Genomic DNA, 57,671 nt, shown 5'->3' on the forward strand with positions numbered 1-57,671 from the left:
CGCGAGCTTCGCCAGACGTTCCTGCAGCTTCTCCTTGTCGTAGTCCGACGTGGTCTCTTCGATCTGCTGCTTGATCTGGGCAACGCGGCCCTGGATCTCGGCCTTCTTGCCGGCGCCGTCGACGATGGTGGTGTTCTCCTTGGAGATCGACACCTTCTTGGCGCGGCCGAGCATGTTGAGGCCGACATTCTCGAGCTTGATGCCGAGGTCTTCCGAAATGACCTGGCCACCGGTGAGGATGGCGATGTCTTCCAGCATGGCCTTGCGGCGATCACCGAAGCCCGGCGCCTTGACGGCGGCGATCTTCAGGCCGCCGCGCAGCTTGTTGACGACCAGCGTGGCCAGAGCCTCGCCTTCGACGTCTTCCGAGATGATGAGAAGCGGCTTGGAGGTCTGCACGACGGCTTCGAGAACCGGCAGCATGGCCTGGAGGTTGGACAGCTTCTTCTCGTGCAGGAGGATGTAGACGTCCTCGAGCTCGGCAACCATCTTGTCGGCGTTGGTGACGAAGTAGGGCGAGAGATAGCCGCGGTCGAACTGCATGCCTTCGACGACTTCCAGCTCGGTCTCGGCGGTCTTGGCTTCNGCGAGAGATAGCCGCGGTCGAACTGCATGCCTTCGACGACTTCCAGCTCGGTCTCGGCGGTCTTGGCTTCCTCAACCGTGATGACGCCTTCATTGCCGACCTTCTGCATCGCTTCGGCGATCATGGCGCCGACCGACTCGTCGCCATTGGCCGAGATCGTGCCGACCTGGGCAACTTCCTCGGAGGTCTTGATCTTCTTGGCAGCCTTGCCGAGAGCCGCAACGACTTCGGTGACGGCCAGATCGATGCCGCGCTTCAGATCCATCGGGTTCATGCCGGCGGCAACGGCCTTGTGGCCTTCCTGGACGATCGACTGCGCCAGAACGGTCGCGGTCGTGGTGCCGTCGCCGGCGATGTCGTTGGTCTTCGAAGCAACTTCGCGGACCATCTGCGCGCCCATGTTTTCGAACTTGTCTTCAAGCTCGATTTCCTTGGCGACGGTGACGCCGTCCTTGGTGATGCGCGGTGCGCCGAACGACTTGTCGATGACGACGTTGCGGCCNCTTGGCGACGGTGACGCCGTCCTTGGTGATGCGCGGTGCGCCGAACGACTTGTCGATGACGACGTTGCGGCCTTTGGGGCCGAGCGTGACCTTCACTGCGTCGGCGAGGATGTTGACGCCGCGCAGCATGCGCTCGCGGGCGTCGCGGGAGAATTTTACGTCTTTAGCAGCCATTTTTTAGCTCCTGGCAGGGGGCTTGCGATCAAGCCCGAAATTAGTTGACGGTGAGGCCGATGATCAGCCGATGATGCCCATAATGTCGGATTCCTTCATGATCAGAAGGTCTTCGCCATTGAGCTTGACTTCGGTGCNATCAGCCGATGATGCCCATAATGTCGGATTCCTTCATGATCAGAAGGTCTTCGCCATTGAGCTTGACTTCGGTGCCCGACCACTTGCCGAACAGGATGCGGTCGCCGGCCTTGACGTCCAGCGGGACCAGCTTGCCGGCTTCGTCGCGAGCGCCGGAGCCGACGGCGATGATCTCGCCTTCCTGCGGCTTTTCCTTCGCCGTATCCGGGATGATGATCCCGCCGGCGGTCTTGGATTCGGATTCGACCCGGCGTACGACCACGCGGTCATNGCCGTATCCGGGATGATGATCCCGCCGGCGGTCTTGGATTCGGATTCGACCCGGCGTACGACCACGCGGTCATGAAGCGGGCGGAACTTCGACTTTGCCATTTTTTCTTCCTCGAATGAGAACGGTGAGAGCTGTTCCTCGATCCGGCGGTGCCGGATGTGCGTTAGCACTCACCTGGGGAGAGTGCTAACGTGGCGCTGAAATAAGCGCGTGGCTTTCGAGAGTCAAGGCGAACGGTGAGCACAATTGTGCCAATTGGAGCCGTGCCGCGATCCGACGGCAGACCCTACCGGCGCCGCGGCGATTTAAGCACCAGAAGCGGACAGCGTTCAGCCAGCCCATAGGTCCCTGTCGGCGCGAGGCGGACACTGTCAAAAAACCGGCTCGCCTCTTCGACCAGCGTCGCCGCCGGGGCGAAACTGTAGACAGTCTGCGAATTCGCATAGACATCGATGGTGCCGATGACCGGCATCTCCCATCCGGTCGTCGCGGCAAGGGCCTCCCGGTCGGCAAACAGCGCATCGAAGGCGTCGAGGATCGCCCGCACCGGAATGGCGCGGTCGGGATCGCCGCCGGCACAAGCCATGGCAATGCGCCATTTGAGTTCGTGGAAGGTCGCGACACCACCGGACAGCGTCAGCGCCCGGACCTCCTGCAGATCGTCCGGCACCTGAGGGCTTGCATAGGCGCGCAATGCAGCCCGCCCATCGGACTTCAGCACACGCGCGATCTCGGCAAGCAGCGCCTGCCGTGCAACCGAGGAGTCCAGCGCCGACAGGCAGCCGTCGCCGATCACCGCCCCGGCGCTTTCGTCGCCCAGCGGCAACTCCAGCCAGTTGCCGATCACCGCCTTGCGCGAGGCGGTATCGCCCGGCCAGATGCCCGATATCATGGCAGTGGACTCGTCGATCGCGAGCATGGTCCTTCCGAGGCCGGCAAGCTCCGGCGTGACCCCGAGCAGCACCACATCGACTGATTGCAGGCTAAGTTCGCGCTCATAGGCGGCGACAGCTTCCGGGGGCGGACACAGCGGCGACCCGAGAAGCCGCCAATGACGGCGAATTGCGTCCCAATGCTCAGTCATGCGGAACGGTTTGGGGAAAGGCTGGACATATTTCCTTCCAGGCTGTTGGTTGCCTTGCGAGTTACCTCATGCAGGAAAGGCCATGGCCCGCATTGCCGTCATAACGCATGAATTTGACCGCTTCCAGAGCCGGCGGGGCCTCCTGCTGCGCCAGGACAGCCCCTACATGCTGTTCGACGTCCTGGCGGAGTTGAAACGGCGCGGTCACTCCGTGCAGATCATGCGTGGACCCTCGGCAAGTCATAACGCCGATATTGCCGTCCTGCATGTCGACGCGACAGTGACGCCATCGGACTATGTCGACTACGCGCGCGGATTTCCGATTTGTCTCAATCTTGGTGCAACCGACATTTCCAAGCGCCGCATCAGCGGTGCTATCCTCGAGGAGGGTGCCAACTGGAGCGGCCAGGTCATCGTCAAGAGCAACCTCAATCATTGGGGGACGCCCGAGGAGCAGCTCAACCGAAAATCCGTTCGGGCCGGCAAGGCAGTGCCTTTCCCGGGCGCGCAGACCTTCGACCGCTATCAGGTGCATGCCTCGCTGGCCGATGTGGCGCCGGAGATTTTCAGGCGTGCCGACCTGATCGTGGAAAAATTCATTCCCGAAATCGAGCCCGACGGGTTTGCGGCGCGGTTCTGGATATTCTGCGGCGATCGGGAGCGCTGCACCCGCTATGTCTCGCCGCAGCGCCTGGTCAAGGGCGACGACACCATCCGCCGGGAGCCGGTTGCGGTTCCCGACGAATTGCGCGCCTTGCGTCGGAAGCTGGGCTTCGACTATGGCAAATTCGACTTTGTCGTGCATGAGGGCAGGGCCGTGCTGCTCGATGCCAACAAGACCCCAGGTCGCGCCAGGAACCTGTCGAAGATCGTTGCCGCCGGCACCGCCAACCTGGCCGACGGCTTCGAAAACCTCATCCACCAGACCGGACGGGGTCGAATCGGGCGCTAGAGAAACAACCCCAGCTGCGTATGGATGATCGACCGGTAGTCCTCGATGGTGTGGCGGCTTTCCTCCTGGTTCTGGGTCAGCGCCATGCGCACGACGCCGCCGGCCAGTTGGAAGATCAGGAAAACCATACGGCCGAACTCATTGCGTCGCTCTGGCGCGAGAAAGGGGCCGACATGGTCGCAGAACATCGTCGCCTGGCGCCGGGTTTCGGCGATGTCGAGATTCTTCAGCGCCTTGTCAGCCTGGATGGCGTTTTGCAGGTCCTGAATGGCGGGGTCGCCGGCGACGCGCTCATAGTAGTCGTCGAGCAGCCGGTCGGCCGCAGCGATAACGTCGCTCAGCCCGCCGACGTCGGCAACGATCGCGGCAAGCCGGGCGCGGCTCACTTCGGAGAATCGCTCGTAGAGCATCGCCAGGATCGCCGACTTGTTGGGGAAGTAATGATAGACGGTGGCGATCGGCCCGCCGGCCTGTGCGCCGACTTCCTTCATGGTGACGGCGTCGATGCCTTTCTCGCCGATCAGCCGCATGGTCGTCGACAGGATGGCGTCGATGCGCTCGCGGCTGCGCTCCTGTTTGGGCCTGCGCCTCGGTTCGGTCGTCATCTGCACTGCTTCGTTCATGCCGCCATCCTCTCGATCGCCCAGACCATTCGATCGCCAAGACCATCCCCAGCCTTGTTGGTGCCAAGTCCCGCTACTGATTGACAAACGAATATGATCGAGTATCAGTTTCTAAATGCTGACAGACTGTCAGTTTTTTTGCCGTCAGGCAAGGACGTTGGGAGGCGACCGTGACTTCTGCTGGTAACGCGGATGCCGGGAACGGCGACTGGCTGGTCGGCAACCCCACTGGGGCGCAACTCGCCTCGGCATTGTGGATCGGCTCGGTCGGCCTGCTCATTCTCGGGCTGCAGCCGGTGCTTCTCGGCGCGCTCTACACCGAAGGGCATGTCAGCGGTGACGAACTCGCGCTGGTCGCCACGGCGGAGATGATCGCCATCGGCATCGGATCGGCGGCCATCGCCATGATGCTGTCCGCCCACAATATGCGCTTGAAAAGTGCCGTCCTTCTGCTCTTGCTGGCGCTGGCGAACGGGGCGACCGCCTATGCGCTGACCTCGACCTCGCTGATTGCCGCCCGCGCGGTGGCAGGCCTCGCCGAGGGTGGGCTGGTGGCGGTCGCCACGGAACTGATCGCCCGTTCACGCCGGGCCGAGCGCATCGGCGGCTTCTTCGTCACCCTTCAGACCCTGGCGCAATGCGCGCTGGCGCTTTTGCTGGCCCTCTACATCATCCCGGCCGCCGGATCGGCAGGCGGCTTCATCGTCCTTGCCGTCGTCTGCATCGCTTCGGTGGCGGTCGCCTTCATCGTCCCCGATAGCTATGCCGACCTGCCCAAGGAGGAACAGTTCAGCAATGTGCTGACCGTTCCTTCGCTTGCCGCTTTGCTGTGCGTCTTCTGCTACTTTATGTTCTTCGGCTCGGTCTGGGCGTTTCTCGAGCCGCTTGGCGCACAATACGGCATCGATGGCCGCAGCGTCGGCCTGATCGTCTCGGCCAGCCTCGCATTGCAGGTGCTGGGCGCAATGACGGCTACCGTCTTCGAGGCGCGCATCGATTACCGCTTCGCCATCGTGGCGATCGGCGTGGTCGCCGTCGCCAGTTCCGTGATGCTCGCCGGCAGCCCCGGCCTGACGGTTTTCTGGGTCGCGGCCTTGATCATGGGCTTCATCCTTCTGTTCATCGTGCCCTATCAGATCCGGCTGGCGATCACCGCCGACGAGACGCGCACGGCCGTGCTTCTGGTGCCGGCGGCCCAGCTTTTCGGTCTGGCGATCGGCCCGGTCGCNCGACGAGACGCGCACGGCCGTGCTTCTGGTGCCGGCGGCCCAGCTTTTCGGTCTGGCGATCGGCCCGGTCGCGGCATCGCTGCTGATCGACGGCAAGGATTTTCGGCCGGTGCCGGAATTTGCCGCCGCCAGTGCTGCGGCCAGCGTCGTGCTGCTCGGCCTGTTCGTCCTGATCGCACGGCGCCGCCGCGCCATCGCCTGAGACACGACCGGGGGAGCATCTCCTCGATACTTGACTAAGTCAAATAAATGACCGATCGTTGATGGGCAGGAGGCTTCCCATGACGATCCATCATCAACCCGGCAAGGAGCGCATCGACGCGGTGCGGGCTTTCGCCCGCTTCTACACCCGCCAGATAGGTCTGCTCGACGAAGGCCTGCTGAAAAGCGCCTTCTCGCTGACCGAGGCGCGGGTGCTCTACGAACTGGCGCATCGCGATGGCCTGACCGCCAGCGATCTCATCCGCGATCTCGGCCTCGACGCCGGTTATGTCAGCCGGCTCCTGAAGAAGTTCGAGCACCTGCAGCTGATTGCGCGCGCGCCGCTGGCGTCGGATGCGCGGCAGTCGTCGATCACGCTGACGCCGGTGGGGCGGCAGGCCTTCGCGCCGCTGAACCGGGCTTCGCACGACCAGGTCGCGGCCTTGCTGGAGCGGCTTCCTGCTGCCGAACAGGACCGGCTGGTCAAGGCCATGCAGACGGTGCAGCAACTCCTGGGCGACAGCCCGGAGTCCAAAGTGCCGTATATGCTGCGCCCCTTGCAGGTCGGCGACATCGGCTGGGTGGTGCGCCGCCAAGGACAGATCTACGCACAGGACTATGGCTGGGACGAAACCTACGAGGCGCTGGTCGCCGAAATCCTCGGCGCCTTCGTAAAATCCTTCGATCCAGAATGGGAACGCAGCTGGATTGCCGAACGGCAAGGGGAGGTGGTCGGCTCGGTCTTCGTCGTGCGCAAGTCCGACGCGGTGGCGAAGCTGCGCCTGCTCTATGTCGAACCATCGGCGCGCGGCCTCGGCATCGGCAAGCGGCTGGTTCAGGAGTGCATCGGCTTTGCTCGTGCCAGGGGCTACAAGACGCTGACCCTGTGGACCAACGACATCCTGACCGCCGCCCGCCACATCTACGAGAGTGCCGGCTTCAGGCTGGTGGACGAAGAGCGCCATCACGCCTTCGGCAAGGATCTGGTCGGCCAGAACTGGAACCTGGAGCTGTAGCGGCGTTCAGGCCACCGGGACCCATATCTCCAGCCCGCCATTGCCGCTGCGCGGATCGAACTCCGGGCCGTAGCGCTCGAATTCGGGGCCGTCGGCTATATCGTGCCCCGAGGCCGGCAGCCATTTGTTCCAGATCGTGTTGACGGTGCGGCGGATGGTGGAGATGTGCTCGGCATGGGTGAACACGGCGTATTTCTGCGCCGGCACCCGCACCCGCGAAAGCTCCTTCGGCAGGTCCGAGAAATCCGAAACTTCGACCCCGGCGATATAGTCGAAATTGCCGGCATCGTCGCCATTGACGCAGACGCCATAGGCGACGTCGCCGGTCTCGCCCGGGATGTTGCCGATATAGGGCCCAAAGCGTTGCCACTGCATCGGAATGGCCGCGCTGGCTTCGCAGCTGTAGCGCTCGCCGAGGCCGGCAATGAGGAAGGGACGGCCGGTCTCGAAGCGCGGCGGCGGCAGTGAGGCGAGGAAGGACTGGTCCATCATGATCGGCTCCACAAGGTCGAGATTGCTGAGGCTGCCCTGCGCGCGCACCAGTTCCGGCGTCGTGCCGAACTGATCGCGGAAGGCGCGGGTGAAGGCTTCGTGCGAGGCGTAGCCGGCATCGAGCGCGACCGCGAGGATGTCGGGCGCGCCGGAAGCCAGCTTGCGCGCCGCTTCGGTCAGCCGGCGCGCGCGCATATAGCCCATCACCGAACGGCCGGTGGCGGCGCCAAAGGCGCGCGTCACATGAAAGCGCGAGACGCCGCTGCTTTGCGCGACATCCTCAAGCGAGATCGCTTCCGGCAAATGGCTCTCGACAAACCACAGCGCTTTCTCGGTCGGGTTCATGAGTCTCCTCGCATTTGGCCACACCATGCTGCCGGCTTTTTGCGAGGCCAGTTTGATCGAAATTGCGCCTGTCGTAAAATCGAAGGCGCTGGTCGACTGTGGCAGGTCACCATCGTGGAAAGCCGCTGCTGGGCGGGCTCGGCCTGGCTCGCTGGGACAATATCCGGGCGCGCTGGGTGCGGGCACCATCCTTGCCTATGCCCTGTGGAACCACCGCCGGCTCGATGCCTTCCCCGCCGGCGAAAATGCCGCCGAAAGCCTAGGTGTGCCGGTGGCGAGGACGCGCAAGACGACCTTTCTCCTCGCGGCGTTCTCGACGGCAATTCACGTCATGGTCGGGAGGTCATCCGCAACCGTCATTGCCTGTGCCGTGACCGCATCTGCATGGCTGCCATCCCTCTTTTTCGGCTCTGGCGCAATGCGGCGCCTTGAATGGTAAGCACGCTTATAATATATACCGCTCATGGTTTCCGACGGCATAGATAGATTGGGCTTTTTGATCCACGACGTGCAGCGCCTTATGCGCAAGCGCTTCGAGGCGCGCGCCCGCGGACTTGGCCTTTCCTCGGCACAATGGCGGCTTCTGGTTCGCGTTGCCAAGGAGGCGGGCGTCGCCCAGGCTCGCCTCGCCGAACTCCTCGAAATCGAGCCGATCAGCGTTTCACGCCTCGTCGACCGGATGGAGGAGGGCGGCTGGATCGAACGGCGCTCCGATGCAACTGACCGGCGCGTGCGCATGATCTTCCCGACAGCCAAGGCGAACGCGGCCTATGCCGAGGTCAAAAGCCTTGCCGGCGAAGTTTATGAGGAATCGCTGGTCGGCGTTTCGCCGGACGACCGCCGCGTCCTGATCCGGGCGCTGGACACCATCGTGCAAAACCTGGCGGACGGCGAGACGTCGTCCTTGAAGAGTACGGAAGGGGCAGCAGCATGAACGCGGCAGCCAAACTAGACGAGAATGTTACCAAGATCGAGACTCCGGCACAGCCGGCTGCCGAAGCGCCTGCACAGCCGGCTGCCGAAGCGCCTGCACAGCCGGCCGCAGCACCTGTCGCGGTGGCTCCCCCGGTTCAACCCGCTCCGGCTCCGGTCAAGAAGCGCCGCATCGGCCGCTTGCTGCTGATGGTCGCCCTGCCGGCCGCGCTGGCCATTGGTGGCGGTTATGTCTGGGTGACCGGCGGCCGCTATCAGGAAACCGAGAACGCCAATTTGCAGCAGGCCAAGGTGTCGATCGCCTCGGACACCGCCGGCCGCATCGTTCAGGTCGGCATCTCGGACAATCAGCAGGTCAAGCAGGGCGATGTGCTGTTTGCCATCGACCCCGAGCCCTACCGGATTGCATTGGCCCAGGCCGACGCGGCGGTCGCAGTCGCACGCGTCGGAATCGAACAGCTGCGCGCCGCCTACAGCCAGGCGCTGGCGCAGGAAAAGTCCGATGCCAGCCAGGTCGACTACGCGCAGTCGCAGTATGACCGCGCCGCCGACCTTGCCCAGAAGGGCATCAACGCCAAATCGTCGCTGGACGAGGCCAAGAACGATCTCGACAAGGCCAGGCAGCAACTGGCCGTTGCCGAGCAAGGCATCATCAGCGCCAAGGCGGCTCTCGCCGGCAATCCCGATATCGAGACCTACAAGCATCCGACGGTGATGGCCGCACTCGCCGCGCGCGACAAGGCCGCCTACGATCTGGCGCAGACCACGGTCAAGGCGCCGGCCGACGGCGTCATCAGCCAGGCCTCCTCGTTCAAGGTCGGCCAGTATGTCGGTTCCGGCACGCCGCTGTTTGCGTTGGTCGAGACCGGCGACACCTGGATCGATGCCAATTTCAAGGAAACCCAGCTTACCCACATGAAGCCTGGCCAGAAGGCCGAGATCGTCGTCGATACCTATCCGGGCAGAACTTTCGAGGCCACCGTCAAGGCGATCGGCGCCGGCACCGGCGCGGAGTTTTCGCTGCTGCCAGCTCAAAACGCGACCGGCAACTGGGTCAAGGTCACGCAGCGCATTCCGGTGCGCCTGGAGCTGACCGATGCCGACGCCAAAATGGCGCTGCGCACCGGCATGAGCGCCTCGGTTACGGTGGATACCGGCGTTGCCCGCGGCTTCCCCGCTATCTTCGGCCACGCCACCGCAGGCGAAGCACAATAGACTGTGAATGGACCGTGATCTCGAAAAGCAGGAACACGGCCCGGCAGAACGCCCGCCGCAGGCGAGGTGAAGTTGAGATGACAGGATCGGTCCGACGGCAGGTTGAACGAGGGGTGGATTGGACCGGGCCGCATCGCGGCCTGCCCAGAACCTGGACCATCTCGGCGCCCATCCTTCGGACCTTGGATTTCCGGGCGGCAAGCGCCTGATGTGTCGAGACCTTCGATCGATGTAACCCCCACATCGATAGATCGCGTCCCACCGCGATGAGGGTCTCTTCACCAGAGAAGGCCTCGCCGCCCGGAAACCTAATGTACACGTTTTTGTTACCTGTCGGAAGTTCCGCATCATGACCACACCAGAACCTTTCAAGGAAGTGCCGCATCGCGGCCTGATCACCGTGGCGCTGATGCTGGCGACGGTCATGCAGGCGCTCGACACCACGATTGCCAATGTCGCGCTGCCGACCATGACCGGCGACCTCGGCGCGTCGCCCGACAACATCAACTGGGTGTTGACCTCCTACATCGTTGCCGCCGCGATCATGACGCCGGTGACCGGCTGGCTGGCCGACCGCTTCGGCCGCAAGGAACTGTTCCTGGCGGCGGTTGTCGGCTTCACCGTGTTCTCGATGCTGTGCGGCATTGCCTGGAGCTTGGAGAGCATAGTGTTCTTCCGGCTGATGCAGGGCGTGTTCGGCGCAGCCATCGTGCCGCTGTCGCAGACCTTCCTGCTCGACATCAACCCCAGGGAACGCCACGGCCAGGCGATGGCCATCTGGGGCGCCGGCATCATGCTGGGGCCGATCCTGGGTCCGACGCTGGGCGGTTGGCTGACCGAGAATTTCAACTGGCGCTGGGTGTTCTTCATCAATTTGCCGGTCGGCATCATCGCCTTCCTCGGCATGGCAGCCTATTTGCCGGTCGTTGCCCGGCGGATCCGCAGCTTCGATTTCTTCGGTTTCGCCATGATTTCGCTCGGCGTCGGCGCGCTGCAGCTGCTGCTCGACCGCGGCGGCGAGGTCGACTGGTTTTCCTCGGTCGAAATCTGGATCGAGCTTGCTCTTTCGATCACCGGCTTCTGGGTTTTCATCATCCATACACTGACGGCGGAACGTCCTTTCATCGACCCCAAGATCTTCCTCGACCGCAATTTCGTCACCGGTCTGGCTTTCATCTTCGTCATGGGCGTGCTGATCCTGGCCTCGATGTCGCTGCTGCCGCCAATGCTGTCGACCATCTTCGGCTATCCGACCGTCACCATCGGCGTCGTCCTGGGGCCGCGCGGTGTCGGCACGATGATTTCGATGCTTGTCGTTGGACGGCTCATGAGCAGAATCGACGCCCGCATCCTCGTCGTCATCGGCTTTCTGCTCACCGCGCAGTCGCTCTACACCATGTCCTCCTTCACGCCGCAGATGGACAATTGGCTGATCCTCAGCTCCGGCGTCATCCAGGGTCTGGGCATGGGCATGGTGTTCGTGCCGCTGTCCACGGTGGCCTTCGCCACGCTCGACGTGCGCTTCCGCACCGACGCCACGGCCCTGTTCAGCCTGGTTCGAAATCTCGGTTCGTCGATCGGTGTGTCGGTGGTGACGGTTCTCATGGTGCGCAACACGCAGGTCAATCACACCGAACTGTCGGCTTTCATCAACCCGTTCAACCCCAATTTGTGGGCGGCCTCGCCGGCGGCAGCAGGCGGCGATCCGACGGCACTTTCGCAGGTGGACCGCATGGTCAACATCCAGGCGATGATGATCTCCTACGTCAACGACTTCAAACTGCTGATGGTGATGACGCTGGTTGCCATTCCGTTTGTCTTCCTGCTGCGCAAGCCGAAGACCGCTCCGGCCGGCGCGGCCGCTCCTGCCGCGCATATGGATTGAGGCGGGCGCCGGTAGCGCTGGCAGCAAGCTGGTTGCCCCTGATGATTGTTGCTCGGATGATCGTCAAAACCCCGCGTGTGCAAAAGAATATCGATAATGAGCCGTTGGAAGTTGATTTGAAATGACATTTGCACCTTTGGTATCTGGTTGCTGACGCCTCCAATTCCGTTACAGTTCATCTTGAATTAGCACATCTGTAACATTGTCAGTCGACTTTCGTCTGGCACGACAGAGGCCCTTTCTTGTTTCAGGTGCCAAACCGGAGGAGGTCTGTTTGGTCACGAAGTCATCCAGAAGATCCGTCGGGGCGCGCGGGCCGGTGGGCGTAGCCGCATTGGCAAGACTGGCTGACGTTTCCTACGATACGCTCGAGGGAGAACTTCGCACGACCATTGCGGGTCTCGAAGGGCAGACCCTGCGCTTCGAGACTGCGATCGAGAATATTTCGCAAGGCATCTGCTTTTTCGATGCCGATGAACGGCTGATCCTGAGCAACCGGCGCTATGCGGAAATCTACCGCATTGCGCCCGAGGAATTGCGGCCTGGCGTGACACTGAGCGAAATAGTCGAACGCCGCGTCGCCGCCGGCACGGCGGCGACGGCCGCCGACACCTATCTCGCAACGGCTCGCTCGATCAATTCGGGCAAGGCTTCGCGGCTCTGGACCGCCAAACTTGTCGATGGTCGCACAATCCAGATCCGTAACCAGCCCATGCCCGATGGCAGTTGGATCGCCACGCATGAGGACATCACTGAACTCCTCGCCAATCGGCAGATCGTCGACGAGCGCATTTCGCTGCAGGCGCTGATCGACTGGGTGCCCGATTATCTCTGGGTCAAGGATACGCAAAGCCGTTTCGTCGTGGTCAACAGCGCCCTTGCGACCGATAGCGGCCGCAACAAGACCAGCGACATGATCGGTTTGACCGATTTTGATCTCCACCCCCCGGAAGTTGCGCGGAAATTTCGCCTGGTCGAGCAGCGCCTGCTCAAGAGCGGACAACCAGTGATCGACGCGGAAGAGTTTGTCGTCGATGCGTCGGGGAGCGGCAAATGGCTTTCGTCGACGAAGGTGCCGTTGCGCAATCGCCAAAATGAAATCTTCGGCCTGGTTGGCATTGCCCACGACATCACCGCCCGCAAGCAGGCGGATGTCCTTCGCAGCGGGCAGGCGCAGATCCTCGAAATGATTGCCACGAGCGCGCCGCTGGAGGACGTGCTCGACCGCCTCATGCGCTTCGTCGAGGCTCAGTTGAAGGGGATATTCGGTTCCGTCCTGCTGCTCGACAAGGACGGCGTTCATTTGCGTCACGGTGCGGCGCCGGGCCTGGCGAAAGCCTATACGAGCGCCATCGATGGGGCGGCCATCGGTCCCAAGGTGGGATCCTGCGGAACCGCCATCTACCGGCGGGAACCGGTCATTGTTACCGATATTCTGCAGGATCCGCTTTGGGACGATTACCGCGAACTGGCGGCAGCCCATGGCTATCGTTCGTGCTGGTCAACCCCGATCCTGTCGCATCGGGGCGTCGTGTTGGGCGCCTTTGCCATGTATTCGATGACCGTGCGCGAACCCACCCATGCCGAGACCCGCCTGATCGAATTCACCACACACATTGCCGGCATCGCGATCGAGCGCAAATTGGCGGAAGACCAGATCCACTTCATGGCCAACCATGATGCGCTGACCGGCCTGCCCAATCGCGCTTTGCTGGAGGATCGGCTTTCCCAGGCGGTCCTCTACGCGCAGCGATACAATCGCTGGATGACGGTGGTGTTCATCGATCTCGACAATTTCAAACTGGTGAACGATACGTTTGGCCACAATGCCGGCGACGAACTCCTCAAGACCGTCGCCAGCCGTTTGGTTGGATGCGTGAAGGCCACCGACACCGTCGTGCGGCTTGGCGGCGACGAATTTGTCATCGTCCTGTTCGACCAAACCACCAATGTCGATGTGGTCTCGGAAACCCTGCAGACGATCAGGGATGCGATCGCGGAACCGGTTCTTGTCGGAGAGCATCGGCTGAGAACGACGGCCAGCATCGGCATCGCAAATTACCCGAAGGACGGGACCAGCCCGGATACGCTGTTGGCCAATGCCGACGCCGCCATGTATCGCGCCAAGGAATTCGGCCGCGACAATTTCCAGTTCTATGCCCCGGAGTTCAACTCAACGGCACATGAAAAATTCCTGCTTCAGGAGGAATTGCGAAACGCGCTCGCCCGGTCGGAATTCGCTCTGCATTATCAGCCACAGGTGGATCTGCGATCGGGGCAGGTTTTCGCCGTCGAAGCGCTGGTGCGCTGGAACCACCCGACGCGAGGCCTGGTTTCGCCGGCGATGTTCATCCCGACCGCCGAGGAGACCGGGCTGATCGTGCCGCTCGGCGACTGGATCCTGCACGAAGCCTGCCGGCAGAACAAAGCCTGGCAGCGCGCCGGTCTGTCGCCCGTAACCGTCTGCGTCAACGTGTCGGCGCGGCAGTTCCGGGAGAAGAACCTGATCGACCGCGTCGTCAACGCATTGAAGGAAAGCGGCCTGGAGGCGAGGTATCTCGAGCTCGAAGTGACGGAAAGCCTGATCATGCAGGATTTCGAGCTGGCGGTCGCAACGATGAACGGACTGCAAAAGCTCGGCGTGCAGATATCGATCGACGATTTCGGAACAGGCTATTCCAGTCTCAGCGCCCTCAAGACGTTTCCGGTGGCGCGGCTGAAGATCGACAAGTCCTTCATCAACGATCTCGCGACCGACGAGAACGATCAGGCGGTCACTGGCGCCGTGATTTCCCTGGGGCAGAAGTTGAACCTTCGGGTGCTGGCCGAAGGTGTCGAAACGGAAGACCAGGTCGCCTTCCTGCGCAAGAACAATTGTGACGAGGTGCAGGGCAATTATTTCAGCGAACCCCTGTCGGCTGGGGATATCGGCGAGCTGATCGCGAAAGGCTGACGGCTGGCTCGCGCCGTAACCGCTGGCTGCTATTTTCCGAGCACCAGGCTCCAGTAGCGGATGGCGCTGTCGCGTCCGTCGCGTACATAGGCGAGGCCGAAGCGGCTGAAATCCGGATCGAGCATGTTGCGGCGGTGGCCAGCCGAATGCATCCATATGTCGAACAGTTTCTGCTGGTCGAAGCGGCCCTCGGCGATGTTCTCGGCGGCGGCGCCCCGCACGCCATTGTCCTTCATCCGCGACGCGAAATCCTTTCCCCAGCCCGTCGTGTGGCTCATGCGTTCGCGTGAGGCCATATAGCCGGCCTGCTGCCGAGCGGCCTGCTCGAGCTGGGCGTCCGGCACCAGCGCCGGCAGTCCGGCCGAAGCTCGGATGCCGGCCAGCGTCGCGGTGGCCGAGGACGACACACCGGCGCCTTCGCCGGTCGGCACCGAGACCGTGCTGCAAGCAGCGAGGCCGGCCATGGCTGCAAGGCCGATCAGCAGCAGGCGCCTGTTTGGTTTTGGACTTGCTGCGCCAGAGCGGGTTTGCGCGAGCGGGTGATTGGTGCTGCAGATCATTGTCATGCGAGCTGACTTAGCGGCGATCATGGCTTTTGCCGGGCAGGGCCGCGAAAATCTCAATCGCTGGCCTCCGTGCGGGTTCGGCCGATCGATTCGAATGGGAAGGTCGGCGGCCGATGTAGTCTCGGCGCGTTGCCTCCGATCAGCGTTGCGCGTCGGTCGCCATTTTAAGCGCCAGCCCGGCAAGCACCGTGCCCATCATCCAGCGCTGGATGACCATCCATAGCGGCCGTCCGGCAAGGAAGGTCGCGATCGAACCGGCCGTTACCGCGATGATGGCATTGACGGTCAGGCTGATCGAGATCTGCGTGGCGCCGAGCACCAGAAGCTGCGACAGCACATGGCCCTTGCCCAGCGAGATGAACTGCGGCAGCAGCGACAGATAAAGCACCGCCACCTTGGGGTTGAGGAGATTGGTCATCACGCCCATCGCGAACAGCTTGCGCGGCCTGTCCTTCGGCAGTTCGCGCACCTGGAATGGTGAGCGCCCGCCGGGTCGCACCGCTTGCCAGGCGAGCCATAGCAGATAGAGCGCGCCGGCAATGCGCAGTGCGTCATAGGCAAACGGCACGGCAAGCAGCAGCGCGGTGATGCCCAGCGCAGCCGATACGACATAGAACAGAAAGCCGGCCGCCACGCCGCCGAGCGAGATCAGCCCGGCCTTGGGGCCTTGCGACAGCGAGCGCGAGATCAGGTAGATCATGTTCGGCCCGGGCGTCAGCAACATGCCCAGGCAGACCAGCGCGAAGGCGAGATGGTTGGCGGTTTCGGGCACGGGCAATCTCCGGGAGGCGGTGACGATACCGAGCACGCGTTTTGACTCACCGCAAGAGCATGATGGCCGGAGACTTTGCGCCAGCGTCGAAAAATGTCGAAAGCGGCGAAGCCGTCAATTTCCCCCGCAAGGGGGAAGATCAGCAGCTTCAACCCTCAGCTCACCACGCGCAGGTTCGAGAGCTCGTTTGCGATTTCCTTGAAATTGTCAGACAGCGTGGCGCCGGTCGCGTTCCAGAACAGTTTTGCAGGCTTGCTCGGGTCGGTCGGATCCTTGCGGAAGCGCGAGTCCGACGAGCACGTCTTCAGTGCCTCCATCGCGCTCTTGTCGCCGGCGTCGGTCGTCGACATGTCGAGCGCCACCGTCATCACCATGATGTTGGCCGCCTTGGCGTTGTTGCACAGCGTCGCCATCTGCTCGTTGAGCGCGGCGGTGTAGTTGCTCGACGAATAGTTGAGCTGGCCGATGGCGCTCGACGTGCCGCCGAACAGGCGGGTGACCGCAGTGCCGTTGTAGCCGACGCCGGTATAGCCATAGCCGGCATAGGTCGACTTGTTGCCGGCGGGGTCGGAACTCACCGTCGAATAGGTGTTCTCGCCGTCGGTGAGCACGATGACCACCTTGTCATTGCCTCGTTCCGTCTCAGGACGTCCTCCTGTGAAAGGCTCCGTGCTGGAGACGGTGCGCCAGCCCCAGGCCATGCCTTCCGGCACATTGGTGTTGCCGTTGGGCGCCATCAGGTCGATTGCTGCCTTGATCTTGGTCAGCCCGGCGGCGTTGGCGACGTCGGTCAGCGGTGTGATCGGCGTGGTGGTGCAGCTGTAATTCGGACCTGCACCCGTCCCCAGCACCGGAGCATTGATCGGCCGTGGCTGGAAATACTTGGCCATGTTGGACTGCCTGGTCTTGCCGGTGGTGCTCGCCGGATCGTCGTTCCACCAGCTGTTGGCTGCGCCATAGGTCTTGGGGGCCACCTCGTCGGGGTCCTGCGTTATGTACCAATGATTGCCCGGCTCATCCGGCGCAAACATCGGCACGAACATGGTCGCGGGATCGCCGACGCCGGTGCCGGTGTTGTTCGGTCCGCCGGAGGCCGGCGCGTCGTTGACATTATAGGGATAGGGCCGCACTTCGACGCAGCCCTGCCAGCTGGCGAACGGTCCGTATGTGTCGTTGTAGTCGTATTCGTTGTGGCTGTCCGAGCATGTATGATTGGCGCGATATTTGTCGCAGACCACGCGTTTGCTGCCGACGATGCGCTCGTGGCTGGTGACCACCTTCATGTCGCGGTAGAGCGAGAAGCGGGTCAGCATCTGCCCCTCCTGCTCACCCCAGCCAGTGCCTTTCTTGTACCAGATGCCGCCGATCTTCTGGGCATATTTGTCGGCTGCGTTAAGCGTGGACCAGGCGAAATTCTCATTGTGGATGGGCGACAGCCCGTAGGCGTCGATCCACGACGCGTTGTCGTTGCTGGCGCCGACATTGACCGAGGCGGCGAACGGCACAAGGCTGAACTGGACCGGCTTGTCGATCTGCTTGATCATCGCGGCCTGCAAGGCAAGCGTGTCGACGAGCTGCTTGGCGGCTTGCTTGAGAAGGTCGATGCGCTTTTGTCCGGCACCCGTGCCCGTGTTCGACATCGACCCCGAATTGTCGAGCACCATGGCCACTTCCAGCGTGTTCTTCAGCCGGACTTGCGAACACACGGAGTAGGTGACGTTTTCCGACGTCCTGCCGATCAGCATCGCCGCTGCCGGCAGGAAATAGGGCTTGTAGACCAGGCTGGCGCACAGCTTGACGATGCCGCCGCCGGTCGTGCTGCTGGGCAGCGTAACGCTGAGCGTCGTGTCGGCGGGATCGACGTCGTTGAGGTTTGCCTTGAAGAAGTCGAGCGCATAGGCCCGCAACTGGTCGTCGGTGGCGCCTTCCACCAGCCGGCGCGCGGTGGCGAAGTTGGCGGCGTCGAGTGCGTTGACCACCCTCTGCTTCTCGCTGACCACGCCGGTGTAGTCGACAGCCATTGCCACGCCGCCCATCAGTGGCACCATCGCCACAACGGTCATCAGAGCGTAATTGCCGCGGCGGTCACGCCAAAAGTCACGCCGGAATGTGCGCCAGAGTTCACGCATGTGATGTAAGCGGCCCCGCCTGCGGATTCTTCAATGCCGCCACAGTTTCACAAAACGTTGAAGGACGGGTTGGGGAAACTGCTCGATTGCGCGGTTAGCGCTTCACCAGGCGCTAACCAAATGCACGGACACGTGAGCAACGCCGCAACAAAACGCCTCGCGAGGCGGAGCGCCTTGTTCGAAAGATCGCGCCGATCAGCTGACGATGCGCAGGTTCGACAGTTCGTCGGCGATTTCCTTGAAACTTTGCGACAAGGTGGCGCCGGTCGCGTTCCAGTACAGCTTCGCCGGCTTGCTCGGGTCGGTCGGATCCTTGCGGAAGCGCGAATCCGAGGAGCATTTCTTGAGCGCGTCTATGGCAGTCTTTTCCGCCGGCTTGGTGGTAACCAGGTCAAGCGAGACCGTCATCAAGAGAATGTTCGAATTCTTCGCATTGGTGCAAAGCGTTTGCATCTGCTGGTCAAGCGCGGTTGTGTAGTTGGCCGCCGTATAAGTTGTCTTGGCGACGGTGGTGTTGACGAACAGGCGGGTCGCAGGCTCGACTGGCTTCGGAAAATTAGGGCCGGTGTAGCCGTAGGCGGCGTAGGTCGATCCATTCTTGGCGTAGTTGCTGGTCATGTCGTTGCTAGGGCCGATGCTATAGGTGTTTGCGCCGTCGGTCAGGACGATGACCACTTTGTCGTTGCCTCTTTCGGTGTTCGGCCGGCCTTGCGTAAAAGGCTCGTTGCTCGACACCGTCCGCCAGCCCCAGGCCAGCCCTTCCGGCACGTTGGTGTTGCCCGTCGGGGCCATGGCATTGATGGCATCCGTCAGGATTTTCTTGCCATCGGTGGTGGTTATGTCCTGCAACGGCGTGATCGCGGCGGTCGTGCATGCCGAATTGGGTCCATCATCGGCCGCAGCGGCTGCTGCGTCCCAGGGCTTTGTCAGAAAATACTTTCGCATATCCGCTTGGCGTTTGGGGACAGTCAGCGTGTCGGAATAATCGATCCACCAATTGTTCGCGTAACCCCACGTCGATGTGCTGGTGCGAGTTGTGTCGGTCCAGAAATTGCCAGCTTCGTCCGGCGCGAACATCGGCACGAACATGGTGGCGGGCGTGCCCGTGGTCGGCGATGTGTCGTCGTCATTATAGGGATACGGCCTCGCCTCCACGCAGCCCTTCCAGGCTTCGTATTTGGCGACGACGGAGGTCTTGCAAGTGCCGTTCGGGTTTTTCGTCGTACAGGTCGTTGCCATCATGTCCTGATAGAGAGTGAAACGCGTCATCTCCTTGTCTTTGTCAGTGCCCCAGCCCGTGCCGCGCTGGTAGTAAACGCTGCCTACTTTTTCGATCCATTTGGTGGCATTTGCCGCCGCTGTCATCGTCGACCAATCGAAGTTCTGATGATGGATCGGGGAAATGCCGGTCGTGTCCAGCCACGTCGGCAATGGAGCCGGGGGGATCGGAGCGCCGACATTGACCGACGCAGAAAACGGGACCAGCGAGAACTGCACCGGCCTGGTGACCTGCCTCATTTGTGCGGCTTGGAGCGCCATCGTGTTGACAAGCTCGGTAGCGGCCTTCTTGAGCAAATCTATTCGTGGCTGGCCGGTGCCGGAGCCGTTGATGCTCATGGAGCCGGAATTGTCGAGCACGAGAGACACTTCCAGCGTGTTTTTGAGGCGGATCTCCGAGCATGCCGACGTTGTGACGTCGGCGGCGGTTCTTCCGATCATCATGGCCGCTGCCGGCAGGAAATAGGGGTGGTACGTCAATTCGGCGCACAGCTTCAGCGTGCCACCACCTGCGTTGTTGTTGGGCAGCGTCACCGTCAGCGCCGTATCGGCCGGACTGACGGCTCTGAGATTGGCTTCGAAGAAATCCTTCGCATAGGCCTTGGATGCCGTGTCGGTCGCCCCGGTGACGATCTGCTGTGCCGTGGCAATTCCGGCGGCATCCAGCGCGTTCAGCATGTTCTGTTTTTGGCGCAGGAGGTCGGTGTAGTCGATGGCAATCGCCAGCGCGCCCATCAAGGGCACCATGGTGATCACTGTCATCAAGGCATAGTTGCCGCGTCTGTCGTTCAGAAATCTGCGGATCATGCCTTCAGCACCCCTGCCAGGACCCAATATCGGTCCGAAGATGCCCACAAATCGTTAAATTTCAGGTTGCTGAAATGCGTTCAACATAGGCCCATCTTTTCAAGGCTCGTTAACCACTCGGCCCTGGTGATCAGCGGTGCGACATTGTTTCGATCAACCGAAGCTCGGAGAAGGGTGGTTCCTGCCTGTGCAACCTTCGATCAGCCCGTTGCGCAACAGCCTGGCAAGTGCCGAAAAGCTGGTGACAGGATGAAACGCTTCGGTTAATGCGGGGCCGGTTGCGGCGGACCGTCGGCTGCAGCTCTAGCAATGATCGTCACAGCAGGTAAACGGCATGGCGGATTCGCCTGATATCATCGGCTCGCTCGCGGATTTGTCGGGCGCCTACTCGGCCATCCTGTGCGATGTCTGGGGCGTGATCCACAATGGCGAATGGCATTTTCCGGCGGCTGCCGAAGCGCTTGCCGCCGCGCGTGCGGCGAAGGTCCCGGTCGTCCTGATCACCAACTCGCCGCGCCGCAATGCCGATGTGGTGGCGCAGATGAATGCGATCGGCGTTCCCGCCGCCGCCTACGACCGCGTCGTGACCTCAGGCGATGTGACCCGCGACCTTATCGCCGAAGGCCCACGAAAAATCTTCCATATCGGCGCCGACCGCGATTTCACCCTCTATGACGGTCTGGACGTCGAGCTCGTCGAGGAGTTCGAGGCCTCCGGCGCGGTCTGCACCGGGCTGTTCGACGACGAGGTGGAAACGCCTGAGGATTACGCCGATCTGCTGCGCCGGCTGCGCGCCAGGAACCTGCCTTTCATCTGCGCCAATCCCGACATCGTGGTCGAACGCGGCGAGCGCATGATCTGGTGCGCCGGCGCCTTGGCGCGCGACTATGCCCAGCTTGGCGGCCGCACGCTGATCGCCGGAAAACCTTATGCGCCGGTCTATGACGTAGCGCTGCGGGAGGTTGCCGTGCTTCTCGGCCGAGACGTCGCGCGCACCGAGGTGCTGGCCATCGGCGACGGCATGATGACCGACGTCAAGGGCGCCGCCGACAACGGCATCGACGTGCTTTACGTCTCGGGCGGCATTCACGCGCGCGACTATGGCGATCCCATGCAGCCGGACCCCGCCAGGCTTGCAGCCTTTCTGCAAAAGCACGGCTACCGGCCGGTCGCCGTCATTCCGAGACTGCGGTAGGGTTGCTGCATGAGCGCAGCTTTCGAACACATTTCAGCAACCGCGCCGCTGCCGCCGCATTTGCGCGGCGGCGTGGTGGCGATCGGCAATTTCGACGGCGTCCATCGCGGCCACCAGGCGGTGCTCGATCGCGCGCTTGCCGAAGCCGGGCGGCGCGGCGTGCCGGCGCTGGTGCTGACCTTCGAGCCGCATCCGCGCAAGGTGTTCAGGCCCGATATGCCGCTGTTCGTATTGACGCCGCCGCCGATGAAGGCGCGGCTGCTGTCGCATCTGGGCTTTGCCGCACTCGTCGAACAGCCGTTCACGCGCGCCTTTGCCGGCCTGTCGGCCGAGGCTTTCGTGACCGATGTGCTGGAGACGAACCTCGGCATCACCCATGCCGTCACCGGCTTCGATTTCCACTTCGGCAAGGACCGGCAGGGCGGTCCTGCGTTTCTGATGGCGGCAGGCGAACGCCATGGTTTCGGCGTCACCCTGGTCGACGCCTTTCGCGACGAGGGCGCCGAGGTGGTGTCGTCGAGCCGTATCCGCGAGCTGCTCTGCGAGGGAGAGGTCACCGAGGCCGCAGGCCTGCTCGGCTACCGCTTCACCGTCGAAAGCGAAGTGATCGGCGGCCAGCAGCTAGGCCGCACGCTCGGCTTCCCGACAGCCAACATGAGGCTTTCGCTGGAAACGACTCTGAAGGAAGGGATTTATGCCGTCCGCTTTCGCCGCGGCGACGGCACGCTCTATGATGGTGTCGCCAGCTTCGGGCGTCGCCCGACTGTCGACGACAATGGCGCGCCGCTGCTCGAAACCTTCGTCTTCGACTTTGCCGGCGATCTCTATGGTGAGATCTGCGACGTATCGTTCTTCGGCTTTTTGCGCCCCGAGGTGAAGTTCGATGGGCTCGATGCGCTGGTGGCACAAATGAAGCGCGACGAGGCGGAGGCGCGCGCGCTGCTGGCCGGCGTCAGGCCGCTTTCGGATCTGGACGGCGCCATCGCTTTTTGAGCCTTCCGGCCGCTTACCTCTTCAAGCCCCTACTTCTTCAACGCCAGTCCGAGAGCGATGAAGCTCCAGCCCTGGAAGATCAGGTCGATGGCCAGGAACAGGCCGAGCACCCACAGGCTGTTGACCGGCCAGCCCATGGCGATGGTCAGCCCCGCCAGCACGCTGATCAGGCCCGCCGCGACGACCCAGCCCCAGCCCTTTTCCGGTCGGTGGCTATAGCCGACCCAGGCCCTGAGCGCGCCTGAAGCGACCAGCGCCACCGCCAGCAGCAAGGTCAGCACCGTCGAGGCCAGAAGCGGATTGTCGAAGGCAAAGAAACCGGCAACGGCATAAAGTAGACCGCTGAGCAGCCAATAGAAGAAGCGACTCCAGGTCTTCACGCCGAAGGCATGCACGATCTCGATGATGCCGGCCATCAGCATCAGCCAGCCCACGACATAGACCGAGGCGACGGTGGCGATGAACAGATTGCCGAAGGCAATGCCGCCGAAGATGAGCAGCAGCACGCCGAGCGCGACGAACCACCCCCATTTGTCCCGTGTCCGGCCGATCGCATCTTTCAGGGTATCACCGTGCAGGGTCATGGCTGCATCTCCTCGAAATCGCCTGGCACCTTGCCGGGAGGTTAGCCCCGGCTGTAGCGGACGTCCAGCCGATGGCGACGGCTAGCAAACAAACAAAGCGTCGGTGGCTTGAGGTTCGCGCGTACGTGTCAATTTATGGCAGCCCACCCAGTCACAAGGACGAGGACAAGCGTGACGATCGCTCCAGAGACGTAGACGATCGTTCTGACACTGCCACCCTTGGCGGCATTGCCGCCGCGTAGGTAAACCCCCAGGTGAAGCAGGCGTATCGCCACATGAACCCAGACAATGGTCGCCAACGTGGCCGACCCAACGCCAACCATCATGGCCAGCACCGCCGGGACGACAAAAGGCGCCAGCGCCTCGACCGTCGGCCGGGATCACCGGACCGGAAAGCGCTCCGGCAAATCCCTTGGACGAACCCGAGTAAACCGCCAGTGCGACTGACAAAAGACAGAGGATCAGTACACCGAGGATGCTTAGCCAATAGGGTTCCATAATTGTGCTCCTTCAGGTCACCTTGCTGGCAAAAAGATCTTGGAATCGCCTGAGATACAGCGGCCAGCCTCGATCACCGTCAATCCCAAAGCGCACGCCTTCCCAGCCTTCGCCATGACGTTCGAGATTGCGATGCTCGATCTCGACGCGGGACCGGCTATTCGTCTCCGCCGTAAACCGGACTTCCCACTCGCTGGTCCTGTCCGGATTGGTCTCGATCTGCCATTGAGGGCTTATATCCCAACTCAGAAGCAGTCGGTTCGGCGGCTCGTAGGCCAGCACCCGTGCCCAGCGGCACTCGCTGCCATCCACACCGCGGTCGTAGACGTGACCGCCAACGCGGGGTTCGAAGATCGTCTCCGCGACCGGCACCGCAAGCAGGTTATGCTCTTTGGGTTTGAAACTGCCGAAGTGCTCGGTGAAAACCTTGAAGGCATGCGCGATCGGAGCCTCGACAAGGATGGAGTGCCTCACGGGCGGTTGATGCGTGCTCATTCCTGCTCCTTCAAGGGCTGTTCGACGACCACTTTGTAGGCCGCCAAGGTCTTGCTCCAGAACCGGTCGAGTTCGGCGCGCAGGCTGGCCAAGCCTTCCGGTTCGACCCGGTAGATGCGTTGCTTGCCTAGCCGTGTGTTGGCCACCAGGCCGGCGTCCTTGAGCACCTTCAGGTGCTGCGAGACCGCCGGCCGGGTGACAGGAAGCGCACGAGCCAATTCCCCGACCGAACAGGGTTGTTCGACCAGCAGTTCGAAGATCGTCCGCCTGGTCGGGTCGCCAAGCGCTGTCCATCTGTTCATGTTAGTCTGCACTAACGCGAATTTAGGCAACCTCGCTATTTCTGTCAACTCGCCACAGGCCCGGCGGCGCCCTGTTCAAACGGGCCACAGCATAAAAAACAGGGTCGCAGTTGCCGCCACTGCTACAGATTTTAAGTCAAATTTTACCGAACCGGCGCCATGGCTTTGGCTGCCGGGTGTTCTCTCCGTTTTGTTTCGCGTATGGGGTGATGATGCGTATTGTCTGGACGATTCCGCTGTTTCTCGCCTCGGCGCTGCTCACTGTGTCCACCGCCAATGCGGGCGAGGGTACCTTCAGCTGGCTGTCCGGAGACTGGTACCTGACGCTTGGCGCCACCGGCATGGTCGCGCCGAAATTCGAGGGCTCCAACAGCTATCTGCTCAGCGCCTCGCCGATCATCTCGCTGGGCAAGGCCGGCCCGGCCGCGCGCTTTACCTCGCGCAACGACAACATCTCGCTGGCGCTGGTCGACGATGGCGGCGTCCGCGCCGGCCTGACCGGAAAGTTCCTGTTTTCACGCGACAGCAAGGATGAACTCAAGGGCCTCGACCCGGTGCGCTGGGGCGGTGAGGTCGGGGGCTTCTTCGAATTCTACCCGACGGACTGGTTGCGCGCCCGCGCCGAATTACGCCACGGCATTCGTGCCCATAATGGCTTTGTCGCCGACATCGCCGCCGATGCCTTCTACGATATCACGCCGACGGTCAGGATTTCGGGAGGCCCGCGCGTGTCCTTTGCCTCATCGAGCTATTTCGACTCCTATTATGGCGTCAACGCCAAGGAGGCTGTGGCCTCGGGCCTGAGCGAATACCATCCTGGCGGCGGCCTGAAATCGACCGGCCTTGGTGGCGCCATCACCTGGAAGGTGACCGATCCGATGACCGCCAGCCTGTTCGGCGAATATGCGCGCCTGATGGGCCCGGCCGCCGATTCCAGCCTGGTCAAGGAGCGCGGCGACCGTAACCAGTTCACGGTCGGCGTCTCGACCACCTATCGCTTCGACTTCGCGATGTAAGTAAATCGAACAAGAGACGCTTTATTCCTGCGGCTTTCTCGGCTAAAAGCCCGGCAATGACGAGCTTTTCACGCCTTCGCGCGCTGACGATACGAATTACAGGCCCGGTGTTCCGGGCGGCCTGAGCGCCGCCGGAGCCGCCGGGAGTTTTGCGCGCCCCCTCGCGCTTTTCCAATCATGATAGTTCACGCCCGAGCTTTTACGCCCGCCGGGCAATGCATATGGCAGACCAATGACCGACACTGTTGAAACGATCGACTATTCCAAGACGCTTTATCTGCCGCAGACGGATTTCCCGATGCGCGCCGGCTTGCCTGAAAAAGAGCCGCTGCTGGTCAAGCGCTGGCAGGATATGGACCTTTACGCCAAGCTGCGCGAGGCGGCCGCCGGCCGCGAAAAATACGTGCTGCATGACGGCCCGCCCTACGCCAACGGCAACATCCATATCGGCCACGCGCTGAACAAGATCCTCAAGGACGTCATCACCCGCTCGTTCCAGATGCGCGGCTATGACTCCAATTACGTGCCAGGCTGGGACTGCCACGGCCTGCCGATCGAATGGAAGATCGAGGAACAGTACCGCGCCAAGGGCAAGAACAAGGACGAGGTGCCGGTCAACGAGTTCCGCAAGGAATGCCGCGACTTCGCCGCGAACTGGATCACGGTGCAGGGCGGCGAGTTCCAGCGGCTCGGCGTCGTTGGCGATTTCAAGAACCCCTATACGACAATGGCTTTCCACTCGGAGTCGCGCATCGCCGGGGAGTTGTTGAAGTTCGCCATGTCGGGCCAGCTCTATCGCGGCTCCAAGCCGGTAATGTGGAGCGTCGTCGAGCGCACCGCACTGGCCGAGGCCGAGATCGAATACCAGGACTATGAGTCCGACACGATCTGGGTGAAGTTTCCAGTTGTGTCAGGATTTTGGAGCGTTGAGCACTTTGTATCAGACGCTGCACCGTCCATGCGCGTTCCGGAAAGCGTTACACGTTTGGACAACGCCCACGTCGTCATCTGGACGACAACCCCGTGGACGATCCCCGGCAACCGTGCCGTCAACTATTCGTCACGGATCGGCTACGGCCTTTATGAAGTTACAGCAGCCGAAAATTCGTTCGGTCCACAGCCCGGTGAAAAGCTGATCTTTGCAGATGCGCTTGCCGAAGACTCCTCGGCCAAGGCCAAGGTCACCTTGAATCGGCTTCGCAGCGTTTCGGTCGAAGAGCTTGGAAGCCTTACACTTTCACATCCCTTCAAAGGTCTCGGCGGCGGCTACGAATTCGCCGTGCCGATGCTGGCCGGCGATCATGTCACCGACGACGCCGGCACCGGCTTCGTCCACACCGCGCCCGGCCATGGCCGCGAGGACTTTGATGCCTGGATGGATGCAGCATCGGATTTGCGCGCACGTGGCATCGACCCTGCCATCCCCTTCACTGTAGACGACGCCGGCTTCTTCACCAGAGACGCGCCAGGCTTCGGCCCGGACCGTGAAGGTGGCGCCGCGCGCGTCATCGACGACAACGGCAAGAAGGGCAATGCCAACCAGGCGGTTATCGACGAACTGATCAAGCGCAACGCGCTGTTTGCGCGCGGCCGGCTGAAGCATTCCTATCCGCATTCATGGCGGTCGAAGAAGCCGATCATCTTCCGCAACACGCCGCAATGGTTCGTCTATATGGACAAGGACCTCGGCGACGGCACGACGTTGCGCAGCCGTGCGCTGAAGGCGATCGACGACACACGCTTCGTGCCGGCGGCCGGCCAGAACCGTATCCGCGCCATGATCGAGGAACGCCCGGATTGGGTCTTGTCACGCCAGCGCGCCTGGGGCGTGCCGATCGCCGTCTTTGCCGATGAGGATGGCAACGTGCTGAAGGACGAAGCCGTCAACCAGCGCATCATGGATGCTTTCGAACAGGAAGGCGCCGACGCCTGGTTCGCTGCCGGCGCCAAGGAGCGTTTCCTCGGCAATCACGAGGCCTCCAAATGGAAGCAGGTGATGGACATCCTCGACGTCTGGTTCGATTCGGGCTCGACGCATGTCTTCACGCTGGAAGACCGTCCGGACCTGAAATGGCCGGCCGACGTCTATCTCGAAGGCTCCGACCAGCATCGCGGCTGGTTCCACTCCTCGCTGCTCGAAAGCTGCGGCACCAGGGGCAGGGCACCTTACGACACCGTCGTCACCCATGGCTTCACCATGGATGAGGAGGGGCGAAAGATGTCGAAATCGCTCGGCAACACCGTCGTGCCGCAAGACGTCATCAAGCAGTCCGGCGCCGACATTCTGCGGTTATGGGTGGTGACGACGGATTATTGGGAAGACCAGCGTCTCGGCAAGAACGTGCTGCAGACCAACATCGACGCCTACCGCAAGCTCCGCAACACCATCCGCTGGATGCTGGGCACGCTCGCCCATGACGATGGCGAGGAGGTGCCGCTGGACAAGATGCCGGAACTGGAGCGGCTGATGCTGCATCGGCTGGCCGAGCTCGATGAGGTCGTGCGCTCGGGCTACGACGCGTTCGAGTTCAAACGCATCACCCGCACTTTGCTCGACTTCATGGTGGTCGAGCTGTCGGCCTTCTATTTCGACATCAGGAAGGACGCGCTCTATTGCGAGGGACCCGCCAGCGTGAAGCGCAAGGCCTCGGTGCAAGTGGTGCGCCACCTCTTCGACTGCCTGGTGAAATGGCTGGCGCCGATGCTGCCCTTCACCACGGAAGAAGCCTGGCTCGACCGTCATCCGGATGCTGTCTCGCTGCATCTCGACCAGTTCCCCGACATTCCGGCCGACTGGAAGAACGAGGCACTGGCTGAGAAATGGCGCAAGGTGCGGCAGGTTCGCCGCGTCGTCACCGGCGCGCTCGAGATCGCACGCGCTCAGAAGGTCATCGGTGCCTCGCTGGAAGCCGTGCCGGTCGTGACCCTCGACGATGCCGCGCTTGAAGCCGCGATCGCCGATGTCGACATGGCCGAAATGGCGATCACCAGCGATCTCGTCATCGCCCACGGCAAGGCGCCGGAAGGCGCCTTTGCGCTCGACGATGTCAAAGGTGTCGCGGTGGTGGTCGAAAAGGCCGAGGACCGCGGCTTGGTCAAATGCGCGCGTTCGTGGCGCTATACCGCCGATGTCGGGCAGGACGTGGAATTCCCCGACGTGTCTGCCCGCGATGCCGCCGTGCTGCATGAACTCAAGGCTCTGGGGCATTTGTAAGCGCTCATAAGCCGGTGCACAAATGCCACGGCGGGCGGGTGAAAACCGCCCGCGCGTTGCCCTTAACGAGTGGTTCAGCTAAACAGACGAAACTCCGGAAGACAAATTGTCGCCGGAATTCCGTCGCAAGAGCGTGGACGATGGGGACCGGACCTTCGGCCGGTGGCGATCGAGAGGCTGTCTAGAGTGGGACTTTTTGGCATGATCGACAGAACTTCCGTGCGCGTTGCGCTGCTGGCGCCGCTTGTCGCGTCCGGCCTCGCTCTGTCCGGCTGCATGGGTTCGCCGACCTACGGCACCGACAAGACGGCTGGCGAGCAGCTTGCCGGCGACCTTTCCGGCGCCTTCGCCATCACGCCCAAGCACAAGGAACAGATCGACTACAGGCCGCGTCCGGAGCTGGTAAAGCCGGCGCCGGGGCAGAAGGAAGTGCTGCCGCCGCCTCAGGAAAGCATCGAGACGGCGAGCACCGATTGGCCCGAATCGCCCGAGCAGCGCCGCGCCCGCCTGCGTGCCGACGCCACTGCCCACCAGGACGACCCGTCCTATCAGTCGGGGATCGTCGACGACGTGCAGACCGATCCGGCTTCCGTGAAGAAGGCGCTGGCGGATTCGGGCTCAAGCCACCCGCCGGCCTGGTCGCCGAAGGATTCAGACAAGGGCCGCGCCGCCGAGATCCAGCGCCGCACCGCAGAGCAAAAGCAGGGCGATCCCAACACTCGCAGATATCTGAGCGAGCCGCCTCTGGCCTATCGGGCTGCCTCCGACACGGCGCCGCAGGGCGAACTCGGCGAGGATGAATACAAGAAGGAACGCCGCCTCAAGAAGGAAGCGGCCGCCAAGGGCAAGAGCGGCGGGCTCTTCGACTGGCTGCCCTCCTGGTAGGAACCGTCGCCTTCGGTAGCTGAAGGCTCTACGTTTCGCGTCTTTCCCGAAAGAATTCCCTGAGCAGCAGCGCCGCGTCGGCCTCGGCCATGCCCGGATAGATGTCGGGCGTATGGTGGCAGGTCGGCGAAGCGAAGAAGCGCACGCCGTTGACCACCGCGCCGCCCTTCTCGTCGGCCGCGCCGAAATAGAGCCGGCGCAGCCTGGCGAAGGAAATGGCGCCTGCGCACATGGCGCAGGGTTCCAGCGTCACATAGAGGTCGTGGCCGGTCAGCCGCTCGCTGGAGAGCGTTTGGCAGGCCGCGCGGATGGCCAGCATTTCGGCATGCGCCGTCGGATCGGCAAGTTCGCGGGTGCGGTTACCGGCGGATGCCACCACCGTGTCGCCGCTGGCGATGACGGCGCCAACCGGAACTTCTCCGCGCAAGGCGGCGGCTTGCGCCTCTTTCAGCGCCAGCGCCATGAAATCCGGCCGCTTCACGCGGTTTCCATTCCGATTATCTCCTCGCCACTTGGCGGTGATCCTGTTATGGAGCGCGTCAACCCGAATATCGGAACAGATTTTCGGAAATGATCATGCGCCAAATCAAAGTGCTATAGCGTCCTTTGCGCGTCCGAAAGGATGCGCCACGCTGTAGCAGCGCAACAAGGCAAAGGCCACATGGACGACAACGACAAGAAATCTCCGCGCCACAAAGGCCCGGGCAAAAGCGGCCCTGGAGCCGCGGGGCCGCGCCGCGATGGCGCCGCCGGCAAAAGCGGCAAACCCTCCTTCGGGGCCAAGAAACCCTATTCACCGCGAGGCGCCCGGCCCGCAGCGGCTGAGGGCGAGCGGCCCAAGCGCGATTTCAAAAGTGGCGACCGGCCATTCAGCAAAGGTCCGCGTTCCGAAGGCAAGCCTTTCGAAAAGCGGGAGGGACCGCGCAAGCCATATGCACCACGCGGTGACCGGCCGATGGCAGCCGAAGGCGAGCGCAAGCCGTATGAAAAGCGCGAAGGGCCGCGCAAACACTATGCGCCGCGTGGGGATCGCCCTATGGCGGCCGAGGGTGAACGCAAGCCGTATGAAAAGCGCGAGGGGCCGCGCAAGCCTTATGCACCGCGCGGCGATCGGCCGGTTGCGGCCGATGGCGAGCGGCCAAAGCGCGATTTCAAGGGCGGCGATCGGCCGTTCAGCAAGGGGCCGCGTCCCGAAGGCAAGCCTTTCGAAAAGCGTGAAGGGCCGCGCAAGCCCTACGCACCGCGTGGCGATCGGCCTGCTTCCGCCGAGGGCGAAAAGCGTTTTGACCGGCCAAAGCGCGATTTTGGCGATCGCCCGCAGCGCGACGCCGGAGATCGTCCCAAGCGTGACTTCAGCGATCGCCCCAAGCGCGATTTCGGTGGTGACCGGCCGCAAGCATCTGGCGGCGCCTTCAAGCCGCGCCCGCGTCCGGCAGATGCGGAAGAAGCCGGCGAGCGTATAGCCAAGCGGCTGGCCCGCGCTGGCCTGGCGTCGCGCCGCGATGCCGAAGACCTGATCGCGGCGGGCCGTGTCAAGGTCAACAACCGGGCTTTGACCTCGCCGGCCTTCAACGTCATGCCGGGCGACATCATCCATCTCGACGGCATGGAGATCCCGCCGATCGAGCGCACCCGCCTGTTCCTGTTTCACAAGCCGGCCGGCGTCGTTACCACCAACCGCGACCCCGAGGGCCGCAAGACCGTGTTCGACGTGCTGCCGGCCGAATTGCCACGGCTGATGACCATCGGCCGCCTCGACATCAACACCGAAGGCCTGCTGCTGCTCACCAATGATGGCGGTCTGTCGCGCGTGCTCGAACTGCCTGCCACCGGCTGGCTGCGCCGTTACCGCGTGCGCGTTCATGGCAAGGTCGAGGAAAGCATGCTCGCAGGCCTGCGTGAAGGCATTGCCGTCGACGGCGTCTTCTACGGCGCCATCGAGGCGACGCTCGATCGTGAACAAGGCACCAACGCCTGGCTGACGATCGGCCTGCGCGAAGGCAAGAACCGCGAAGTGAAGAACATCCTTGGATCGCTCGGCCTCGACGTGACGCGGCTGATCCGTATCTCCTACGGACCGTTCCAGCTCGACGATCTCGCCGAAGGCCATGTGCTGGAGATCAAAGGCCGCGTCTTGCGCGACCAGCTCGGCGAGCGACTGGTCGAGGAATCCGGCGCCAATTTCGACGCCGAGATCATCAAGCCGTTTTCCAACCAGCCGGTGCGGCGAGAGCGTGACGCGGAGCCGGAACGGCCGAAAGTCACCCGCGAGGGTGACCATCGGCCGATCGGCGAGGGCGGTCTGATCAAGAACCGCAAGCGCCGCGAAGGCAGCCGCGACGAAGCGCTCGGCAAGCTGTCGACCAGTCCCGAAAGGGGCGCGAGGCCGGAAAAGAGCTTTGGCGAACGCGGCCCGAGACCCGAGCGCAGCGAGTTTTCGGACAAGCCGCGCAGCGAGTTTCGCGAAAAGCCGCGCGGCGATTTTGGCGACAAGCCCCGTGGAGGCTTCGGCGACAAGCCACGCGGCGCCTTTGGTGACAAACCGCGCGGCGGCAAGAAGCCCGAGCGCGAGCAGCGGCCGATCGAGCCGCCAGGCCAGCGCAAGGCTAATGTCTGGATGGCGCCGGGCGCGCGTCCGATCGGCAAGGGCAGGGCGGAAGCCGATGCCGCCAAGGCGGCCGAGGCCAAGGCGCGCAAGGCGTCGTTCAAGCCGTCCTATGGCAAGCCGTCCTATGGCAAGCCGGCCTATGGGAAGCCGGGCGGAGCCAAGCCGTTCGGCAAGCCGGGTGGCGAGCGTCCGGATGGCGGTCGGGGCGGCGAGCGGCCACGCAACGGTCCCAAGGGCCCGAGGACCAGATGATGCCGGGACTTAAATGAGATCCGGCCTTAAATGAGACCCGGGCATAAATGAGAATCGTCGGCGGCCAATTTCGCGGGCGTCCGCTGGCGACGCCGCGCGACCATGCCATCCGCCCGACGACCGACCGCGCCCGCGAGGCCGTCTTCAACGTGTTGGCGCACCGCTTTGCCGACAAGCTCGACGGCGCGCGTGTGCTCGACCTTTTCGCCGGCACCGGCGCTCTCGGCCTCGAAGCGCTGTCGCGCGGCGCTTCCTATGGCGTCTTTATCGAAGAATCGGCCGAAGGGCGCGGCCTGATCCGCACCAATGTCGAAGCTTTTGGCCTTACCGGCCGCACCAAGATCTTCCGCCGCGACGCGACCGCCCTGGGTGAGGCCGGTACGCTTGCGGCATTCGGCCTGGTCTTCGCCGATCCGCCCTATGGCAAGGGCCTTGGCGAGCGCGCCCTGCGCTCGGCCAGGGATGGCGGCTGGTTGCTGCCCGGCGCGCTCTGCGTGGTCGAGGAAGCCGCCTCGGCGCCCTTCGAGATTGGGCCGGAATTCTCGGTGGTTGATGAACGAAACTACGGCGAGACGGTGATCCGGTTCGTCGAGCTTGCGTAAGGGTGGGGCGACCGGCGCCTTCAAAATGACGCACAATTCACTTTGCCTCCGCGGCTAACCTTGCCTATCGTCGCGCGATAACAACCGGAGCCATCAATGACATTTCATACTGAATGGCTGCGGAGAGCCTTGCTCGCCACCGCGCTGACCATGGCCGGCCCGGCCCTGGCCGCGGATGATGGCAAGGTGGCCAACTTCCTGCTCGACAATGGAATGGAGGTGGTGGTCGTTCCCGATCATCGCGCCCCCATCGTCACCCATATGGTGTGGTACAAGATCGGCAGCGCCGACGAGCCGCCAGGCAAGTCCGGCATAGCGCACTTCTTCGAACACCTGATGTTCAAGGCCACGACCAACCACGCCGCGGGCGAGTTCGACCGCGCCATATCGGCCATCGGCGGCTCCAACAACGCCTTCACCTCATATGACTACACTGCCTTCCACGAGACGGTGGCGCCCTCGGCACTCGGTGAGATGATGAGCTTCGAGGCCGATCGCATGCGCAACCTCATCTTGACCGACGAGGTCATCAAGACCGAGCGCGACGTGATCCTGGAAGAGCGCCGCTCGCGCATCGACAGCAATCCGCAGGCGGTGCTCGACGAAGAGGTCGACGCGACGCTCTGGCAGAACCAGCCCTACCGCATTCCGGTGATCGGCTGGATGCAGGAGATGGAGCAGTTGAACCGCACCGATGCGGTTGCCTTCTATGACAAATACTACCGGCCCAACAATGCGGTGCTGATCGTGGCCGGCGATGTCGAGCCGGAGGTCGTGAAGGCGCTGGCCGAAAAAACCTATGGCAAGGTCGCGCGCGGTCCCGACCTGCCCCCGCGCATCCGCCCGGTCGAGCCGGAGCAGAACACCAAGCGGACGGTGACGCTCACCGATGGGCGCGTTTCGGTGCCGAGCTTTTCGACGCAATGGGTGGTTCCGTCCTACCACACGGCAAAACCGGGCGAGGCCGAGGCGCTCGACCTGCTGGGAGAGATCCTTGGCGGCGGCAGCCGCAGCCGGCTCTACCAGCAGCTCGTGGTCAAGCAAGGCATCGCATCGGCGACCGGCGCCTTCTTCCAGGGTACGATGCTCGACGCCACCAATTTCACCGTCTATGGCGCGCCGCGCGGCGACGCCAAGCTGAGCGACGTCGAGGCGGCCGTCGAGGCCGAGATCGCCCGCATCGTCAAGGACGGCGTCACCGCGGACGAGCTGGAGAAGGCCAAGGCCCGCTATATCAGGGCCATGATCTTCGCCCGCGACAAGCAGGACGAGATGGCCAATCTCTACGGCGCCGAGCTCGCCACCGGCGGCAACGTCAGGGATATCGAGGAATGGCCGGACCGCATTCGCAAGGTCACCGCCGATGAGATCAAGGCGGTCGCCGCACGCTATCTGCTGCTCGACCGTGCGACGACCGGCTATCTCTTGCCGCAGCAACAGGCGGGGAATTGATGATGACAAGATTGAGCGTTGGCGCTGCCCCTCACCTGCCTGCCGGCATCCTCTCTCCGTATAGTGACGGGGAGAGGGGCGCTGTCATCGCCGATTTCGCCAACCATCAGCGTCGTAAGAAGAGCGCCAGCGTCGCGGCGAGCCCCCTTCTCCCCGTCACTATACGGGGAGAAGTGCCCGGCAGGGCGATGAGGGGCGGCACTGACCTTGGCGATCAATGGCCTGATGCGATTACTCATAGGCGCATCGCGGTTCTCCACGCCTTCGCCACACTGTTCCTCGGCATCTTCTTCCTCATCCTGCCGGCGCTTGCCGCGCACGCGATGGACATTCAGCCGGTGACCTCGTCAAAGGGCGTCAATGCTTGGCTGGTCGAGGACCACTCCGTTCCGATCATCGCCATCCGCTTCGTCTTCGATGGCGGCTCGACGCAGGATCCGGCGGGGCGGGAAGGCTTGGTCAATCTGATGACCGGCCTGTTCGACGAGGGCGCCGGCGACCTCGACAGCGAGGCCTTCCAGATCAAGCTTGACGATGCCGGCGCAGAGATGGGCTTCGAAGCGGCGCGCGACGGCACCTATGGCGCGATGCGGATGCTGGCCGAGCAGAAGGATGCGGCCTTCGACCTGCTCAGGCTGGCGGTCACCAGCCCGCGCTTCGACCAGGCGCCGATCGACCGCATCCGCGCCCAGATCCTGTCCGGCATCATCGCCAATGAGCGTGACCCCAACACCGTCGCGCAAACCAAATGGCTGCGCGCCATCTATGGCGAACATCCGTATTCCAGGCCCGACCAGGGCACCAAGGACAGCATCGCCACCATCACGGCAGCGGATCTGGCTGCCTTCCACAAGGCCAATTTCGCCCGCAGCGGCCTGCATGTTGCGGTGGTCGGCGACATAGATGCCGCGACGCTGAAACGGAAGCTCGATGAGGTCTTCGGCGATCTGCCGGAAAAGCAGGTGCTGCAACCGGTTGCCGATACCGAGCTGAAGCTCGGCCAGCAGCTCGAGGTCGACTACGACCTGCCGCAGACCTCGCTGCAGTTTGCCTATCCCGGTGTGAAGCGCGATGCGCCGGATTTCTTCCCTGCGGTGCTGATGAACCAGATTCTCGGCGGCGGCACCTTCACCTCGCGCCTCTATGACGAGGTGCGGGAAAAGCGCGGCCTGGCCTATTCCGTCGATTCCAACCTGGTCGATCACCAGCATTCCAACGCGCTGATCATCACCACGGCGACGCGTTCCGACCGCGCCGCCGAGACGCTCGGCATCGTCAAGGACGTGGTCAAGAAGATGGCCGAGGAGGGGCCGACCGAGGCCGAGCTGGACGCGACCAAGAAATACATGGTCGGCTCCTATGCGATCAGCAATCTGGATTCTTCCAGCGCCATTGCCGCGACCCTGGTGGAATTGCAGCTCGACAATCTCGGCATCGACTACGTGCAGCGCCGCGCGGCGCTCATCAACGGTGTGACGCTCGATCAGGTCAAGGCAGCGGCGAAGAAGCTGCTGACGCCGGCGCCCGCGATCATGAGCATCGGGCCGAAGCTGGAGGCCAGATGACGAGCTCCACCTCAGGCCTCACCTTCGGTATCGCCTTTGGCGGCGGCGGCGCGCGCGGCCTCGCCCATATCCACATCGTCGAGGCGCTGGACGAGCTCGGCATCAAGCCGGTGGCCATCGCCGGCTCCTCGATCGGCGCCATCATGGGCGCCGGCATGGCCTCGGGCATGAGCGGCAAGGACATCGAGGACTACGCCCGCTCGATCCTCGGCCGCCGCGCCGAGGTGGCGGCGCGCATGTGGCGCTCGCGTCCTGGCACCATCGCCGAGGCGATGCAGGGCGGCATCCGCGTGAGCCAGTTCAACATAGAGCGCATCTTGAAGGCGTTCCTGCCGGAAGCCATCCCGGAAACCTTCGCCGAGCTGATGATCCCGCTCAAGGTGACGGCGACGGACTATTTCGGTCACAAGCTGGCCGTCTTCGACGAGGGCGACCTGCATTCGGCGCTCGCCGCCTCGGCTGCCATTCCCGCCGTGTTCCGCCCGGTGACGCGCGACGACCGCGTGCTGATCGACGGCGGCATCTACAATCCGGTGCCGTTCGACCTCATCGAAAACGCCGCCGACATCATCATCGCCATCGACGTTGTCGGCGCGCCGAGCGAGGCCGAGCGCAAGCACCCGACCACGGTCGACCTGATGTATGGCGCCACGCAATTGATGATGCAGTCGATCATCGCCCACAAGCTGAACCAGCGCCCCCCCGACATACTGATCCGCCCGCCAGTGTCGAAATACCGCGTGCTCGATTTCATGAAGATCGACACGCTGCTTGCCGAGACGCAGGAGGTCAAGGACGAACTGAAGCGCGAGGTGGAAAGAGTGGTCGAGGCGCGTGCCAAGGGCAAGCGGGGGAAGAAAGCAGGGTGAGCTGCCGATCTCCCCCCTCGAGGGGGAGATGGCCGGCGGGCCAGAGGGGGTCGTCTCGCGTGAAGCTCGACCTCCTGCGGTCGGTAGGAGGTTGCGTCAGGACGGACCGACCCCCTCTGTCGCCTTCGGCGACATCTCCCCCTCAAGGGGGGAGATTACCCCGACCAGCGTCTCACACCTTCCCAGCCGCATATTCCAGCGCCACCACGCCATTGCTGAACTGTACGGTCGAGACAGGCTCATTGCGACCGCTCTGCGAAAAAAATGCGCTTTGTTGAGCAGCTGTCGGGCGCTGGCCCATTCGCGCTTAAAGGGGGGCGCTTCGGACACCATCGACAAACGCCAGAACGACCACGCACGGAGCAAGGCAGTAAACCAGTCTCGCTCTGCGGCCCGTCTTCGTCACAGCGTCGCCTGCGTCGAGATCGACGGTGATGTCCTCATAGCCCAGCACTTCGCGATCAAGCGGGTAGGCGGCCTTGTAGACAGCTTCCTTGGCGGCAAAAAGGATGCGACCGGCAAGATACGGGTCGGTTGCGTCGATCCGGTCAGCGGGGACTGCAACCAGCGCGAAGATGTCGTCGGGCAGGGGCAAAGCGGGCTCGATATCGATGCCGAGCGAGGCGACGTGGGAGAGCGGCGCGACGGCCGCCACGGCTATCTCGTCGTCGTGAGCCAGCGACCCCGTTAGTCCATGAGGCCATACCGGTGCGCCGGAGGAGCCGCGGAGGATAGCGACGTCGTTCAAGCCCATATCCGCCAGCAGCTCGTGCGCGATCCACCGCGCCGCGCCACTCGCCCGCCGCATCAGCGGCAGGCGTGACGGGATGGAGCGTGCTTCCTGCGGCAGCAAATGGTTCTCATCGCCTTCGCGGATCGTGCGGCATCCGATCTGAACGCCGGCCGGTGCCATGGCGGCCATCGCCGCCAGCAACTGCGCCGACAGGCTGCCACCGGCATCGAGCGGGCGCGTCATGGCTGGCCGCCCCGCAGAGCGAGGTCGGCGATCATTTCCCCGTCCTCGTCGGGCCCTTCTTCGACGAAACCGGCAGCGCGATAGAGGCGGCGTGCCGCTTCATTCCCAGGTTCGTAGCAGATCGAAACGTGGCTGATGTGGCCGAGCCGCATGATTTCATCCAGCACTTCGCGCAAAGCGGCCTTGCCGTAGCCTTGGCCCTGATGGACGCGATCGATCATGAAGCGGTAGATCCGCGCCTCGTCGTCGTCCTCCGGCGCCTCGTACATCAGGAAACCGACGACGCGATCCCCTGCCATGACGACGCGCGGCCGTGCGTCCCCGTCGGTTTCGGCTTCGTCCAGCGACTCCGCATTGCTGGCGACGAAATCCATCTGATCCGCAGCCAGTTCCAGAGCCGCGACCAGGGCCCGGTTGGCCCCGGTCACCGAAACGAGGCGGATGTCTGCGCTCATCAAGCCGTTGCCTTGACGCTATCCTCCGGCACCGGCGTGACGAAGCGATGCAGCTTGGCCGGGTTGCCCCGCCAGATCGAGTTGGGCTCCAGCTCTTCGCCCTTCATCACGAAGGAGTCCGCATCGACCATCGAGCCTTTGCCCATCACCACGCCGTAGTGGACAAAGGCGGAAGGCCCGAGCGTGCAGCCATCGCAGATGCGGATGAAATCGGACTTGAACGCGCCTTCTTCCAGCGAATGGGCCTGGATCACGCAGCCCTCGTTGAGCGTGACGTCGTCGCCGATCTCGACCAGCGAACGCTCGGTCAAATTGCTGCCGCCGTCATAGACCCGGCTGCCGACCTTGACGCCGAGCACGCGCAGGATCATCGGCCGGAACGGCGTGCCGGCGAACAGGCGCACGATGGGCGAATCCGCCAGCTTCCAGTGGCGTTCGTGGCGCCAGAAGGCGACGTCGTAGATCGTCGTCATCTGCGGCTTCAGCCGGCCAAAGCCAAGGCTTGCCCGCTCGACCAGAATGTAGAACGGAATGGTGATCGCCGAGGTCAAAAGCACGGCGGCGAACAGGGCGACCTCCGCCCATTCCGTATAGTAGTTCAGCGCCCGGTCCCAGATCGCCAGCGTGACGAACAGCATGACCCATTGCGTTGCCAGGAACAGAAGAATGGTCACCAGGTTGTGGCGGTTCTTGTGCGGGATGCGCCGGCGCCGGTCGGCCTCGTCGACGCCGGCGATAAGCTCCTTGTCGCGGTTCACCATGCGCGGGATTTCAAACGCGGGCGAACCGAGAAGGCCGACATTGTGGCGCACCGGCCCATCGATGGGGATCATCACCTTGGTGCCGAGCAGCACGTTGTCGCCGGTGCGGCCGTCCGGCGGATAGTAGATGTTGTTGCCGAGATAGTTGCGTTCGCCGATGCGCGTCGGCTCGAGCCTGAAGGCCGAGGCGGACTTGTGCATGTTGATCATGAACAGCCCGTCCGAGACCATGGTCTCGGTGCCGATCTCGCACAGAAGCGGGTTTTCGTGCTGCTGGTTGGAGCCGAAATTGGAGCCGGTCTGCACCACTCTGTTGAGGTTCCAGCCGATGGCGCGCATGTAGTGCACGATTGCCGAGCTGTCGCCGGCCAGGAGCCCGAGCACGCGGGAATTGCTGGCGAATTCGGCGACGGTCTGCAGCCAGTAGCGGAAACCGTAAAGCGTGTAGGTGCGGCCCGGCTTCAAGATCAGGCTCGTCAGGCGCGGCACCAGCGTCGCTGCCAGGAAAGCCGCCGCGATATAGCCGAAAAGCGTGACCGTGGTGCCGATTGCGACAAGGCCGATCGTCTCCTGATAGTCGTCGCCGACATATTCCCAGTAGCTGTGGAACAGGAGCGGCAGCGGGGTGACAAGGCCAAACAGGCCGACCAGCTGCAGCGCTTCATAGAGGAAGCGCCGGACCTGGTAAGGATTGACATTGCGCACCTTGCAATAGTCCGCCGTGGTCGGCACCGCCGGCGATCCATGCCAGTGCTCGCCGTCCGGGATGCTTTGCCCGCGATGCAGCGAGGACGAATGGCCGAGCTGGGCGCCGTTGCCGATCCTGGTGTCGATATCGAGCGTGGAGCCGACGCCGACGAAGGCATCGCGGCCGATGGTCAGCGGCCCGGTGTGGATATAACCGGACTGGGCCCTGAAGCCGAGGATCATCGATTCCTTGCGCAGGATGGTGTTGGCGCCGATGGAAATAAGATCCGTGCAGACGGGCACGGATTTCGATTCGATGACGGCGTTTTTCCCGAGCTTGGTGCCGAGCAGCTGCAGATAGAGGCTGTAGAGCGGGCTGCCGCGGAACAGCACGACGGGCGCGGTGCGGATCAATGTCTTGACCACCCAGAAGCGGAAGTAGCGCACGCCCCAGATCGGAAACGCCTCGGCCTTCCACCGGCCGATGAGCACCCATTTCGCAAGGACGGCAAAGCCCGACATGCCGAAGAACACGGCCGCCGAAAGCGCCACGCACCGGATATAGAGCTGCAGCGGATCGTCGAGCGCGTCATACATCCAGTTGAGGCCGTCATTGATCGCCCAGAGCGCCACGTAGCTGTAGAGGCCGTAGAACGAAAGCTGCGCCCCGCCGCAGGTCCAGTAGGCGAAATTCGAGGCCCGGCGGGTGAGGACCGGCTCGTTGGTTGCCTTCGTCATCTCCTCCGCGACGCCCAGATGCAGCGCCAGGCGCGCCACTGTAGGATAGAGATAGATGTCGCGCATCGACGTCGTCGCCCATTCCTTCCTGGTGCGCACGCGCGCGCAGAAATGCGCCATCAGCAAGGAGTTGGCGCCGAGATCGTCGAAGAAGTGGTCCTCGATCGACACCGCGTCGAATTTCAGCACCGTGGCCAGTGCCTCGGCCAGGAAGCGCTCGTCCTCATTGCCGGGCGGCACCATCGTGCGATCGGCCGAAAGCCGGACGCTCATCGGCTTCGGCAACTGGCGCAGGTCTACCTTGTTGGAGACCGTCATCGGGATGGCAGGCAGTTCCTCCAGATAGGCGGGCACCATGTAGTCGGGCAGCCGCCGCTTCATCGTCTGGGCGAGATCCCCTCGGGAAATCGCCGCTACCCCGGTTTTGAGCGCGTAATAGGCAACCAGTTCGACGCGGCCGGGTTCGATCTCCCAGGTGGTGACGGCGGCCTGGGCGATCTCGGGCTGGTCGAGCAGCACCGCCTCGATCTCGCCGAGCTCGATGCGATAGCCGCGAATCTTCACCTGCGTGTCGATGCGCCCGGCATACTCGATCTCGCCTTTATCGTTGATCCGGCCAAGATCGCCGGTGCGGTAGATGCGCTGCGACGGGTTGTTCGGCAGGCCGACGAAATCGGCGATGAATTTCTGGTCGGTGAGCTCCGGCCGGTTGAGATAGCCGACGGCGAGCCCGATGCCGGCAATGCCGATCTCGCCCAGTTCGCCGGGCTCGGCAAGTTGCGGCAGCGAAGCGTCGAGAATGATGATCGAGTAAGTCGGCAACGGCGCGCCGATTGTGACGGGACGGTCCGGCGTCAGCGCCCCCATCGTTGCGGTGACGGTCGCCTCGGTCGGCCCGTAGGTGTTGAGGATCTGCCGGCCCGGCTTCGACCAGCGCACCACCAGATTGTGCGGGCAGGCCTCGCCGCCCACCAGAAGCGTGCGCAGGCTGGGAACGTCCGATGTCATCGATGACAACAATGTCGGGCTGCAGGCCATGCAGGTGATGTCATGGAGGCGCAGGAAATCCGCCAGTTCCTCGCCCACCAGCGGCATCTGGCCAGGTGCCGGCACCACCGTTGCGCCGGCGACGAACGGCACCCAGATCTCTTCGGAGGAAAAGTCGAAGGCAATGGTCATGCCCTGATACACCCGGTCGCCCGGCCGGTAGCCGTAGGAGGCGGCCGCGACGTGTATGAAATTGACGAAGCTCTGGTGCGTGATGACCACGCCCTTGGGCTTGCCAGTGGTGCCCGAGGTATAGAGGATGTAGCAAATGTCGTCGGCCGCCTGCGGCTTCAGCGGCGCGGGCGACTGTGCCGAAATTTCGGCGGCGGCGCTGTCGATCAGCACATGGGGAACGGGCAGTTGACCGGCGCGCGACGCATAGGCGGCGATGGTGACGATCATGCTGACGGCGGCGTCTTCGATGATCAGCGCCATCCGCTCCTGCGGAAACGCGGTGGCCAGCGGCACGAAGGCAGCCCCCGCCTTCATCACCGCCAGCAACGCGACATAGGTTTCCGCCGACCGGTCGAGAATGAGCCCGACCCGGTGGCCCGGCCGCACGCCGTGCTTGATCAGCATGCGGGCGAACTGGTTGGCACGGCTGTTCAGCTCCTGATAGGTCCACACGCGTCCGTCGGAGATCACCGCCGGCAACGTGGCGAATGTCACGGCGAGCTGCTCGAACACCGTATCGAGCCGCTCACCCGGCTGCAGGGCAAAGTCGGCGCCCGTCAGGACCTGGCCGTCCCTTGCCGGGCCGCGAGCGATCCTTGCCAGCGCATCGATGCTTGCCAGGCTGCCGATCGCCGTTGCCGCGTCGCTGTCCAGTTCGGCGATATCGTAGTCCATGTCCATACTTTCTCGTCCTCGCCGGGCATTGCCCGGCTGTTCATGCGGCCGCTGGAGGAGGCACTGCGCCGCCGCTGCGATTTTGTTGGTGGAGGGCTTCCAAAAAGGAAGAACCCGGAATCCGGGAAGCTTATGCCACCCGATCTTTTCGCCGGTTTTTCCGAACTGTTGAATTTTGTTTCTGGAGTGTGTCTGGGCGGGGATTTGCCGGGGCCTCGTCGACCCTTGCGGGGAGGGGTTCAGCCTCCGTGGCGACCCGGAAAGAGACTATGAGCGAACCTCATGCAGACGGCGCCGGCGAGCTGTCTATAATGGAGCGCTACGGCGACCCAGCAGCAGAGCGATGCCCAACGCCGGAAGCGTTGCCGCCGCAACGGCGAAGAAGACGAATTGCAGCCCGGTCGACGCGGCGACCAGGCCGAGCGCCGGACTGCCGAAGCCGAGCGCCACGTCGAGGAAGACGGTGTAGAGTCCCATGGCCAGGCCGCGGCTGCGCGACGGAAGATGGCCTACGGCCTCGGCGCCGAGGCCGGGATAGACCAGCGAGTAGCCGAGGCCAGTCAGACCCGCTCCGATTGCGGCGACAACAGGCCCGGTCGCAAGCCAGATCAGCATCAGCCCTGCCGCCTCGACCGCGACGAAGATCACGGCGACGCGTGCGCCTCCAAGCCTGTCGGGCAGGTGGCCGAAGCACAGCCTTGCCACGATCAGCGACGCGGCATAGGCCGTGAAGGGAAGCCATACCGGCTGCCAGCCCCGCTCGGCGAAGAGCAGGGCGCCGAAGCCCAGAATAGCACCATAGCCGAGGCTGCTGAAAGCAGCTCCGACGCCAGGAAGCCAGACCGCTTTCGCCACGCTCCTCCATGACTGCGGCGCGCTGCCCGCGACGGCGCCGGTGCCGCGCATCGGCAGGATGGCAAGCAGCGTCGCCAGCGGCAGGACGATCGTCGCGAGTGCGATCGCGGTGAAACCGCTCGCCGCATAAAGCGCGGATCCGACCGGCGCTCCCAGCGCGAGCGCCGCAAACATCGCCGTGCCCACCCAGGCTATGACTGTTCCGGAGTTCTGTCCGCCAGCAACGGAGAGGCCCCAGGCGACGCCGCCGGTGATGATGAAGCTCTCGGACGCGCCCAGTACCGCCCGGCCGGCAAACAGCGCCGATGCGGACGCTACCGGGCGGTCGAGCAATGCCAGCGAGCCGAGGTAAAATAACCCGGCCAGGGCAGCGGCAATGAGGCCGACGACGACGGCCCGCTTGCCGCCGCGCCCATCTGCATAGTTGCCAGCGCCGATGCGCGACAGCATCGAGGCGACGAACTGGCTGCCCGTCACCAGTCCCACTGCGAAGGGGCCGAAGCCAAGCTGCTGGTGAAGATGCAGCGGCAAGACGGGTAGCGCCAGGCCGATCAGCAGGAAGCCGGCGAAGACAGCCGCCATGATCGGCACCAGTTCCGCCATGACGCCATTTCGGTCTGACATCCGCGCCATCCTGGTCATCGGCAATCCAACTGTTCGGATCAGTAGCGTTCGTAGGTCACGCGCCAGCCTTCGGCCGGGTTGTCAGGCGTGAGGACCAGTTTGTTGTCCGAGACCTCGAATTTGCGTTTCATGCTCTTGCCGACAAGGTTGCGGACCAGGGAGGACTCGATCGTGATGACGAAAGTCTTGTCCTGGTCGTTGATGGCGACCGGCCCGTAATAGGCTTCGTAGCCATTCGCCGTGTAAGGCGTGTCCGGCGCCTTGGGGTCGGGGTTCTGCGCCTGCACCGAGAGGGTGCCGGCCTCGGTGAAGATGACCTGGCCGGAATAGGGCACGGGCTTCAGGTTTCCCTCGGCGCCGGCCTCCAGCGACGTCATGCGCCATGCGCCGATGATCGGAGGCTCTTGCGAGAAAGCTGGCGTGGCGACCGAAAGCGCAAGCGCAAGGGCGGCAATCTTCAATCTCATCGTCATATGTTGTCCCTTTTCTGAGTTGTGGGTGCGCACAGGCCGTCCGCCCGATCTTTGCTCACACCGAAAGCATGACCTTGATGGCGCGACGCTCGTCCATGGCGCGGTAGCCTTCAGCGACCTCGGCCAGCGGCAGCTTGAGGTCGAAGACCTTGCCGGGCTTGATCCGACCTTGCAGCACACGGTCCATCAGGTCGGGCAGGAAGCGGCGCACCGGCGCCGGGCCGCCCAGCATGCGTTTCTGGCCGAAGAATAGTTTTTGGCCGTCGAAGTTCACGCCATGGGGCACGCCGACATAAGATCGGAAGAGCACACGTCTGAACTCCNCCTTCCTCGCCGCGCTCAGCGACGATTTCGGTGGCGCCGAACTCACGGGCGAGTTTTTGGCGGCTGGCGTGCCGGCTCATGGCGATGATGCGCTCGGCGCCCATCTCCTTGGCCGCAAGCACGCCCATCAGGCCGACCGCACCGTCGCCGACCACCACTACCGTCGATCCTTCGCTGACCTCGGCTGCGTCGGCCGCATACCAGCCGGTGCCGAGCACATCGGACACCGCCAGCAGGTCAGGGATGAGGTCGGCCGGCGGTACCTCGGCGGTGGCGACCAGTGTGCCATCGGCCAGGGGTACGCGAGCGTAAGGCGCCTGCGCGCCCGACATGAACTCGCGCTGCACGCAAGACGACTGGAAGCCGAAGCGGCAATGCGGGCAGGTGTTGTCCGAGAGGCAGAACGAGCCGACGACGAACTGGCCGCGACGGACGGTTCGCACCTCTGTGCCGACCTCGACTACGATGCCGCAATATTCGTGGCCCATATGCATAGGCCCGGCGACCGGCTGCAGCCCACGATAGGGCCACAGGTCCGAGCCGCAGATGCAGCTTGCCGACAGCTTGATGATGGCGTCCGTCGGCCGCATGATTTTCGGATCGGCGATTTCCTCGCAGCGTATGTCGCCCGGTTTGTGAAGAACGGTTGCAAGCATGTTGGTTCCTTTCGAGGGGAGAGATCAGGCGCCGTAGTCGGCGTCGCTGACATGTTCCAGCCAGTCCACGACCTTGCCGTCCTTGACCTCCTGGAGGGCAATGTGGGTCATGGCGGTCCGAGGCGACGCGCCGTGCCAGTGCTTTTCGCCGGGCGCGAACCAGACGACGTCGCCCGGACGGATTTCCTCGACCGGGCCACCCTCGCGCTGAACGCGGCCGAGGCCGGAGACGACGATCAGCGTCTGGCCGAGCGGGTGCGTGTGCCAGGCGGTGCGGGCGCCGGGCTCGAAGGTCACCTGTGCGCCTTGAACCCGCTCGGCGTCGAAGGGATTGAAGAGCGGATCGATCCGCACATTTCCGGTGAACCAGTCAGGCGGTCCCTTGCCGGAAGGCCTGGTGCCGGCGCGAAGAATGTCCATGGTGATCTCCTTTGCGATCTCAAATGCGTTCGACGCGAAGCGGGAATTTGCCGCGAACGTGCAGGGCCTGCTCGCCCTCGTCGAAGCAACCAAGCCTGATCAGCCCGGGATGGCGGTAGTCGGCGTAGAACATGGCCAGGTTGCCCCAGGGCATGAAATAGCACAGGTCATAGGGCTGCTCGTCGGCGAACGGACCGCTTCCCTCCTCGGTCAGCTTGCGTGGCAGATAGGCGATCTTCTCGTTATGGGCGTAGTCCTCGATCTCGAGGTCGAGCGGCAGCATGGAGAAGAAGTCGCGCGCCGACGGATTGTCGTAGAGCGTGGCGGTCATGATGCGGCCGTTGAAAACCATCCTGATCTTCATGTCGGTGGGCTCCTGGCTGACGGGAGATTGGTCTTCCTGGCCGGCGGCTGTGCGAGGCAGGGCCGCCACCGCGAGCGCGGCGCCGAGCAATGTCCGGCGGCTGAGCGGCGCATGTTCGTTCGTCACGGCAAAGACCTCCGGGCCTTATGCGCTGCGGCAAGGGCGGCGAGCGCCGATCCGCAGAGCAGCACCGCGCCCAGAGTGAACGGTCCCCACCAGCCGACCGTATCGAAGAGCGTGCCGCCGATCGCGGCGCCGCCGGTGATGGCGAGCTGGATGACGGCAACCTGCAACCCGCCGCCGGCCTCCGCGTCGTTCGGCAACGTTCGGCTGAGCCACGTGCCCCAACCAACCGGCGCGGCCATGCCGAAGAAGCCCCAGGCAACGAGCAGCAGCGCTGTGGGACCCGGGAGTGCACCGAGGGCGATGAGCGCGGCGGCCAGCGCAGCCATGACCAGCGGGATGACGGTGAGGATGCTGAACAGACGCGTGCGCAAAAGCCGGCCGACGCACCATGTGCCGAGCACCCCGGCCAGCCCCATCGCCAGCAGGACCGCCGAGAGGGCGGCGATGTCGAGCCGCGTGACGTTCTCGAGGAAGGGTCGCAGATAGGTGAAGAGCGCGAACTGGCCCATGAACAGCATCATGATCGACGCCATGCCGGTGGCGACGGGAAGACGGCCGAGCAGCGCCAGCGGATTGCCGGCACGCTTCCTGCGGCGCGGCGGCAGCGCCGGCAGGCTTGTCCACTGCCAGGCCAGCGCCAGGAGGCCAAACGGCACGACGAGGAAGAAAGCGCCGCGCCAGCCGACATAGGCGCCGAGAAAACTGCCCAGCGGCGCGGCGATGGTGGCCGCAATGGCATTTCCGGCGTTCAGCATGGCGAGACCCTTCGGAACCATGTCTTGCGGCACGAGGCGCATGACGATCGCGGTCGACATCGACCAGAACCCGCCGATCGCGATACCGAGCAGCGCCCGGCCGGCCATGAGCAACGCGTAGTTCGGCGCGAAGGTGACAGCCAGACCGGACACGATGAGGAGGAGGGTGAAGCCGGTCACGACCAGTCGGCGGTCGATGTGGCGCGTGAGGCCGGCGACCAGCAGGCTGGTCACGACGGCGAAAGCGCCCGAAATCGAGATCGCCTGTCCCGCCCGGCCCTCGGTGATGCCGAGATCGGCCGCTAGCGGCGACAGCAGGCTGACCGGCATGAATTCCGATGCGATGAGCACGAAAACACATAGCGCCATCGACAACACCGCGCCCCATGCGGCGCGGTTTTCAACAAGCCTTGTGTCGTATGTGGTTTCCATGATTGGCATCCTGGCAAAGCGCCGGACGGATCAGCCGCAAATTCCCGTCGCTGCCACAAGATATTGCAGGGGAACCCATTTAAGTAGACTAAGCAATCCGCATGGACTTATCTGCTCATGATATGAATGTCCGATGGGAGGTGCCCTATGCAGCGCGATGGCATGAAGGATCTGCTCTGGTTCGTGGCGGTCGCCCGGGAGCGCAGTTTCACAAGGGCGGCGGCCAAGCTCGGAACCTCGCAGTCGACACTGAGTTCGACAATCAAGGAGCTTGAAGCTCGCCTTGGCGTCCGCCTGCTGACGCGTACCACGCGGAGCGTCTCTCCGACCGAGGCGGGCGAGCGACTTTTCCAATCTCTCGTTCCTCGCTTCGAGGAAATCGAAACCGACCTCGCAAGCCTGGTGGCGTTTCGCGACAAGCCCTCCGGAACGGTCCGCATCACCCTGTCCGACCATGCGCTCCAGACGACCGTCTGGCCGAAGCTCCAGCCCTTGCTCAACGACAATCCTGACGTGCGCGTCGAGCTCTACAGCGACAACGGCATGAAGAACATTGTGGAGGAGCGCTTCGACGCAGGCGTGCGGCTTGGCGAGAGCATCGACCGGGATATGATCGCAGTGCGCATCGGGCCGGATTGGAGGCTCGTGGCCGTGGCTTCGCCGGACTACTTTTCCCGCCATCCGGTCCCGACCGCGCCCCAGGACCTGGTCGACCATGACTGCATCAACATGCGGCAGGCGACGTTCGGCGGATTGTATGCCTGGGAATTCGCCAGGGATGGCCGCGACCTTCGTGTGCGGGTGGAAGGCCAACTCACCTTCAATTCGTCCATTCCCATGATCGAGGCTGCGACAAGCGGTTTCGGGATCGCCTATGTCCCGGAAAACCTCGTCAGCCACCACATCGCCGAGGGACGCCTCAGGCTCGTGCTTGACGACTGGAGCCCGCCTTTTGCCGGCTATCACCTCTACTATCCGAGCAGGCGACAGCTTTCGCCTGCAATGGCGGTGATCATTGAGGCGCTCCGTCATCGCATCTGACCCCTGTTTGGATCATGAAGGTGAGCTTGGTAGATGGCAGGTTCTGCCCGGCGATATCGTAGTCCATGTCCATACTCTCTCGCCCTCGCCCGGCATCGCCCGGCTGTTCATGCCGCCGCTGGAGCAGGCTTGTGCCGCCGCTGCGATTTAACCGTTGTTTGTGGAGGACCGACGCTGCCAAAAAGGAAGAACCCGGAATCCCGACCGGGAAGCTTATGCCACCCAATCTTTTCGCCGGTTTTTCCGAACTGTTGAATTTTGTTTCTGGAGTGTGTCTGGGTGGGGCGGGGATTTGCCCGGCCCGCCTTGGCTCTTGCGGGGGGCTTCAGCCTCCGTGGTATCAAGGGAGAGAGAGCGCCGCCCTTGGCGTTCCAGATTTTCAATCGCTGGCGCGAAGGTCGGCGCTGCCACTGATGACCTGTGTTTTGAGGGGAGGTGCGGCGTTTCGGTGTCGAACAAGGCTTGCTCGATTTCATCAAGATAGGTGCCTTGATGAGCAACCGGTCAGCAGCGCTCTAAAGCGAAGGCGAGCGATTGGTGATGTCGGCATAGACCCTCGCTCAATAGCGACAAATCCGCCAGATGGCCAATCTTCATACGTTGAGATAGATATTGGCAGCCAACGTCTCGCATACTGCTTGACTGAAACGAATTGTGCTTGAATGCAGACGATCGATCCAGATTGGACCGCGCCCCCCACCGGTCAGGACTGGCGCGACGATGAATTGATGCTTGCTGTTACCTGGCTCAAGTCATTCGTGCCACGCAGTGACATGGAGCGTCGGATCGACGCTGTGAAGGCCTATCTCGCATCGTCGCGAGAGCGCATGCGTGAAGGGGTGCAGGCACCCCTCTACCATCCGGCAGATACGGTGGCATGGTATATCCTTCAGGCGGAAACCTATGCTACCGACCGCGCCTATTGGAGCCCGGAGGGCGTGATGCGGGTGGTGCCTTTTCTCACCCGGATAGGTAAGGAGCTCCCGCTTTTACTCACCGTGAAAGGTGTTGAGGAACGGGCGGATCGCACAATGTTGGCAGAACGACGCCAGCCTGATGGCAGCATATTCGAGTTGCTAGTCGCGCTCGCGTACCGTCGCGGCGGATGGGAACGAGTCGAGTTCGTACAGGAAACTCCGGGGCGTGGACGAACTCCGGACCTGCATGTCTTCCGGCCAAGGAGTCGATGGGCAGTGGAGTGTAAGCGGCTCGCACCGTCGCCGTACGCGGCGCGGGAAAAGCTGCGTGGGATGAAGTTGGCCGATCCAGTCCATGCCCTCTCATTAGAGATGGGTATATCTGTCGTGGTTGAAGTGATGTACAAGATCGAACTTGCTGACGTACCTGAAGATTATCTTGTTGTGCTCGTACAAGGCGCGATTAAGAAGATATCTGCGAGCAATTGGGACGATGAAATTTCCAAAGGTCGCGTCAAACCCGTTAACTGGCCATTGGCGCGAAAGGTGCTGGCCAAGGACGATGTATACTTTGGCGCTAGTCGCATGATCGAACTTTTGGTTGGCTACTATGTCCACGAGGCAGATCACAGTATGGCTGCCAAATGGCGACCAGCTCCGTCTAGACCGTCGTATGCACAAGCTGTCTACCAAGCGAGCGTTGTCAGTTGGCGAAGCCAGTCAAGGGCGGCTGTTCGTCAAAAGGCGCGGCACTTCCGCAGTACTCTCGCAAATGCTGAGGGCCAGTTACCACCCGATCGGCCGGGCGTGATCCATATTGGTGTCGAAACCTACGCCGGCGCAAATGTTGATCTCGCACGGCACATTTTCAATACTTTTGAAGCGCGCTCTTTCGCCCCAAGTAAGTCCCGTCTGCGATGGGTTTATGGGAACTATTTCGTACCTGAGGCGACAACTCGGAAGGACGAAAGTTGGGCTATTACTGAGACGATGGTGCCGTATAGGATCGGCTCTCATCGCACGCGCTGGCCACTGCCTGGACATATGCTTGTTTCACCCGAAGGCGAAGGGCGGCAAGGTGTGCACTGGAGTGAGGAATCTGATTGACGGCGGCATCGATGACCCGATGCCTTTCGACCTGATCGAGCACGACGCCGACGCCATTATCGTCATCGATGTGGTCGGCGCGCCGACCGAGGTCGAGTGTAACGAACCTCGGTCGACTTGATGTTCGCCACCCAGCTGATGATGCAGTCGATCATTGCCAACAAGCCAACAGTGCCCCGCCTTACTGCAAAGTCCCAGAACCGTGCCGCCTGCTATACAAATAGCAGCATTTGGTCGCCGAGAGGCTCGACGACCGATCGCTTGAACTGAACGCCGCGTATGGTTCCAATATCGGCCACCACGCGGGTGATGTGATGGGTGGTGTTGATAGCTCGCCATTCTTTTGCGCCGCCCGGTCCGCCTGCATTGTTAGCCGTTCGAAAGATGTATTCGTCGGCCGACGAGAATGTGCGCCCCGCGAATTCTCCACTTGCCAAAATCTCTTTGCAGACGGCTCTCATGATTGCTGTGTGAGTTCCATGATCTGTACCGCGTTGGACAAGCCACGCATCCGGCGTGGCATAGCGATAATGCCGAATGGCAGGTGCGCCACCGCCGGTCGTGAAGACCATCTTGGCGCAGTCAGCAGCGTAGTCGCCGAAGATCATATAGTCGGCGGTCTGCGGATCGAAGCGGATGGCTCGTTTCCAAGCGATCCATTCATTGCGTGGCACGATCGCGCGTGATCCAGGAGCTGCGGGATTTTTCTCGGGGAAGTTTGTGCCTTGAAAAACGATCTGCTGCCAAAGTGCCGACGATTGGAGGGTGTCAAGGACACCGGTGATAACGGGCGCCACGTATTCGGCGTTTGAGAAATCGGAGTCGCTGAAATCCGCGATGACCAGGCAATCTTTCGGATCAAGCCCCAGCTTGTCGATGGCGCCCAACACCTGCTTGAGAAGTTCGTTGTCGGCTAGATCCCCGGACGAGAAGACGATGCCAAACTTCAACGTGGCGAGTGTGTCGATGGCTGCCTTGTAGGCTGTTAGATCATCTTTCAAGAGGTCATTGATTTTAACCAGCGGAATGGGGCGCGCATTTGCCTTGCGGGCATCCTCGAACATCTTCGGGAGCCAAAGGCCCATACGATTCCGGCCGAATTCATCAAGCAGATGCGTCGCTTCCACCAATACGTCGCGACGCCAATGTGCAGCCAAAGCATTGCTGATGTCAGGGAACGTAGCGTCAGTGAATAGCCTAGCCTGGAGTTCATTGTCGCGCTCGCTCCGAGGCGGCACGATCATCCTTGGCGTGATGCAGTCGGCCACGTCCGCCGCAAGATCCCGAACGCCCATGAGCTCTCCGGATTTCATGCGTAGGGCAGGGACATAGAGAGGTTTGCTGATTGCAGCCATTCTTGGCTCCTAACTCTGATTCAGAAGCTGCTTGCGCACCGTGCCTCTGCCAATCTTGTTTGAGAAAATGCTGTAGTCGTTGCGCTCCATACGAATCCTGCCGAACACGATTGCAGGATTGATCTTGAGCTGATTCGCAAGCTTTTCAATCGGCTCGGCTGTCTTCGAGATTCTGGCAGGCGAGCGTACCCAGATTTCTTCGGGGATTAGAAGATTCTCGGCAAATCGGTTTGCCTCTTTCTCAAACTCATCAGCCTCTGGCGATGTAACGTCGTCAAAGAAGCCGGCGGAGAGTCCGGTCCGATAGTGGAGAATGATGTGTGCGATCTCGTGAAGAAGCGTGAACCAGAAATTATCGACAGTATCACGCAGTAACGTCAAGCCGATGACCGGAACGTCGTCTGCAAGAAATGCAGCGCCGTCCACGGACATTCCGGGAATCTGAGGCTCCGCGACCAACACAATCCCGTTTTCCAACAGGAGGTCTCTAACGCGCTTCGGACCATCTTCAAACTGACTGAGCCGGGCTACATCAACAAGCCACGAGACGTTGATCGGCCGGTATCTAGGTTTGGCGTGGATGATAACTACCTCAGCGCGACGGGTGACTTGGGCTTTCCACGAAAGAAGGGACCAGTCCTGAGAATGATCGACTGCATTCAGTCCAGTTCTCAGAAGCGAAGGAGTCCCATAGCGATTGACGTGATCACCTACATATCGAACGAGGGTTGCGATGGCGTTTTCATCTGAGGTGTCAGCAGCATCCAGCCAGCCCTTATCTCGGGCATGCCGAAGGACTTTGCTCAGATCGTCCCGTGTTACGTCATAGAGAGGCGACCATTGGCTATCGTTGGGGACAATATCGCTCATCTGCCAACGCACGCCGAGTGTCTGTGCCACTTTTTGATAATTCGACAGGCTAATCGAGCGGTACTTTTCAGCCTCCCAGCGTTGAATGGCCTGTTCACGCAGACCAAGCTTTCGGGCAAGATCCTTTTGGGACAGCTTCCTAATTATCCGCGCCACGATAAGGAACGTGCCAGGGTCGTTTCCTGCCTGCTCCCTTAGGATCGAAAAATCCCCAGCACGTGCCTTCTGATAAGCTAGTAGGAGGTGAGCGCGCTCGCGACGGTCGGTTGCCAAAGAGCGGCGAACACCGTTGATGACCTCCTGAGGGAGTCCTTCTACTATCGACTTCAGGACATGCTCTGACGATAACGCACGATCCAATTCTGCGATCGCGTCTTCTGCGTCCCGTGCTTGGCGTTCTGTTGATATGAATGTCCCAGCAATCATTGCTCCATGGCATGACACAACAAATTTGTTGTGTCAATCGCAACCGCTTTGGGCCCCTGTAATATCAAGTGGAAAGATTTCGTAGAAACCCTGCCGGTCACCTGATCTTCCAACCCAACCCCTTGCCATCCCCAAATTCTCATCCTAGTCTCCCGCAGAGAAAACCTTTTCCCAACTCCCGCAGCATCCGCCACCCACCTATATCGACACAGGGGCCAGTAAGAGAAAACCTTTTCCCAACCGAGGATCGACACCCGAACAATGGCCTCCGAAACCTCGCCACCACCCACCAAACAACCCGTCACCCTGCGTGAAGTGGCGGCGATGGCTGGCGTCAGCGTGGCCACGGCCTCCAAGGCGCTGAACGGGCAGGGGCGGATGACTGCCGAGACGCGCCAGCGCATTCGCGAGACGGCGCAGCGGCTCGGCTTTCGCCCCAACAGCCTGGCGCAGAGCCTGCTGCGGCGTCGCTCCTTTACCGTCGGGCTGTTGACCAACGACACCTATGGCCGCTTTTCGCTGCCGGTCATGTCGGGCATTTCGGACGCGCTGGTCGATGCCGGCGTGTCGGTGTTCATGTGCAATGTCGAGGACGATCCGCGGCTGGCGCAGCTGCATGTCGAGGCGATGCTGGACAAGCGCATCGACGGCATAATCGCCAGCGGCAAGCGCATCGACCGCCATTTGCCGGTCGACCTCGCCAATCTCGGCGTGCCCGTCATCTACGCCTTCAGCCAGCCCGATCCCGATGCCATCGCCTTCGTCTCCGACGATGCCGGCGGCGCGCGGCTGGCGGTCGAGCATTTTTGCCGCCTCGGGCGGCGGCGCATCGCCCATGTCAGCGGTCCCGAAAGTTTTGCCGTGGTGAATGAGCGGGCACAGGCTTTTCGCGATGTGCTGGCCGCGCACGGCCTGCCGGTCACCGAGCCCTTGCTCGGCTCGTGGTCGGAAGCCTGGGGGCATGAAGCCGTCGGAAAGCTGTTCGACGGCCCAACGCTCTTCAACAAGAAGGGAGCGAGACCCGACGCCGTGTTCTGCGGCAACGACCAGATCGCGCGCGGCGTCATCGATGCGCTGCGCGAGCGCGGCTTGGGCGTGCCTGGCGATGTCGGCGTCATCGGCTTCGACAATTGGGAGATCGTGGCCGAGGCAACCCGCCCGCCGCTGACCTCGGTCGACATGAACCTGGCAGCGCTCGGCCGCGAGGCCGGCCTCACACTGCTTTCGCTCGTCGGCGGCCAACCCGCCGCGCCGGGCATTCGAAAACTGCCGTGCCGGCTGGTGGTGCGTCAGTCATGCGGCCGTCCATTGGGCGGCTAGGAGAACGTGCGGCGCCATCTAAGGGAGCGCCGCAACAGGGAGGAGAACAGAACCATGAGGAGGAAAACCATGAAGACCGTGATTACCGGGTTCGCGCTCGCCGCGAGCATCATTGCCTTGCCTGCAATGGCCGCCGACACCGCCAACATCTGGGTTCGCGCCGACGGCTCGAACTTCATGCCGCGCATCGTCGATGCCTTCAACAAGGGCCATGAGAACCAGGTCAAGCTGGACATCATTCCCAATGCCGAGATCATCCCGAAATATGGCGCCGCCGCCGCCGGCGGCACGGCGCCCGACGCGCTGTCGCTCGACCTGATCTACACGCCGTCCTTTGCCGCCGCCGGCCAGCTTGAGGACATCACCGACTGGGCGAAATCGCTGCCCTATTTCGCCAGCCTGTCGCCGGCGCATGTCAAGACCGGCACCTACAAGGACCACATTTATGGGCTGCCGTTCTCGGCCGACGCCTCGGTGCTGATCTGGAACAAGAAGCTGTTCAAGCAGGCGGGGCTCGATCCCGACAAGGGGCCGGCCAACTGGGCCGAGATCGAGGCCGATGCCGAAAAGGTCAATGCGCTTGGCGGCGACATCAAGGGCTTCTACTTCTCCGGCAATTGCGGCGGCTGCAACATCTTTACCTTCACGCCGCTGATCTGGGCCTCGGGCGGCGACATCCTCTCCGAGGACGGCTCGAAGGCGACGCTGGACAGCCCGCAACTGCGTGGCGCCATCGACCTCTACCGCTCTATGGTCAAGAAGGATCTGGTGCCGGCCGGCGCGCAGACCGACACCGGCGCCAACTTCTTTGCCGCCTTCGCCACCGGCAATATCGGCATTTCGCCGTCCGGCGCCTTCGCCATCGGCGCACTCAACACGCAGTATCCGGATATCGACTATGGCGTCACCTTCCTGCCGGGCAAGGACAGCGGCTGGTCTTCGTTTGCCGGCGGCGACAATTTCGTCGTCACCAAGGGCACCAAGAAGCTCGCTGTGGTGAAGGAGTTTCTCGACTTCGCCTATTCGCTCGAAGGCCAGACCATCCTGGCCAAATACGGCAGCCTGCCGGTGCGCGGCGACATCGCCAAGGAGGCGCTGAAGGATCTCGATCCGCGCTACCAGATCGCCGCCGAAGCCATGGCCAAGGGCCGCACGCCCTATTCCGTGGTGTTCAACGACCTGATCAACTCGGCCAACGGTCCGTGGACGCAGATGATCAACGAGGTCGTCTTCGGCGACGACGTCGATGGCGCCATCGCCAATGCACAAGAGACCATGCAGTCGATCATCGACCAGGCGCAGAAATAAGGACTGGCCGGCGGCGAGGGCGGTGCAACGCCCCTGCCGTCGCGGGTCCTGATCCGGCCGCCCGGTCCGTCTCCCTGGACGGGCGGCCGGCGCTCCTTACCCTCCCACTTGTGGGGAGGGTAAATGACCGCCATCACCACCACCCCGCCACGCGCCAGAAAACTGGTCGGTGCCGGCCGCCGGCAGTGGATCGGCCTGCTCTATGTCGCGCCGGCGGTGGCGCTGGTCGTCGTATTCTTCATCATCCCGCTCGGCATGACGGCGTGGATGTCGCTGCACAACTGGCCGCTGATGGGCGAGCATTTTTACATCGGCTTCGACAATTACCGGGCGATCCTGCGCGACAATCGCTTCTGGAACGCGCTGAGCTTCACCGCCTACTACACCGTGATCGTCACCATCGTGATCTTCGCCGTCGCCTTTCCGCTGGCGCTGTTCATCGAAAAGCCCAGGCAGCTGACCGGCTTTTACCGGACGTCCTTCTTCATGCCGGCGGTCGTCGGCTTCGCCTCGGCCAGCCTGCTGTGGTCGTGGCTGCTCAATGTCGATTCCGGCCTGTTCAGCCCGGCCGCCTACGACCTCGGCCTGACCGCGAAAAAGTTCAACCTGCTGGCGACGTTCCAGCCGGCCTTCTGGTCGATCATCGCCATGGTCGTCTGGAAGGTCGCGGGCTTCACCATGATCATCCTGATGACCGGCCTGCAGTCGATCCCGACCGATCTGCAGGAAGCGGCGATGATCGACGGGGCAGGGCCGTTCGCGCGCTTTCGCGCCATCACCCTGCCGCTGATGCGCCGCACGCTGGCGCTGGCGCTGATCCTGTCGATCGCCGGCTCGATCCTCGCCTTCGACCAGTTCTACATCATCCTGCGCGGCGGCCCGCGCAACCAGACGCTGACCGCCGTCTACTGGATCTTCAACCAGTCCTTCGTCTCGTTCAAGCTCGGCTATGGCGCCGCTTTGTCGATGATACTGCTCGCCATCCTGGTGGCGCTCAGCCTGGTTCAGCTGTGGCTGCTGCGCAAGCCGGAGGGCATCGACTGATGGCGCAGGCAAGAAGCCGCAGCAGCCGCCTCTGGCTCAGGATCGCCGAGCATTCGACCGGCATGATCGCCTCAGTGCTGTTCATCGCGCCGATCGTCTGGGCCGTGCTGTCGACCTTCAAGCCGGCGCAGGAGGCGCGCCAGCCGCCGCTGCCGCCGTGGCCGACGACCGGCTTCTCGGTCGAGAACTATCGCACGCTCGACACCTTTGGCGACGGCCTCTGGCTGCCGGCGCAAAACAGCCTCTATGTCGCCTCGATGACGGTGATCCTGTCGGTCGTCGTCAGCGTGCTGGCCGGCTATGGCTTTTCGCGCTTCCGCTTTCCCATGAAGGATGTGCTCTTCATCGTCATCCTGTCGACGATCATGATCCCGTTCCAGTCGATCCTGACGCCGATCTTCCTGGTGCTGACCAAGGTCGGCCTGCACAACACGCTGACCGGGCTGGTCCTGGTCTACACCACGCTGCAATTGCCGTTCTCGATCTTCATGATGCGCAACGCCTTCGACGCGGTGCCCCGCGATATCGAGGAGGCCGCGCGCATGGACGGCGCCAACAACGTCACCATGCTGCTCAAGGTGATGCTGCCGCTGGTCTGGCCGGGCATCGTCACCATCGCGCTGTTTGCCTTCCTCGGCGCCTGGAACGAATTCCTGGCCGCCCTGGTGCTGATGACCGACCAGTCCAAATTCACGCTGCCTATCATGATGACCGCACTTCAGTCGGGCCGCTTCGGCGCCATCGACTGGGGCGCCGTGCAGGCGGGCGTCACAGTGATGATGGTGCCGTGCCTGGTGCTCTTCCTGTTGCTGCAGCGCTTCTACATCCGCGGCCTGATGGCCGGCGCGGTGAAATGACCGCCCGTGAAATGACCAATATCCAACGGAGTGACACGATGACCGTTCAACCATCCGCCAAGCCCGGCAAACTCGCCTTCCGCCCGCTGCCGGTGCCGCAGGTCGATGTCCGCGGCTTCTGGGGCGACCGTGTCGATGCCGTGGCGTCGCGCACCGCCGACATCCTCTACGAGCGCTGCGTCGAGGCGCGCATGCTGGAGCA

47 protein-coding genes and 5 pseudogenes (1 of these 52 running past the window's edge) are annotated in these 57,671 nt (G+C 62.9%); 26 read left to right on the plus strand and 26 right to left on the minus strand.

The window, feature by feature from the left end; all coding sequences use genetic code 11:
- The 5 genes and pseudogenes from X771_RS01000000165300 to X771_RS142095 all read right to left on the minus strand — a co-directional run.
- Positions 1-1,263 (minus strand): annotated as a pseudogene (locus X771_RS01000000165300) (TCP-1/cpn60 chaperonin family protein); the annotation flags it as partial.
- Between the two features lie 63 nt (positions 1,264-1,326).
- Positions 1,327-1,398, minus strand: a pseudogene (locus X771_RS1000000168315) (co-chaperone GroES); the annotation flags it as partial.
- Between the two features lie 4 nt (positions 1,399-1,402).
- Positions 1,403-1,711: a co-chaperone GroES gene (locus tag X771_RS142100; RefSeq protein WP_031196736.1), complete on the minus strand. Its 309-nt coding sequence runs from the start codon at positions 1,709-1,711 to the stop codon at positions 1,403-1,405.
- Positions 1,673-1,773: pseudogene (locus X771_RS1000000167220) on the minus strand (co-chaperone GroES); the annotation flags it as partial. The pseudogene X771_RS1000000167220 and the gene X771_RS142100, both read right to left, overlap by 39 nt.
- Positions 1,774-1,958: 185 nt before the next feature.
- Positions 1,959-2,756 (minus strand): methyltransferase domain-containing protein, encoded by a 798-nt coding sequence (locus X771_RS142095; protein WP_023689544.1) that lies wholly within the window; start codon positions 2,754-2,756, stop codon positions 1,959-1,961.
- A gap of 82 nt (positions 2,757-2,838) precedes the next feature.
- On the opposite strand from X771_RS142095, the gene X771_RS142090 reads away from it, so the two are divergent.
- Positions 2,839-3,708 (plus strand): hypothetical protein, encoded by an 870-nt coding sequence (locus tag X771_RS142090; RefSeq protein ID WP_023689545.1) that lies wholly within the window; start codon positions 2,839-2,841, stop codon positions 3,706-3,708.
- Here X771_RS142090 and X771_RS142085 read toward each other — a convergent pair.
- The gene (locus X771_RS142085; protein ID WP_023682986.1) at positions 3,705-4,331 is read right to left on the minus strand and encodes a TetR family transcriptional regulator; all 627 of its coding nucleotides are present in this window, start codon (positions 4,329-4,331) and stop codon (positions 3,705-3,707) included. The two genes, X771_RS142090 and X771_RS142085, sit on opposite strands and share 4 nt — an antisense overlap.
- 170 nt (positions 4,332-4,501) lie before the next feature.
- Between X771_RS142085 and X771_RS1000000169910 the strand changes: the two genes are divergently transcribed.
- A complete protein-coding gene (locus tag X771_RS1000000169910; protein WP_023689546.1) occupies positions 4,502-5,800 on the plus strand; it encodes an MFS transporter in 1,299 nt (432 codons plus the stop codon).
- 41 nt (positions 5,801-5,841) lie between these two features.
- Positions 5,842-6,777: a helix-turn-helix domain-containing GNAT family N-acetyltransferase gene (locus X771_RS142080; RefSeq protein ID WP_023689547.1), complete on the plus strand. Its 936-nt coding sequence runs from the start codon at positions 5,842-5,844 to the stop codon at positions 6,775-6,777.
- A 6-nt stretch (positions 6,778-6,783) separates the two neighbouring features.
- On the opposite strand, the gene X771_RS142075 is transcribed toward X771_RS142080, so the two are convergent.
- Complete coding sequence (locus X771_RS142075) at positions 6,784-7,614, minus strand: AraC family transcriptional regulator (protein ID WP_023689548.1); 831 nt, start codon at positions 7,612-7,614, stop codon at positions 6,784-6,786.
- A gap of 128 nt (positions 7,615-7,742) precedes the next feature.
- Here X771_RS142075 and X771_RS1000000169365 point away from each other — a divergent pair.
- The 5 genes and pseudogenes from X771_RS1000000169365 to X771_RS142055 all read left to right on the plus strand — a co-directional run.
- Positions 7,743-7,939 (plus strand): annotated as a pseudogene (locus X771_RS1000000169365) (iron chelate uptake ABC transporter family permease subunit); the annotation flags it as partial.
- 138 nt (positions 7,940-8,077) lie between these two features.
- Positions 8,078-8,548, plus strand: coding sequence for a MarR family transcriptional regulator (locus tag X771_RS142070; protein ID WP_031203001.1), 471 nt, complete (start codon positions 8,078-8,080; stop codon positions 8,546-8,548).
- Entirely contained in the window at positions 8,545-9,762 is a 1,218-nt protein-coding gene (locus X771_RS142065; protein WP_023689551.1) for an HlyD family secretion protein, read from the plus strand. The genes X771_RS142070 and X771_RS142065 overlap by 4 nt, the downstream gene beginning before the upstream one ends.
- 349 nt (positions 9,763-10,111) lie before the next feature.
- On the plus strand, positions 10,112-11,647 hold the full coding sequence (locus tag X771_RS142060) for a DHA2 family efflux MFS transporter permease subunit (protein ID WP_023671527.1): 1,536 nt from the start codon (positions 10,112-10,114) through the stop codon (positions 11,645-11,647).
- Positions 11,648-11,981: 334 nt separating this feature from the next.
- Positions 11,982-14,600, plus strand: a complete 2,619-nt coding sequence (locus X771_RS142055) for an EAL domain-containing protein (protein WP_023689552.1) — start codon at positions 11,982-11,984, stop codon at positions 14,598-14,600.
- A 29-nt stretch (positions 14,601-14,629) separates the two neighbouring features.
- On the opposite strand, the gene X771_RS142050 is transcribed toward X771_RS142055, so the two are convergent.
- The 4 genes from X771_RS142050 to X771_RS142035 all read right to left on the minus strand — a co-directional run bounded on the left by X771_RS142050 (position 14,630) and on the right by X771_RS142035 (position 20,152).
- Entirely contained in the window at positions 14,630-15,166 is a 537-nt protein-coding gene (locus tag X771_RS142050; RefSeq protein WP_023730457.1) for a CAP domain-containing protein, read from the minus strand.
- A 139-nt stretch (positions 15,167-15,305) separates the two neighbouring features.
- On the minus strand, positions 15,306-15,938 hold the full coding sequence (locus X771_RS142045) for a LysE family translocator (protein ID WP_031203003.1): 633 nt from the start codon (positions 15,936-15,938) through the stop codon (positions 15,306-15,308).
- A gap of 155 nt (positions 15,939-16,093) precedes the next feature.
- Positions 16,094-18,067 (minus strand): pilus assembly protein, encoded by a 1,974-nt coding sequence (locus X771_RS142040; protein ID WP_023689555.1) that lies wholly within the window; start codon positions 18,065-18,067, stop codon positions 16,094-16,096.
- Positions 18,068-18,262: 195 nt separating this feature from the next.
- Positions 18,263-20,152 carry a pilus assembly protein gene (locus X771_RS142035; RefSeq protein WP_023671532.1) on the minus strand — a complete coding sequence of 630 codons (1,890 nt, stop codon included), beginning with the start codon at positions 20,150-20,152 and terminating at the stop codon, positions 18,263-18,265.
- Between the two features lie 334 nt (positions 20,153-20,486).
- Here X771_RS142035 and X771_RS142030 point away from each other — a divergent pair, with 334 nt between their 5' ends.
- On the plus strand, positions 20,487-21,347 hold the full coding sequence (locus X771_RS142030) for a TIGR01459 family HAD-type hydrolase (RefSeq protein WP_023671533.1): 861 nt from the start codon (positions 20,487-20,489) through the stop codon (positions 21,345-21,347).
- A 9-nt stretch (positions 21,348-21,356) separates the two neighbouring features.
- Positions 21,357-22,340 carry a bifunctional riboflavin kinase/FAD synthetase gene (locus X771_RS142025; RefSeq protein ID WP_023689556.1) on the plus strand — a complete coding sequence of 328 codons (984 nt, stop codon included), beginning with the start codon at positions 21,357-21,359 and terminating at the stop codon, positions 22,338-22,340.
- Between the two features lie 29 nt (positions 22,341-22,369).
- On the opposite strand, the gene X771_RS142020 is transcribed toward X771_RS142025, so the two are convergent.
- The 4 genes from X771_RS142020 to X771_RS142010 form a co-directional block, all read right to left on the minus strand.
- The gene (locus tag X771_RS142020) at positions 22,370-22,924 is read right to left on the minus strand and encodes an HdeD family acid-resistance protein (protein WP_023671535.1); all 555 of its coding nucleotides are present in this window, start codon (positions 22,922-22,924) and stop codon (positions 22,370-22,372) included.
- A gap of 128 nt (positions 22,925-23,052) precedes the next feature.
- Complete coding sequence (locus tag X771_RS1000000169370; RefSeq protein WP_023689557.1) at positions 23,053-23,250, minus strand: hypothetical protein; 198 nt, start codon at positions 23,248-23,250, stop codon at positions 23,053-23,055.
- Between the two features lie 184 nt (positions 23,251-23,434).
- Positions 23,435-23,917 (minus strand): SRPBCC family protein, encoded by a 483-nt coding sequence (locus tag X771_RS142015; RefSeq protein WP_023689558.1) that lies wholly within the window; start codon positions 23,915-23,917, stop codon positions 23,435-23,437.
- Positions 23,914-24,219 (minus strand): metalloregulator ArsR/SmtB family transcription factor, encoded by a 306-nt coding sequence (locus X771_RS142010; protein WP_023689559.1) that lies wholly within the window; start codon positions 24,217-24,219, stop codon positions 23,914-23,916. Before X771_RS142010 ends, X771_RS142015 begins: the two co-directional genes overlap by 4 nt.
- Positions 24,220-24,431: 212 nt before the next feature.
- Between X771_RS142010 and X771_RS142005 the strand changes: the two genes are divergently transcribed.
- The 3 genes from X771_RS142005 to X771_RS141995 all read left to right on the plus strand — a co-directional run bounded on the left by X771_RS142005 (position 24,432) and on the right by X771_RS141995 (position 29,334).
- Positions 24,432-25,235 (plus strand): MipA/OmpV family protein, encoded by an 804-nt coding sequence (locus tag X771_RS142005; RefSeq protein WP_031203004.1) that lies wholly within the window; start codon positions 24,432-24,434, stop codon positions 25,233-25,235.
- A 232-nt stretch (positions 25,236-25,467) separates the two neighbouring features.
- On the plus strand, positions 25,468-28,449 hold the full coding sequence (gene ileS, locus X771_RS142000; protein ID WP_023689561.1) for an isoleucine--tRNA ligase: 2,982 nt from the start codon (positions 25,468-25,470) through the stop codon (positions 28,447-28,449).
- 201 nt (positions 28,450-28,650) lie between these two features.
- Positions 28,651-29,334: a hypothetical protein gene (locus tag X771_RS141995; protein ID WP_023682973.1), complete on the plus strand. Its 684-nt coding sequence runs from the start codon at positions 28,651-28,653 to the stop codon at positions 29,332-29,334.
- A 28-nt stretch (positions 29,335-29,362) separates the two neighbouring features.
- On the opposite strand, the gene X771_RS141990 is transcribed toward X771_RS141995, so the two are convergent.
- Positions 29,363-29,815 (minus strand): nucleoside deaminase, encoded by a 453-nt coding sequence (locus tag X771_RS141990; protein ID WP_023694762.1) that lies wholly within the window; start codon positions 29,813-29,815, stop codon positions 29,363-29,365.
- Positions 29,816-29,995: 180 nt separating this feature from the next.
- On the opposite strand from X771_RS141990, the gene X771_RS141985 reads away from it, so the two are divergent.
- From X771_RS141985 to X771_RS141965, 5 genes are all read left to right on the plus strand, one after another.
- Positions 29,996-32,194: a pseudouridine synthase gene (locus tag X771_RS141985; RefSeq protein ID WP_031203005.1), complete on the plus strand. Its 2,199-nt coding sequence runs from the start codon at positions 29,996-29,998 to the stop codon at positions 32,192-32,194.
- Between the two features lie 47 nt (positions 32,195-32,241).
- Positions 32,242-32,796 carry a 16S rRNA (guanine(966)-N(2))-methyltransferase RsmD gene (gene rsmD / locus X771_RS141980; protein ID WP_023689564.1) on the plus strand — a complete coding sequence of 185 codons (555 nt, stop codon included), beginning with the start codon at positions 32,242-32,244 and terminating at the stop codon, positions 32,794-32,796.
- A gap of 96 nt (positions 32,797-32,892) precedes the next feature.
- Entirely contained in the window at positions 32,893-34,248 is a 1,356-nt protein-coding gene (locus tag X771_RS141975) for a pitrilysin family protein (protein WP_031203006.1), read from the plus strand.
- A gap of 188 nt (positions 34,249-34,436) precedes the next feature.
- A complete protein-coding gene (locus X771_RS141970) occupies positions 34,437-35,813 on the plus strand; it encodes a pitrilysin family protein (RefSeq protein WP_031203007.1) in 1,377 nt (458 codons plus the stop codon).
- Positions 35,810-36,682: a patatin-like phospholipase family protein gene (locus X771_RS141965; protein ID WP_023689567.1), complete on the plus strand. Its 873-nt coding sequence runs from the start codon at positions 35,810-35,812 to the stop codon at positions 36,680-36,682. The genes X771_RS141970 and X771_RS141965 overlap by 4 nt, the downstream gene beginning before the upstream one ends.
- A gap of 307 nt (positions 36,683-36,989) precedes the next feature.
- On the opposite strand, the gene X771_RS141960 is transcribed toward X771_RS141965, so the two are convergent.
- The 8 genes from X771_RS141960 to X771_RS141925 all read right to left on the minus strand — a co-directional run bounded on the left by X771_RS141960 (position 36,990) and on the right by X771_RS141925 (position 47,224).
- Positions 36,990-37,658 carry a 4'-phosphopantetheinyl transferase superfamily protein gene (locus X771_RS141960; RefSeq protein ID WP_023689568.1) on the minus strand — a complete coding sequence of 223 codons (669 nt, stop codon included), beginning with the start codon at positions 37,656-37,658 and terminating at the stop codon, positions 36,990-36,992.
- Positions 37,655-38,113, minus strand: a complete 459-nt coding sequence (locus X771_RS141955; RefSeq protein ID WP_023689569.1) for a GNAT family N-acetyltransferase — start codon at positions 38,111-38,113, stop codon at positions 37,655-37,657. The genes X771_RS141960 and X771_RS141955 overlap by 4 nt, the downstream gene beginning before the upstream one ends.
- A complete protein-coding gene (locus tag X771_RS141950; RefSeq protein WP_023689570.1) occupies positions 38,113-42,201 on the minus strand; it encodes a Pls/PosA family non-ribosomal peptide synthetase in 4,089 nt (1,362 codons plus the stop codon). The genes X771_RS141955 and X771_RS141950 overlap by 1 nt, the downstream gene beginning before the upstream one ends.
- Before the next feature lie 300 nt (positions 42,202-42,501).
- Complete coding sequence (locus tag X771_RS141945; protein ID WP_031203008.1) at positions 42,502-43,674, minus strand: arabinose transporter; 1,173 nt, start codon at positions 43,672-43,674, stop codon at positions 42,502-42,504.
- Between the two features lie 38 nt (positions 43,675-43,712).
- On the minus strand, positions 43,713-44,147 hold the full coding sequence (locus X771_RS141940; protein WP_023805027.1) for a lipocalin-like domain-containing protein: 435 nt from the start codon (positions 44,145-44,147) through the stop codon (positions 43,713-43,715).
- A 1,004-nt stretch (positions 44,148-45,151) separates the two neighbouring features.
- Positions 45,152-45,547: a cupin domain-containing protein gene (locus tag X771_RS141935; protein WP_023689576.1), complete on the minus strand. Its 396-nt coding sequence runs from the start codon at positions 45,545-45,547 to the stop codon at positions 45,152-45,154.
- 19 nt (positions 45,548-45,566) lie between these two features.
- Positions 45,567-45,980: a cyclophilin-like fold protein gene (locus X771_RS141930; RefSeq protein ID WP_245262739.1), complete on the minus strand. Its 414-nt coding sequence runs from the start codon at positions 45,978-45,980 to the stop codon at positions 45,567-45,569.
- A gap of 53 nt (positions 45,981-46,033) precedes the next feature.
- The gene (locus tag X771_RS141925) at positions 46,034-47,224 is read right to left on the minus strand and encodes an MFS transporter (RefSeq protein WP_031203009.1); all 1,191 of its coding nucleotides are present in this window, start codon (positions 47,222-47,224) and stop codon (positions 46,034-46,036) included.
- Positions 47,225-47,371: 147 nt separating this feature from the next.
- Between X771_RS141925 and X771_RS141920 the strand changes: the two genes are divergently transcribed.
- The 3 genes and pseudogenes from X771_RS141920 to X771_RS1000000168320 all read left to right on the plus strand — a co-directional run.
- A complete protein-coding gene (locus tag X771_RS141920; RefSeq protein ID WP_023689579.1) occupies positions 47,372-48,265 on the plus strand; it encodes a LysR family transcriptional regulator in 894 nt (297 codons plus the stop codon).
- A gap of 662 nt (positions 48,266-48,927) precedes the next feature.
- Positions 48,928-50,289, plus strand: a complete 1,362-nt coding sequence (locus tag X771_RS141915; RefSeq protein ID WP_023689580.1) for a hypothetical protein — start codon at positions 48,928-48,930, stop codon at positions 50,287-50,289.
- Positions 50,282-50,454 (plus strand): annotated as a pseudogene (locus X771_RS1000000168320) (patatin-like phospholipase family protein); the annotation flags it as partial. The gene X771_RS141915 and the pseudogene X771_RS1000000168320, both read left to right, overlap by 8 nt.
- A gap of 47 nt (positions 50,455-50,501) precedes the next feature.
- Here X771_RS1000000168320 and X771_RS0134735 read toward each other — a convergent pair.
- A complete protein-coding gene (locus X771_RS0134735) occupies positions 50,502-51,644 on the minus strand; it encodes a beta family protein (RefSeq protein WP_031203010.1) in 1,143 nt (380 codons plus the stop codon).
- Between the two features lie 9 nt (positions 51,645-51,653).
- The gene (locus X771_RS141910) at positions 51,654-52,940 is read right to left on the minus strand and encodes an XRE family transcriptional regulator (RefSeq protein ID WP_023689583.1); all 1,287 of its coding nucleotides are present in this window, start codon (positions 52,938-52,940) and stop codon (positions 51,654-51,656) included.
- Positions 52,941-53,201: 261 nt separating this feature from the next.
- On the opposite strand from X771_RS141910, the gene X771_RS141905 reads away from it, so the two are divergent.
- From X771_RS141905 to X771_RS141885, 5 genes are all read left to right on the plus strand, one after another.
- Positions 53,202-54,260, plus strand: coding sequence for a LacI family DNA-binding transcriptional regulator (locus X771_RS141905; RefSeq protein WP_023689584.1), 1,059 nt, complete (start codon positions 53,202-53,204; stop codon positions 54,258-54,260).
- A 69-nt stretch (positions 54,261-54,329) separates the two neighbouring features.
- The gene (locus X771_RS141900; RefSeq protein ID WP_023689585.1) at positions 54,330-55,568 is read left to right on the plus strand and encodes a sugar ABC transporter substrate-binding protein; all 1,239 of its coding nucleotides are present in this window, start codon (positions 54,330-54,332) and stop codon (positions 55,566-55,568) included.
- Between the two features lie 123 nt (positions 55,569-55,691).
- Positions 55,692-56,612: a sugar ABC transporter permease gene (locus X771_RS141895; protein ID WP_023689586.1), complete on the plus strand. Its 921-nt coding sequence runs from the start codon at positions 55,692-55,694 to the stop codon at positions 56,610-56,612.
- A complete protein-coding gene (locus X771_RS141890; RefSeq protein ID WP_023689587.1) occupies positions 56,612-57,469 on the plus strand; it encodes a carbohydrate ABC transporter permease in 858 nt (285 codons plus the stop codon). Before X771_RS141895 ends, X771_RS141890 begins: the two co-directional genes overlap by 1 nt.
- Before the next feature lie 38 nt (positions 57,470-57,507).
- Positions 57,508-57,671: the 5' end (the start) of a glycoside hydrolase family 127 protein gene (locus X771_RS141885; protein WP_023689588.1), read on the plus strand. Its footprint extends 1,804 nt past the window's final position; 164 of the gene's 1,968 nt are visible here — the first part of the coding sequence; the start codon lies at positions 57,508-57,510; its stop codon lies off the right edge, out of view.

The sequence above is a fragment of the Mesorhizobium sp. LSJC269B00 genome, assembly GCF_000502815.1.
Lineage (GTDB): Bacteria > Pseudomonadota > Alphaproteobacteria > Rhizobiales > Rhizobiaceae > Mesorhizobium.

Excerpts from the sequence above, each read along its gene's own strand:
- X771_RS142040 (WP_023689555.1), bottom strand. The coding sequence starts at position 18,067 with ATGCGTGAACTCTGGCGCACATTCCGGCGTGACTTTTGGCGTGACCGC.
- ileS (WP_023689561.1), top strand. The coding sequence starts at position 25,468 with ATGACCGACACTGTTGAAACGATCGACTATTCCAAGACGCTTTATCTG.
- X771_RS142005 (WP_031203004.1), top strand. The coding sequence starts at position 24,432 with ATGCGTATTGTCTGGACGATTCCGCTGTTTCTCGCCTCGGCGCTGCTC.
- X771_RS141950 (WP_023689570.1), bottom strand. The coding sequence starts at position 42,201 with ATGGACATGGACTACGATATCGCCGAACTGGACAGCGACGCGGCAACG.
- X771_RS142010 (WP_023689559.1), bottom strand. The coding sequence starts at position 24,219 with ATGAACAGATGGACAGCGCTTGGCGACCCGACCAGGCGGACGATCTTC.
- X771_RS142090 (WP_023689545.1), top strand. The coding sequence starts at position 2,839 with ATGGCCCGCATTGCCGTCATAACGCATGAATTTGACCGCTTCCAGAGC.
- X771_RS141905 (WP_023689584.1), top strand. The coding sequence starts at position 53,202 with ATGGCCTCCGAAACCTCGCCACCACCCACCAAACAACCCGTCACCCTG.
- X771_RS0134735 (WP_031203010.1), bottom strand. The coding sequence starts at position 51,644 with ATGGCTGCAATCAGCAAACCTCTCTATGTCCCTGCCCTACGCATGAAA.
- X771_RS142015 (WP_023689558.1), bottom strand. The coding sequence starts at position 23,917 with ATGAGCACGCATCAACCGCCCGTGAGGCACTCCATCCTTGTCGAGGCT.
- X771_RS141960 (WP_023689568.1), bottom strand. The coding sequence starts at position 37,658 with ATGACGCGCCCGCTCGATGCCGGTGGCAGCCTGTCGGCGCAGTTGCTG.
- X771_RS142060 (WP_023671527.1), top strand. The coding sequence starts at position 10,112 with ATGACCACACCAGAACCTTTCAAGGAAGTGCCGCATCGCGGCCTGATC.
- X771_RS141910 (WP_023689583.1), bottom strand. The coding sequence starts at position 52,940 with ATGATTGCTGGGACATTCATATCAACAGAACGCCAAGCACGGGACGCA.
- X771_RS141965 (WP_023689567.1), top strand. The coding sequence starts at position 35,810 with ATGACGAGCTCCACCTCAGGCCTCACCTTCGGTATCGCCTTTGGCGGC.
- X771_RS141955 (WP_023689569.1), bottom strand. The coding sequence starts at position 38,113 with ATGAGCGCAGACATCCGCCTCGTTTCGGTGACCGGGGCCAACCGGGCC.
- X771_RS142065 (WP_023689551.1), top strand. The coding sequence starts at position 8,545 with ATGAACGCGGCAGCCAAACTAGACGAGAATGTTACCAAGATCGAGACT.
- X771_RS1000000169370 (WP_023689557.1), bottom strand. The coding sequence starts at position 23,250 with ATGATGGTTGGCGTTGGGTCGGCCACGTTGGCGACCATTGTCTGGGTT.
- X771_RS141935 (WP_023689576.1), bottom strand. The coding sequence starts at position 45,547 with ATGGACATTCTTCGCGCCGGCACCAGGCCTTCCGGCAAGGGACCGCCT.
- X771_RS141895 (WP_023689586.1), top strand. The coding sequence starts at position 55,692 with ATGACCGCCATCACCACCACCCCGCCACGCGCCAGAAAACTGGTCGGT.
- X771_RS141925 (WP_031203009.1), bottom strand. The coding sequence starts at position 47,224 with ATGGAAACCACATACGACACAAGGCTTGTTGAAAACCGCGCCGCATGG.
- X771_RS142035 (WP_023671532.1), bottom strand. The coding sequence starts at position 20,152 with ATGATCCGCAGATTTCTGAACGACAGACGCGGCAACTATGCCTTGATG.
- X771_RS141995 (WP_023682973.1), top strand. The coding sequence starts at position 28,651 with ATGATCGACAGAACTTCCGTGCGCGTTGCGCTGCTGGCGCCGCTTGTC.
- X771_RS141915 (WP_023689580.1), top strand. The coding sequence starts at position 48,928 with ATGCAGACGATCGATCCAGATTGGACCGCGCCCCCCACCGGTCAGGAC.
- X771_RS142050 (WP_023730457.1), bottom strand. The coding sequence starts at position 15,166 with ATGACAATGATCTGCAGCACCAATCACCCGCTCGCGCAAACCCGCTCT.
- X771_RS141985 (WP_031203005.1), top strand. The coding sequence starts at position 29,996 with ATGGACGACAACGACAAGAAATCTCCGCGCCACAAAGGCCCGGGCAAA.
- X771_RS141945 (WP_031203008.1), bottom strand. The coding sequence starts at position 43,674 with ATGTCAGACCGAAATGGCGTCATGGCGGAACTGGTGCCGATCATGGCG.
- X771_RS141890 (WP_023689587.1), top strand. The coding sequence starts at position 56,612 with ATGGCGCAGGCAAGAAGCCGCAGCAGCCGCCTCTGGCTCAGGATCGCC.
- X771_RS141900 (WP_023689585.1), top strand. The coding sequence starts at position 54,330 with ATGAAGACCGTGATTACCGGGTTCGCGCTCGCCGCGAGCATCATTGCC.
- X771_RS142070 (WP_031203001.1), top strand. The coding sequence starts at position 8,078 with ATGGTTTCCGACGGCATAGATAGATTGGGCTTTTTGATCCACGACGTG.
- X771_RS142080 (WP_023689547.1), top strand. The coding sequence starts at position 5,842 with ATGACGATCCATCATCAACCCGGCAAGGAGCGCATCGACGCGGTGCGG.
- rsmD (WP_023689564.1), top strand. The coding sequence starts at position 32,242 with ATGAGAATCGTCGGCGGCCAATTTCGCGGGCGTCCGCTGGCGACGCCG.
- X771_RS142075 (WP_023689548.1), bottom strand. The coding sequence starts at position 7,614 with ATGAACCCGACCGAGAAAGCGCTGTGGTTTGTCGAGAGCCATTTGCCG.
- X771_RS141970 (WP_031203007.1), top strand. The coding sequence starts at position 34,437 with ATGAGGGGCGGCACTGACCTTGGCGATCAATGGCCTGATGCGATTACT.
- X771_RS141920 (WP_023689579.1), top strand. The coding sequence starts at position 47,372 with ATGCAGCGCGATGGCATGAAGGATCTGCTCTGGTTCGTGGCGGTCGCC.
- X771_RS141975 (WP_031203006.1), top strand. The coding sequence starts at position 32,893 with ATGACATTTCATACTGAATGGCTGCGGAGAGCCTTGCTCGCCACCGCG.
- X771_RS142085 (WP_023682986.1), bottom strand. The coding sequence starts at position 4,331 with ATGAACGAAGCAGTGCAGATGACGACCGAACCGAGGCGCAGGCCCAAA.
- X771_RS142025 (WP_023689556.1), top strand. The coding sequence starts at position 21,357 with ATGAGCGCAGCTTTCGAACACATTTCAGCAACCGCGCCGCTGCCGCCG.
- X771_RS142095 (WP_023689544.1), bottom strand. The coding sequence starts at position 2,756 with ATGACTGAGCATTGGGACGCAATTCGCCGTCATTGGCGGCTTCTCGGG.
- X771_RS142020 (WP_023671535.1), bottom strand. The coding sequence starts at position 22,924 with ATGACCCTGCACGGTGATACCCTGAAAGATGCGATCGGCCGGACACGG.
- X771_RS141940 (WP_023805027.1), bottom strand. The coding sequence starts at position 44,147 with ATGACGATGAGATTGAAGATTGCCGCCCTTGCGCTTGCGCTTTCGGTC.
- X771_RS142030 (WP_023671533.1), top strand. The coding sequence starts at position 20,487 with ATGGCGGATTCGCCTGATATCATCGGCTCGCTCGCGGATTTGTCGGGC.